35 protein-coding genes and 2 pseudogenes are annotated in these 48,185 nt (G+C 64.9%); 25 read left to right on the top strand and 12 right to left on the bottom strand.

The genetic code is table 11. The features are described from left to right. Positions 1 to 480 precede the first annotated feature (480 nt). Complete coding sequence (locus ACIBJI_RS40755; RefSeq protein ID WP_397088469.1) at positions 481 to 843, top strand: hypothetical protein; 363 nt, start codon at positions 481 to 483, stop codon at positions 841 to 843. A 625-nt stretch (positions 844 to 1,468) separates the two neighbouring features. Further along, complete coding sequence (locus tag ACIBJI_RS40750) at positions 1,469 to 2,737, top strand: family 2 encapsulin nanocompartment cargo protein terpene cyclase (RefSeq protein WP_396956528.1); 1,269 nt, start codon at positions 1,469 to 1,471, stop codon at positions 2,735 to 2,737. A 236-nt stretch (positions 2,738 to 2,973) separates the two neighbouring features. On the opposite strand, the gene ACIBJI_RS40745 is transcribed toward ACIBJI_RS40750, so the two are convergent. Next, on the bottom strand, positions 2,974 to 3,195 hold the full coding sequence (locus ACIBJI_RS40745; protein ID WP_364358688.1) for a hypothetical protein: 222 nt from the start codon (positions 3,193 to 3,195) through the stop codon (positions 2,974 to 2,976). A gap of 1,334 nt (positions 3,196 to 4,529) precedes the next feature. Here ACIBJI_RS40745 and ACIBJI_RS40740 point away from each other — a divergent pair. The 3 genes from ACIBJI_RS40740 to ACIBJI_RS40730 all read left to right on the top strand — a co-directional run bounded on the left by ACIBJI_RS40740 (position 4,530) and on the right by ACIBJI_RS40730 (position 8,889). Beyond that, positions 4,530 to 7,130 carry a hypothetical protein gene (locus tag ACIBJI_RS40740; RefSeq protein WP_397088467.1) on the top strand — a complete coding sequence of 867 codons (2,601 nt, stop codon included), beginning with the start codon at positions 4,530 to 4,532 and terminating at the stop codon, positions 7,128 to 7,130. Between the two features lie 121 nt (positions 7,131 to 7,251). Beyond that, positions 7,252 to 7,992, top strand: coding sequence for a class I SAM-dependent DNA methyltransferase (locus tag ACIBJI_RS40735; protein ID WP_397088465.1), 741 nt, complete (start codon positions 7,252 to 7,254; stop codon positions 7,990 to 7,992). 99 nt (positions 7,993 to 8,091) lie between these two features. Further along, positions 8,092 to 8,889, top strand: a complete 798-nt coding sequence (locus tag ACIBJI_RS40730; RefSeq protein WP_397088463.1) for an SDR family NAD(P)-dependent oxidoreductase — start codon at positions 8,092 to 8,094, stop codon at positions 8,887 to 8,889. Position 8,890: 1 nt separating this feature from the next. Here the strand turns inward: ACIBJI_RS40730 and ACIBJI_RS40725 are convergent, their stop codons facing one another. Together ACIBJI_RS40725 and ACIBJI_RS40720 are read right to left on the bottom strand one after the other, a co-directional pair. Then, a complete protein-coding gene (locus ACIBJI_RS40725) occupies positions 8,891 to 9,145 on the bottom strand; it encodes a hypothetical protein (protein ID WP_397088461.1) in 255 nt (84 codons plus the stop codon). 23 nt (positions 9,146 to 9,168) lie between these two features. Next, complete coding sequence (locus ACIBJI_RS40720) at positions 9,169 to 9,735, bottom strand: TetR/AcrR family transcriptional regulator (protein WP_397088459.1); 567 nt, start codon at positions 9,733 to 9,735, stop codon at positions 9,169 to 9,171. Between the two features lie 71 nt (positions 9,736 to 9,806). Between ACIBJI_RS40720 and ACIBJI_RS40715 the strand changes: the two genes are divergently transcribed. From ACIBJI_RS40715 to ACIBJI_RS40655, 13 genes are all read left to right on the top strand, one after another. Beyond that, the gene (locus ACIBJI_RS40715; RefSeq protein WP_397088457.1) at positions 9,807 to 10,046 is read left to right on the top strand and encodes an NmrA family NAD(P)-binding protein; all 240 of its coding nucleotides are present in this window, start codon (positions 9,807 to 9,809) and stop codon (positions 10,044 to 10,046) included. Positions 10,047 to 10,113: 67 nt separating this feature from the next. Continuing rightward, entirely contained in the window at positions 10,114 to 10,455 is a 342-nt protein-coding gene (locus tag ACIBJI_RS40710) for a winged helix-turn-helix transcriptional regulator (RefSeq protein ID WP_397088455.1), read from the top strand. A 491-nt stretch (positions 10,456 to 10,946) separates the two neighbouring features. Further along, positions 10,947 to 11,132 carry a hypothetical protein gene (locus ACIBJI_RS40705; protein WP_397088453.1) on the top strand — a complete coding sequence of 62 codons (186 nt, stop codon included), beginning with the start codon at positions 10,947 to 10,949 and terminating at the stop codon, positions 11,130 to 11,132. A gap of 1,038 nt (positions 11,133 to 12,170) precedes the next feature. Then, positions 12,171 to 18,752 carry an acyltransferase domain-containing protein gene (locus tag ACIBJI_RS40700; protein ID WP_397088451.1) on the top strand — a complete coding sequence of 2,194 codons (6,582 nt, stop codon included), beginning with the start codon at positions 12,171 to 12,173 and terminating at the stop codon, positions 18,750 to 18,752. After that, positions 18,745 to 24,051: a type I polyketide synthase gene (locus tag ACIBJI_RS40695; protein WP_397088449.1), complete on the top strand. Its 5,307-nt coding sequence runs from the start codon at positions 18,745 to 18,747 to the stop codon at positions 24,049 to 24,051. The genes ACIBJI_RS40700 and ACIBJI_RS40695 overlap by 8 nt, the downstream gene beginning before the upstream one ends. Then, complete coding sequence (locus ACIBJI_RS40690) at positions 24,048 to 27,035, top strand: type I polyketide synthase (protein ID WP_397088447.1); 2,988 nt, start codon at positions 24,048 to 24,050, stop codon at positions 27,033 to 27,035. Before ACIBJI_RS40695 ends, ACIBJI_RS40690 begins: the two co-directional genes overlap by 4 nt. After that, positions 27,035 to 27,697: a glutathione S-transferase family protein gene (locus tag ACIBJI_RS40685; RefSeq protein ID WP_396956525.1), complete on the top strand. Its 663-nt coding sequence runs from the start codon at positions 27,035 to 27,037 to the stop codon at positions 27,695 to 27,697. The genes ACIBJI_RS40690 and ACIBJI_RS40685 overlap by 1 nt, the downstream gene beginning before the upstream one ends. A gap of 26 nt (positions 27,698 to 27,723) precedes the next feature. Then, positions 27,724 to 28,902 (top strand): cytochrome P450, encoded by a 1,179-nt coding sequence (locus tag ACIBJI_RS40680; protein ID WP_397088445.1) that lies wholly within the window; start codon positions 27,724 to 27,726, stop codon positions 28,900 to 28,902. Further along, positions 28,899 to 29,543, top strand: coding sequence for a hypothetical protein (locus tag ACIBJI_RS40675; RefSeq protein WP_364358706.1), 645 nt, complete (start codon positions 28,899 to 28,901; stop codon positions 29,541 to 29,543). Before ACIBJI_RS40680 ends, ACIBJI_RS40675 begins: the two co-directional genes overlap by 4 nt. Before the next feature lie 70 nt (positions 29,544 to 29,613). Then, positions 29,614 to 30,090, top strand: a complete 477-nt coding sequence (locus tag ACIBJI_RS40670) for a substrate-binding domain-containing protein (RefSeq protein WP_397088443.1) — start codon at positions 29,614 to 29,616, stop codon at positions 30,088 to 30,090. 449 nt (positions 30,091 to 30,539) lie between these two features. Further along, a complete protein-coding gene (locus ACIBJI_RS40665) occupies positions 30,540 to 32,801 on the top strand; it encodes a hypothetical protein (RefSeq protein WP_364358712.1) in 2,262 nt (753 codons plus the stop codon). A 29-nt stretch (positions 32,802 to 32,830) separates the two neighbouring features. Next, the gene (locus ACIBJI_RS40660; protein ID WP_364358715.1) at positions 32,831 to 34,369 is read left to right on the top strand and encodes an MFS transporter; all 1,539 of its coding nucleotides are present in this window, start codon (positions 32,831 to 32,833) and stop codon (positions 34,367 to 34,369) included. Positions 34,370 to 34,490: 121 nt separating this feature from the next. Further along, the gene (locus ACIBJI_RS40655) at positions 34,491 to 35,111 is read left to right on the top strand and encodes a hypothetical protein (protein WP_397088441.1); all 621 of its coding nucleotides are present in this window, start codon (positions 34,491 to 34,493) and stop codon (positions 35,109 to 35,111) included. An 885-nt stretch (positions 35,112 to 35,996) separates the two neighbouring features. Here the strand turns inward: ACIBJI_RS40655 and ACIBJI_RS40650 are convergent. After that, positions 35,997 to 36,608, bottom strand: coding sequence for a hypothetical protein (locus tag ACIBJI_RS40650; RefSeq protein WP_397088439.1), 612 nt, complete (start codon positions 36,606 to 36,608; stop codon positions 35,997 to 35,999). A gap of 452 nt (positions 36,609 to 37,060) precedes the next feature. Here ACIBJI_RS40650 and ACIBJI_RS40645 point away from each other — a divergent pair, with 452 nt between their 5' ends. Further along, the gene (locus ACIBJI_RS40645; protein ID WP_397088437.1) at positions 37,061 to 38,020 is read left to right on the top strand and encodes a hypothetical protein; all 960 of its coding nucleotides are present in this window, start codon (positions 37,061 to 37,063) and stop codon (positions 38,018 to 38,020) included. A gap of 457 nt (positions 38,021 to 38,477) precedes the next feature. Here the strand turns inward: ACIBJI_RS40645 and ACIBJI_RS40640 are convergent, their stop codons facing one another. The 3 genes and pseudogenes from ACIBJI_RS40640 to ACIBJI_RS40630 all read right to left on the bottom strand — a co-directional run. Beyond that, positions 38,478 to 38,891, bottom strand: coding sequence for a VOC family protein (locus ACIBJI_RS40640; protein WP_364360029.1), 414 nt, complete (start codon positions 38,889 to 38,891; stop codon positions 38,478 to 38,480). Beyond that, a complete protein-coding gene (locus ACIBJI_RS40635) occupies positions 38,888 to 39,472 on the bottom strand; it encodes a dihydrofolate reductase family protein (protein ID WP_364360026.1) in 585 nt (194 codons plus the stop codon). The genes ACIBJI_RS40640 and ACIBJI_RS40635 overlap by 4 nt, the downstream gene beginning before the upstream one ends. Before the next feature lie 323 nt (positions 39,473 to 39,795). Further along, positions 39,796 to 40,052 (bottom strand): annotated as a pseudogene (locus tag ACIBJI_RS40630) (IS256 family transposase); the annotation flags it as partial. Between the two features lie 57 nt (positions 40,053 to 40,109). Here ACIBJI_RS40630 and ACIBJI_RS40625 point away from each other — a divergent pair. Further along, positions 40,110 to 40,604: an HIT family protein gene (locus ACIBJI_RS40625; protein ID WP_397088434.1), complete on the top strand. Its 495-nt coding sequence runs from the start codon at positions 40,110 to 40,112 to the stop codon at positions 40,602 to 40,604. Between the two features lie 55 nt (positions 40,605 to 40,659). On the opposite strand, the gene ACIBJI_RS40620 is transcribed toward ACIBJI_RS40625, so the two are convergent. The 4 genes from ACIBJI_RS40620 to ACIBJI_RS40605 all read right to left on the bottom strand — a co-directional run bounded on the left by ACIBJI_RS40620 (position 40,660) and on the right by ACIBJI_RS40605 (position 43,767). After that, positions 40,660 to 41,283, bottom strand: coding sequence for an NADPH-dependent F420 reductase (locus ACIBJI_RS40620; RefSeq protein ID WP_397088433.1), 624 nt, complete (start codon positions 41,281 to 41,283; stop codon positions 40,660 to 40,662). A gap of 45 nt (positions 41,284 to 41,328) precedes the next feature. Continuing rightward, entirely contained in the window at positions 41,329 to 42,063 is a 735-nt protein-coding gene (locus ACIBJI_RS40615; protein ID WP_397088431.1) for an SDR family NAD(P)-dependent oxidoreductase, read from the bottom strand. A gap of 108 nt (positions 42,064 to 42,171) precedes the next feature. After that, the gene (locus ACIBJI_RS40610) at positions 42,172 to 43,107 is read right to left on the bottom strand and encodes an SDR family oxidoreductase (protein ID WP_364360017.1); all 936 of its coding nucleotides are present in this window, start codon (positions 43,105 to 43,107) and stop codon (positions 42,172 to 42,174) included. Between the two features lie 36 nt (positions 43,108 to 43,143). Continuing rightward, positions 43,144 to 43,767, bottom strand: a complete 624-nt coding sequence (locus ACIBJI_RS40605) for an NADPH-dependent F420 reductase (protein WP_396956511.1) — start codon at positions 43,765 to 43,767, stop codon at positions 43,144 to 43,146. Positions 43,768 to 43,953: 186 nt separating this feature from the next. Between ACIBJI_RS40605 and ACIBJI_RS40600 the strand changes: the two genes are divergently transcribed. The 3 genes from ACIBJI_RS40600 (at position 43,954) to ACIBJI_RS40590 (ending at position 45,591) form a co-directional block, all read left to right on the top strand. Continuing rightward, complete coding sequence (locus ACIBJI_RS40600; protein ID WP_397088428.1) at positions 43,954 to 44,844, top strand: LysR family transcriptional regulator; 891 nt, start codon at positions 43,954 to 43,956, stop codon at positions 44,842 to 44,844. A gap of 215 nt (positions 44,845 to 45,059) precedes the next feature. Then, a complete protein-coding gene (locus tag ACIBJI_RS40595) occupies positions 45,060 to 45,236 on the top strand; it encodes a hypothetical protein (RefSeq protein WP_397088426.1) in 177 nt (58 codons plus the stop codon). A gap of 1 nt (position 45,237) precedes the next feature. Then, positions 45,238 to 45,591 (top strand): hypothetical protein, encoded by a 354-nt coding sequence (locus tag ACIBJI_RS40590; protein WP_397088424.1) that lies wholly within the window; start codon positions 45,238 to 45,240, stop codon positions 45,589 to 45,591. A 74-nt stretch (positions 45,592 to 45,665) separates the two neighbouring features. On the opposite strand, the gene ACIBJI_RS40585 is transcribed toward ACIBJI_RS40590, so the two are convergent. Next, complete coding sequence (locus ACIBJI_RS40585) at positions 45,666 to 46,028, bottom strand: GFA family protein (RefSeq protein WP_364360002.1); 363 nt, start codon at positions 46,026 to 46,028, stop codon at positions 45,666 to 45,668. A 348-nt stretch (positions 46,029 to 46,376) separates the two neighbouring features. Between ACIBJI_RS40585 and ACIBJI_RS40580 the strand changes: the two genes are divergently transcribed. Both ACIBJI_RS40580 and ACIBJI_RS40575 read left to right on the top strand, forming a co-directional pair. After that, a complete protein-coding gene (locus tag ACIBJI_RS40580) occupies positions 46,377 to 47,663 on the top strand; it encodes an SMI1/KNR4 family protein (RefSeq protein WP_397088422.1) in 1,287 nt (428 codons plus the stop codon). 2 nt (positions 47,664 to 47,665) lie between these two features. Then, positions 47,666 to 47,947, top strand: a pseudogene (locus tag ACIBJI_RS40575) (hypothetical protein); the annotation flags it as partial. Positions 47,948 to 48,185: the final 238 nt, after the last annotated feature.

Below are 48,185 nucleotides of genomic sequence, written 5' to 3'. Positions count from 1 at the left end.
TCGAGCACGAGCCCGAAACTCACACAGCCGAAACCGAATTCGGCCCTCCTATCTGCGAGTTCACTCGCATCGAGCGACATCGTGTCGCAACGGCACTACAGGATGTCCTGACCTGCAGGGCATCTCGGCGCAATCGTGCGGACTCTGTTCTGGTGCCCCAGAAACGACCAATCGCGATTCCGAATATTCCCGCTGCCGCTGCCAAGATCGCTGGCGTCATCGTGCCCCGATGCCCGTATCTCGTACCGGGTGTGAGCCTACCTATCAACAGCCTTGTCGCACACGAGAAATGCGCACCATCCGGCATGAGAGGCCACTCGTCCCAGGTATAGCCAGCGCGCGAGGACGGCGACGTACGAAGCCATTGGTCCGCACGATCAACGGCCAGACCGTCGAAATTCGCGGTCCCATGATCAACGGTGTCTTCAAGATCGGCACCGCGTACATTCCGTGACGTGGCGCGAGAACCGAGGAGAGCCGATGAGTAGTACACCGATTGAGCCGCGGGCCATGACCGAGCTCGAAACCGGAGTCGTCACCAAACTGCTGTCCTCCGGCAAGGCCGGTGCTGGCGACTATCTGGCGCAGATTCCGTTTACACAGGTCAACGCCACCTGGGGTGTCGGTTCGCCCAGCGTCGATGTGGTGGTGCCCTCTGGCGTGGAGACCGCATCCGGTTCGACGGACGGAATCTTCGCCAATGGAGCCGTCACCGACCGCAACGGAGCACCGATCGGCGAGGTCATTTTATGGGTCGAGCACGGCAGGCTCAGTGGAATCGAGTACGCCTGGTACACGGACGTGCGTCCACAGACGCAGCCCGCGCAGATCGAGGTCTTGTAGTCCATAGATGGCGCACCTCGAGGCAGGATTCGCTGACGGAGTGTCGGTGCCCCGTCGTGGGGCCACTACGTTGCCGCTCGTGGGACCACCGACAGCTGGCCGGAAGTGAAACGGGTTATCACATTGCTGAATGGCGGACGCCGCCTCACCAAACGGCCGATAGGCGGCTACTCAACACCGGTGCCAGGGCTGGATCCCGGCCAGGATCTGGTCCAGGTGCCCGGTGGGACGCTCTCGCAGTTCACGTCTGCCCTCCACTCGACGATCCGAACCCGTCCGGCACACCGATCTCACAGCACAGTTCCCGAGATACCAGCTCATTCCATCATTCTCTTGCGCTGTCGAACACCGCTATATGCCAAGTGACGCTTCGCTTCTCGCATTCCGGTCAGTCGTTCAGAGTCACCGTCAGAAGCTCGACCGCACAGTGCTGCAAACTTCATGGGCAGGTCCCGTGAGGGCGGTCGAATGCTCTCACCTCGGCACGAAGGCCCGATGTCGGAGATCAGCGTGTCGAATCGACCGAAATCACGCAATCGCCTGCGGCACTGAGCGAGACGGCCGATAGTCGTTTGAGTGCATCGTGCTGTCTCCATCTATGGACCCCTGCGACGGGAGAAGTGCTGTGACAAGTCTCGACAACGACCAGACCAGCCACCGCGACACGGTTACCGACACCGGCGAACGACTCACGCACCTTCTGGCTGGGCCTCACGGCCTGGGCACCGAACTCGCCGCACGCTTCTCGACGATGACCCGGGCCGAGCCCGAACCAGCGCCACCGCCCGCGCCCGGCGCGATGCCGGCGGCCACACTGCCCAGCACCGGCTTACGGCACCTTCGCGACACTGGAACTCCCCTGGGCGAGAGCGCGTTTCGGATACCGGTCCGGCACGCGACGGCCGAGATCGAGCCCTACCGAGAACTTGCCTGGGGTGACGGTTCCGCGCCGCCACTGTACTGCCCGCCCGCTACCCGGATCGACGACAATCTCGCCGACCGGATCGACGATCGCCTCACCACATGGGCGGAGTCGATCGGGTTCACCGACGACGAGCTCGAGAAGCTGCGCCGGACCGGCTACGGACGGCTGGTCATGCTGACCCACACCGATTCCGACGACCCCGACCGACTGCTGGTCCCCGCCCAGATGAACACCGCTTGGTGGATGGCCGACGACTACTACGCCGACGATTCGGCGCTCGGCGCGGACCCGACCCGGCTGCCGCAACGACTCACCTTGGCGATGGCGGCCTTGGATCCGTTGCCCGACGCGGGCGAGTTCACCACTCCGCTGGAGGAGGTGCTGCGGGAAGACAAGGTGCTGCGTGCTTTCGGTTCCGCGATCGCGAATCTGCGCGCCCACGCCACCCCGGGGCAGGTGCAGCGCGCCTGCTACGCGACGTTCACGATGTTCGTGTCCTGGACCGCCTACGCCGCGTGGCGACACACCGGCGAATCACCTTCCGCGTGGGAATATCTCGCCGCCCGCCAGCACGACACCTTCTACACCTCGATGACCCTGATCGACCCCGTCGCCGGGTACGAGCTGCCCGCGAACCTCTTCTACGACGATCGGGTCCGGCAGGCCGTGTTCCGGGCGGGTACCGCCGCCGTCCTGGTCAACGACCTGTTCTCGATCAAGAAGGATGCCGCCGACGAAGTACCCGTCAGCAATATGGTGCTGCAGATCGCCGCCGATCGTGGGTGCTCGCTGGCCGAAGCGACCGAGGTCACCGTCGACCTGCACAACCGGATGGTGCACCAGTTCGAAGCCGACCATCGCGCCCTGCACGCCATCCCCTCCCCCGAACTCCAGCTGTTCATGCGCGGCGTTCGCGATTGGATGGGCGGCTCGTTCGAATGGCACAACACGAACCCGCGCTACCGCTAGGTCGGTCGTACCCTGGCAGTAGCCTCCTGATACCGCCTGCGCGGCACACATCCCGCCAACCCTCCTTGCAGTCGCCGACCAGACGTCTGCCATGGATACGCATTCCGGCGAAGTCGCCGCGGTCCTTGGCGCCGTTCTTCGCGCGTTCGATGCGGTCGTCGACGTGCTCGGCGAGGTAGGCAGCGGTCGCCGATTCGTGGCGGTGCCAGTGGTTTTCGCGCTGCGGCGGGATCGGGTCATTCGGGGGCTCGGTCCGGGTAGTGGACGCGTCCGCCGTCGATGAGGAGCGACGCGGCGGCGAACTCGCGGTCGTTGCCCTGCAGCAGCGGCAGAACGTCCGCGGCACGGAAGATCGGGGGTTTGAGGTGCGGCCAATTGCGTTGGAACGCTTCGACGACTTCGACAATCGTCTTGCCTTTGCACGCGGGCGGGCTGACCGATTCGTTAGGATCAGGCATTGCGGTCCGCTCTCTCGGTGGCGGCGCGGGCGCGCTCGCTGATCTTGTTGTAACTGGTGGCTGGAACCGTTGCTGCCCTGCGGTAAGAAGGCGGGATGCCCGCCGAAAAACGACAGCTCATCGACGGTATCCGGTCGCGCACCCGCACCGGAACACCGTGGCGAGATGTGCCAGCGCGCCGTAGCGGCGTACCGCGGGCCTCGTGGCACAGCAGTCGGCACCACAGCGCCACGATTTCCGCCAACCTTGTGACACGCCTCGCGGTGCGCATGATGTCGACGGTCTGGCGATACGTCGTGGCGACGGCCGAAGACAGAGTTTCCCTTCAGGCTAGAAAGGTCCAAAAGCCGGAAATAGCTGAATGTTTCGGACCAAGTGGCTGGGATGCCGTCAGTGAGATCCGCAGACCAGTTCGGCGGGCGACGGTGGCGATGACTGCGAAGGCGGCACAAACCAGGTTGCTTACCTCCGAATAATGCTGACCGACGTATCCAACGATCAGCCCGGAACGCGAACCAGCCTCAGGTACTCCGAAGACTCGTTGTTCGACGTCTGCGAAACCGAAAGTCAGAGTGGCGAGCTCAAACGTCTGCGCGTTCTGGATCCATCTGATGGGTGGTCGCACCCGCTGCAGCCTATCGAGTGGGCGCCCCCAAATCCGCTGGAAAAGCCCGCCGCGACCGCGTATTTGGCATCCCCCGCACCGACAACCTCCGCACATCAGCGTCACCCACAACGACTGACCTTCATTGCCGCGGACGGGAACCCGTTCGATGTTCCTCTCACGGTCGCGCCCGCGTCGGCGTCGTGCACCCCGATATCGAATACCACCAGCCCTCGCAGACCGCGGCAATGGCCTGGTTCAGTCCGGGCGGACCCGGTGGTGCCGGTCAGGCCGTGATCGAGGTAGATCCGGTCCTCGCCGACACCGAGCGCACGCAGTCGCTGGCGTTGTGCGATCAGGTCCTGCGTGTCGCCGGTGCGGCAGCGCGCTTAGCCGATGAGAGTGCCGACGTGGACACGGTTCGAACCGTAAACATAGGCGCCGGTCAACGAGAATATTTTCGTACCAGGCATCTGGCAATCGCCTGGCCAGTCGGGCCCTGGTCATGACGTTCCAGGCCCGCCGCGGCCGAGCTCGTTCGGAGGATCCGTTTGGGGTTCCTCATGCGGACGCGAACACGGATGCACTCGCACCACGAGTCCGGGATTCGAGTAGCCGCTTACTCTACTGGCCCCGACGTCGGCCGTGCAGCCTTGTGATAGCCCTCCCGCGCGGGGCTGGCACCGGCTCACTGGACACGAGGTACTACACACCACGAGGTACACACAAAATGACAACTCTCACGTTCGATCGCCCCATCATCACCCCGTCCGGCACACCGCTGGGCGGATCGGTGCACGTCGAAGTCAGCGACAACGGCGACTACTACGTCAAGTTCCACACTCACTCGAGCAGTGTGTTCGGCGACTTCGACTTCAACCTCCGCGCATACCTCACCGCGCCGGGATTCCCGACGATGGCGTTCGTACAGAGCGGACACGTCTCTGGTGTCGACAGCTGGGACCGCGAAGAGCACGGCCACAATCCACTGCTCGCTTTGTACTGGTCTCAGTTGCAGGCGGCCCCCAACTACAGCGTGGCCAAAGACTACAAGTGGGGCGGCGTCGTCGGTACGCTCGCAGACCTGGTCAAGGACGTCTTCGATGTCGCCGCCGGTGTAGCCGGCGCCGCGCTCGGTGTTGTGATCGGGGCGACCAGGGAGGCGATCGACTGGCTCGGCGCGACGCTGGGCCCCGGCGGAACCCTCGGTGTCGTCGGAGGTGTCGTGGTGTTCGCGATTTCGGCGGTCGCAGGCGCCGGGATCGGCGGCGCGCTCATCCTCGGTATCGTCGCGGGCGTTGCCATCGGTGCGGTCACCAACGCGCTCATAAAGTACCGACCGCTGAACGACGCCGAAATCACGTTCGCCCGCCAGGCGTACGGCAACTCGATTCCCTACGACAAGGTGCTGATCACCAACCTCGCTGGCCTCAGCAATCGCGCATTCACCGCACCCGGCGTCGACGGCAAGACCTACTGCAACCTCGGCAGCGCATACGACAACCCGCTCGGACCCGGCGGCAACGCGTACCCGCAGCCGGGCCAGCTACTCATCCACGAACTGGCCCACGCGTGGCAGATCGCACACACCGGGTTCCTGCCTGGACTGATGTGCAGCGGCATGGTCAACCAAGCCCAATACCTGATGGGTGACAGCGTCTACCAGTACGGTTCCGCCGGTCCAGAATGGTCGGCGTTCAACGCAGAGCAGCAGGGCGCCATCGTGGACCAGTGGTTCGGCGGCACCGACCGCAGCTCCCGATACAAGGCGATGGACCAACAGAACCCCTACTACCGCTACATCTGGAACAACGTCCTCGGCCGCGGCCCGACCGATGATGCGCCAGCGAACCTTCGGGCAGCGGCGTCGTCAGGGCTGAGTGTGCTCGCTCCCCGCGGCAACCATCTGGACGTCTTCTGGCCGCGCCGTGACGGCGCGGTCGGATGGCAGTGGTGGGACACCGGACCGCATCAGAGCTGGGCCGACCACGGTGTGGTGAACATCGCCGCGGCCGGCGCCGCAGCGGCAGAGGCGGCCGTTGCGGCGGTTTCTCGCGAGCCGGACCACCTCGACGCCTTCTGGGTCGCCTCCGACGGTGCTGTCATGGGGCAGTGGTCGGCGCCGGGTGCGAGCTGGGGCAGCCACGGGTCGTTCGCGATCACGCCTACCGGCGCGGCTCGTCCCGGGGCGCCGGTGACCGCCGTGGCGCGCACCGCCGACAACCTCGACGTGTTCTGGGTCGCCCCGGACGGTGCCGTATACAGCCAGTGGTGGCACGCATCGCCCGGACACAGCTGGGCCGACCACGGCGCATTCCCGATCGCTACCCCTGGTTCGGCCGAGCCGGGCTCGGCTGTGGCGGTCGTCGCTCGTACACCCGACAACCTGGACGTGTACTGGGTCGGGCCGGACGGGTCGGTCCGCAGCCAGTGGTGGCACGCGGCCCCTGGGCACAACTGGGGCGACCACGGCTCCCTCGCGATCGCACCGGCCGGGTCCGCGCGCGCCGGATCTCCCCTTGCGGTCGTAGCCCGCACACCTGACAACCTCGACGTGTACTGGGTCGGGCCGGACAGGTCGGTCCGCAGCCAGTGGTGGCACGCGGCCCCTGGGCACAACTGGGGCGACCACGGCTCCCTCGCAATCACACCTGCAGGTGCGGTTGCCGAGGGCGGCGGGATCACGGCAACGGCGCGCACACCGATCAACCTCGACGTGTTCTGGGTCGCGCCGGACGGATCCATCGGAACCCAATGGTGGCATGGAGCCGCCGGGCACAGCTGGGCCGACCACAACGCATTCCCGATCGCGCCGCCCGGCTCCGCCGACCCGGCGTCACCGATCACCTCCGTCGGTCGCCTCCCCCACCACCTCGACGTGTTCTGGATCCGCCCCGACGGCGCGATCGCCACACAGTGGTGGGATGCGGCGCCCGACCAAGGCTGGAATCACGAACCGTTCACGATCACGCCCGCCGGCGAGGCGCCCGTGCCCCACGCGCCGCATCTGATCACCACCCTCGAAGCAGTGGGCGTCGACTTCAGCGTGCCGAAAGACGAACTCGCCCAATGGCTCGAGGATCCGGAGTTCACTCCGTACCCGGCGGTGGCCGTGGCACTGCTCACCCGCCTCAACAGCCATCGGCTGCTCAAACCCGTCTACCTCGACGTGATCGTCTTCAACTACGAGCACTCGCCGGGACACCCGTCACCACGCAAAGCCCAAGACGTCAAGAACGCCGTGCTCGAGGCGGCCGTGGTGGAAGGTTTCAACATCCGCTACGACGAGGCAGTCTCCAAGTTCGACGACGTCCTGCTGCCCGCCGTCTGATCGCAGGAACGTCTACTCAGAACGAGATTCCATCGCCCTGCGCGCAGGTGCATCCGCCGCAGACATCTCGCCCCGCGAAATTCGTTGGCACCGTTTCAGTTCGGCGCACTACGGTGCGGCGATGAGCGATGGGGACGGCTTCTTCGGGGAGCGTGTCGCGGCGGAGTACGACGAGTCGGCGGAGGATCGGTTCGAACCGAGTGTGGTTGACGCTGCGGTCGAGGTTCTCGCCGGTCTGGCCGGTGGTGGCCGGGCGCTGGAACTGGGCATCGGGACGGGACGTATCGCACTGCCGCCGGCCGCTCTCGGCGTCTCGGTTCACGGCATCGATCTGTCCCGAGCGATGGTTGCCCGGTTACGGGCCAAACCCGGCGGGGACGCCATCGCCGTGACGATCGGGGACTTCGCGACAACTCGGGTGGACGGCACGTTCTCGGTCGCGTACCTGGTCTTCAACACGATCATGAATCTGACGACGCAGCAGGCGCAGGTCGACTGCTTCCGCAACGTTGCCGCGCATCTCGAGCCAGGAGGGTGTTTCGTCATCGAGGTCATGACCCCCGAGCTGCGAAGGCTCCCGATGGGACAGCATGTCGTGCCGTCCCACGTGAGCTCGACGCGGTGGGCCTTCGACACCTACGATCTCGCAACCCAATCGCTGACCTCGAACTACGTCGAGGTTATCGACGGGCGTGGGGAGCACAGATCCATCCCGTTCCGGTACGTGTGGCCCGCGGAACTCGACCTGATGGCCCAGCTCGCTGGGCTGCGGCTGCGCGAACGATGGGGTGGGTGGGCGCGGGAGCCCTTCACGAGCGAGTGTGGTCAGCACGTCTCGATCTGGGAGAAGCTGGATATCTGACCTCGCATCCGGTGCTGCTCGCACCACGCTTGCGTGGAATTCGAATCAAACCGAGCCGGATCGGTCACCAAGGCCACCGGGGTTGTTAGCGTCGGCCGGGTGGATCTGAACCTGGACGGAAAGCGCGCGATCGTGACCGGCGGCAGCCGAGGCATCGGGCTGGCCATTGCTCGTGGACTCGCGGCCGAAGGCGTGGATGTGGTGATCGCGGCGCGCTCAGCCGAACGACTCGAGGCCGCCGCGCGGACATTGGCCGATGAGACCGGCCGGCGAGTAGTCGCTATACCTACCGATACGGGGGACGACGACCAGGTCCGACAACTCGTCGAGCGCACAGTCGCCGAATTGGGCGGTGTCGACATCCTGGTGAATTCCGCCGCGACGCCGTGGAGCGCCGGGTCCCCCGCCGATCTGACCGCGACGACCGACGATATCGTTCGTCGCGAGATCGAGATCAAGGTGCTCGGTTACCTGCGCACCGCACGTGCGGTTGCGCCGCACTTCGTCGCGCAAGGCTGGGGCCGGATCATCAATATCAGTGGACTCGGTGCGCGACAGGCGAATTCCATCGCCCAGACCATTCGCAACGTCAGCGTATCCGCATTGACCAAGAACTTGGCGGACGAACTCGGCCCGAAGGGTGTCAACGTGACGGTCGTGCACCCCGGCCTGACCAGAACCGAACGCCTCACCGACCGTTTGACTACGCAAGCCGAGGAATCCGGTAGTACGGTCGCCGAACTCGAAGCCGGACTCACGAGAAACTCGGTGCGCCGGGTCATCGACGCTCGAGAGGTCGCCGACGTGGTCACCTTTCTCGCATCACCACGCAGCATCGCCATCACCGGCGACGCTATCGCGGTGGGCGGCGGCGTACCCGGGCCGGTCTATTACTGAGTCACAAAATGGATGTTGTCGTCGAGTACATTCGATTAACCAGCACGATGTCCTCCGGCGGCAGATCCAGAAATGCCCAGGGCGAACCGCACGGCCCAATCGCAGCGAACCATGCGGCAATCCTCGACCACACCCGGGCGAAAGCGCCGCCCGTACCGTTTCGACTCATCTCGATCTCCTTATCGCGCTGTATCGAGTTCATCGAAAGACCGATACCGCCACCAGGATTGGGATCGAACTGATCAGGAATGGGCACTGCGCGGTGGAGCTACTGAACGACTACTGGTCTGGTGCGCCGAAGATTCCAGCGAGCATCAACTCCAACAGGCGATCGGCCTGATTCCGCGTCGCGTGTTCGCGCGACCACGCCGCCGCGTTCGCCATCGCGAAGACATCGGCGCCGGTGACACCGGCGCGCACTCTGCCGGACCGAGTCGCGTCCGCGACCAGTCGCTCGCAGATCTCCGTCATGCGCAGGCACGCGGTATGCAGTTCGGACGCCGCGTCGTCGACTCCATCGGCCACCAGCGTCGCCAAACCCTGGTACGACGCGACATGGTCGACGACCATGTGCACCCACTGCACCAGTGCCGCACCCGGATCCTTCGCTAAGGTATCGGCCGCGTCGAACAGGACCTGATTCCGCGTCGCCAGCACCGCGCTCAGTAACGCTCGGCGATGCGGAAAGTGAGCATACAGTGTCCCGATCGAAACACCGGCGCGCTGCGCGATCCCCTCCAACGAAGCCTCGCTGCCCTGCTCCGCGAAGGCCGATTCGGCTGCCACAACCAGCTTCTCGTAGTTGCGGCGGGCATCGGCCCTGACCTTGCGCTGACGTTCCGGCATGCCACCACCCTTTAAATCGAGGTGCCCTCGAGTTATATTTCGAGGGTGCCTCGAGTTTAGTGTGAGTAGCGATGATCCTGGTGACCGGAGCGACTGGCTCCATCGGTAAGCACCTTGTGCGGGAACTGCGCGAACGCGGTGTGCCGCTCCGCGCGCTGGTTCGGGACGCGGCCAAGGCGGCGCTGGACGCTCCCTGGATTCGCACTGAAGCCGGTCGTCCGAGCCGCCGACAACAGTCGCCGAGACGCACCGAATCCGGTCGCCTGACGGCACGGGTGCGGTCATCTGAGCTGTCCATACGACCATGGTGAGATAGAAGCGATGGGTTAGTAAGATGCCACTTTGAAGTGTGCTACTAACTAATGGTAAGTTAGCAGGATGTCAGGCGACACGCAAACTTTGCTCCGGCGTGATTGTCCCGGCCGCGTCCTGCTCGACCACATCACCGGCAAATGGGGTGTGCTGGTGCTGACTTCGCTGACCATGGGCCCGTTGCGGTTCCACCAATTGCGGGCGCGTATCGACGGCGTCAGCGACAAGATGCTCACCCAGACCCTGCGCACATTCGCGAGCGACGGCCTGGTCGAACGAACCGTCATCCCGACCGCACCCCCCTCGGTGACCTACGAACTGACCGACCTCGGCGCCGAAGCCGCCCGCGAACTCGAACCCTTCCTGCGCTGGGTCCGCACCACCGCCGCAACTACAGCCACAACCTAGGCCCGAACCCGACTCCCGCCGCCACCACCGCAACCATCCACCGAAAGGGTTGCACCCGAGGCGATTTCGGATGACAAACACTGGCAGGGCCCGTTTGTCTGCCTGTTTTCGGCGGCGGCCCGTATCGGCCACTGTCGGACGAGGTTCACGAACAACTGCCGGTCGTCGGCCACAACCTTTTCAGAATTCCTCACCCGCGAGCGGGATCTGTTGCGGCAATGGACACCACAGCACTACCGGTGAGTCCGGGGCGGGCCCGTCGACACGAATCCGATGGCCGCAACGCAGTATCGGCGACCCAGCGAAGCACGGTGATCATTGCCGCCGAGCTTGTTCCGCTGTCGCCGGTCAGAGTTCGGACAGCCGAGCGGAGGCAGTGTGCCGTTCGGAAGTTGCGGCACGGTGTTTCTTGCCTATCGAATATGGTTACGACGTACTCACAGGTTCTGGCTGGGCGTGCCTACGCGTCTGCGAAGTCGGTGTTGGCAGGAATGACAGCCACGGTCGCGGCGGAGTTGATCGATCGGGGCATCGTGCTCAACACCGTCAATCCCGGACCGGTCGACACCGGTTTCCTATCGACCGACACGGCTGACCGCGATCTCACACTGATCGAGGAGGTCCGCTCGGCGTTTCCTCGCGGGCAAGTGGGCCAGCCGGATGATCCGCACGTTTGATCACCTGGTTGGTATCGGACGAAGGCCGTTGGATCGTCGGACAAGTTATCGACTCCGAAGGCGGATTCCGCAGACAACGCTGGTGAGAGCTGACCCGAAACGACTTCGGGCGCAGTGCACTTCGGCCGAACCGGTGGAATACACGATGCAAAAACGACGGATTCATATTCCTCGGCTTCCACATCCAGGCGAAGACGCGAGGCGGCGGCCGTCGTGTCGTGCTCACCATCCCGTCCAAGAACGCGTTGGCGTCGGTGATGCACAAGATCAAGACACTGACGAAGCGGGGCACCACCTCGCTGTCTGATAGGAAGCTCGACCACTCTTGCCATTGTTGGGAACATTTGATGTGAGAATGCTCTATCTGCAAGGGCGCTCAGCGCCATGTGAAGCGATCGTGGGCGCGGGGTGCAGGTCGAAAGGTTCGCCGGCTCGAAGTCGATCCCGGCCAGCACGCACGCCGCCAGCAACCCTATTCATGGCACTGAGATGCTCACCGTTGCAAGGCAATAGCCGCAGCCGATGGCAATCGAGGCTGCGATGGCGGCTTGGTGCACCATTCGATCTGCCAGTGACCAAGCCGTGGTCCACGTGTCTCGAAGTCGCCAGCAAGGGTGTCAGCAGATATCAGATATGTTGCGCCGCAACATATTTCGCATCACCGAGTCGGCCGCGGCGGTAGCGCGGACGCCGGATTCGATCAGTGGTCGAGTAATGGATGCCGTTGCCGAGCCGCAATCGCTCGCATCCACTAGCAGGTCGAGAAGTGTTGCCCCAGAACGCCGATGTTGTCTTCACTGGTTTCTCACTGCCGGAAACCGCGCGGGCAGAGGCAATACGTCACCTGTCACGGCTTCGAGGGTTGTCATATGAATCCGCGCTGAACGTTGCGGACGCTTCGACACCTGGGCGGTCAGGGGGAGCAACCGCAAAGAAGACTGTTCGGTATATACCCACGGTATGATCCGTGCGCGTGCCGACGGCGCAGCACACGGCCACGCAATGATGAGGATTTTGCGTGTTGGAGGTGGGCGGCCTATGCGGTCCCGGTCTATGGAGGACGTGCGGGATTGGCTCATTGCCAGAATGGGCGAGCTGAGCCAGGTGAACCCCGCCGCGATCGACGGACGCGAGCCGTTCACCCGCTACGGGCTCGATTCGCGGACTTTGACCATGCTTGCGGGTGAGCTGAGTGCGGCAACCGGCCAACCGGTGTCGCCGACCCAAATGTGGGCGCATCCAACACCGATTGCATTGGCACGCTGGCTGATCGGGACCAGGTCGGAGCCACTGCAACAGTATGAGGCACCGGGTTCGGAGCCACAGCCGATCGCTATCGTCGGTCTCGCCTGCCGCTTCCCCGGAGCTCCGGACGCGGCGGCGTACTGGCGACTGCTCAGCACCGGTTCGGACGCGCTCACCGAACCTCCGGACGGGCGGTGGGCCGAGGACAGTCCCCCACGCGGCGGGTTCATCGATGGGATAGACAAGTTCGATCCCGAGTTCTTCGGCATCTCTGCGCGCGAGGCTCCACACGTCGATCCGCAGCAAAGGTTGATGCTCGAATTGATGCAGGAAGCCCTTGATGACGCGGGTATTCCGGTAGGCGGTCTCGGCGGCAGCGCGACCGGTGTGTTCGTCGGCGCGATGTGGGGCGAGTACGGGGCGGGAATTCGCGCCGACCCGGATCTGGTCACCGAACACACGTTGGCCGGAGGCGATCCGAGCATCATTCCCGCCCGATTGTCGTACACGCTGGGTGCACGCGGACCGAGCCTGCTGGTGAACACCGCGTGCTCATCGTCACTGGTCGCCGTGCACCTCGCGGCGCAGAGCCTGCGGGCGGGCGAGTGTGACATTGCGCTGGCCGGTGGTGTGAGTCTGATGCTGGCGCAGGATACGGTGCATGCGCTGGCACGGCTCGGGGCGCTGGCACCGGACGGGCGTTCCAAGGCGTTCGATGCGCGCGCCGATGGGTACGGCCGTGGCGAGGGCGCCGGGATGATCGTGCTGAAGCCATTGGACCGGGCGTTGGCCGACGGCAATCCGATTCACGGTGTCATCAAGGGCAGCGCAGTAAATCACGATGGGTTCACCAATGGCCTGACCGCGCCGAGCTTGCTGGCCCAGGAGTCCTTGCTGCGCAGCGCGTATCGGCGAGCGGGCGTTGCGCCGTCCGAGGTCGGGTACGTTGAAGCGCACGGGACGGGAACGGCGCTCGGTGATCCGATCGAGGCGAGCGCGCTGGCCACTGTGCTCGGTGCGGAGCGGGCGCCTGACCGGCTGCTGCCGATCGGGTCGGTCAAGAGCGCGATCGGGCATCTCGAACCGGCGGCCGGGATCGCCGGGCTGATCAAGGTGCTGCTCGCGATGCGGCATCGCACGCTGCCGCCCTCCGGCCAGTTCGCGCAAGCCAGTCCGCACATCCCCTTCGAGGAATGGGGCTTGCGGATACTTTCGCGGTCGGAGAAGTGGCGAGGCGACGCCGGAGGCCGCCTCCTCGCTGGGGTGAGCGCATTCGGGTTCGGCGGGACGAACTGTCACGTGATCCTCGAAAGCGGCGAAAACGCTCCGATCCACCTACTGCCGCTCGCCGCGGACAGCGAGGACGGCCTTCGTGTCGCCGTGCGTGACCTGGCGACCGTTCGGGACCGGGCATCGCTGGCCCGGCTGTGTGCTTCCCCCTCGGCGAAGGCGGAAGGCTCGCACCGGCTCGCGCTGTCGGTGCGCGACCCCGATGATCTCGCGGCTGCCAGCGAGAAGTTCTACAGCGGCTACACCGGAGCCGGAATCAGCACGGGAACAGTCGAAAAAGACCCGCCGAGAATCACATTCCTGTTCGGCGGGCAGGGATCACAGTGGACCGGAATGGGCGCGTGGCTGCTACCTGAGCCCACATTCCGGTCAGCGATCAACCGGTGTGAGACCGCGCTGCGCCGGCACGTCGACTGGTCCCTCACTCAGTTGCTGACCTCGGCCGACCAGAGCTGGATCGAGCGCACTGAGCTCGCCCAACCTGCAATTTTCGCGATGCAGGTCGCGCTGACCGAGCTGTGGCGATCAAAGGGAGTCGAGCCCGATGCCGTCGCCGGGATGAGCATGGGTGAGGTGGCCGCCGCGCACGTCGCCGGTGCGCTCAGCCTCGACGACGCTGTGTTGATCATGTGTCGGCGCGCCACGTTGGCGGGCAACCTCTCCGGTCACGGCGCTATGGCCCTACTAGATCTGTCCGTTGCGGACACGAACGAACTGCTGTCCCGACACACGGGCCGGGTGTGGGTCGCAGGCGAGGCCGGACCGGAATCCACTGTGGTCTCGGGTAACCGAGAGACCATCGAGGCAATGCGGCACGAACTCGCTGGGCGATCGATCGGGTCGGCTCTGATCAGGGTCGACTACGCCTCGCACAGTCCCTATGTGGATCCGATACTGCCCGGTTTGCGCGACGCGCTCGCGAATGTGCGGCCGGGCGAGACCCGAATACCGTTCTATTCCTCGGTCACCGGTGAGCGGATGGAGGGCACGCAGCTGGTCGCCGAGCACTGGGTGCGCACCGAACGCGAGCCGTGGCGATTCCGAAACACGATGGAATGCTTGCTTGCCGACGACAGTCACATCTTCATCGACGTCGACCCACATCCGATTCTCGCCCCGGTGGTCGAGCAGAACGGTGGCCGGGCGCTGCCGACATTGCGACGAGGCGACCGCGACTGCTCGACGCTGATCGATTCGCTCGGTGCGCTCTACGTCCGAGGCGCCGTCCGGCCCTCCGTGCCGGACCACGGCCGGACGGAGTTGCTGGTGCTTTCCGCTCGATCGCGTGAATCCCTGTTCGCATCGGCGAACGACGTGGCGCGCAAGCTCATCAGCGATGATGGAACCGCCCTGGATGACCTGTGTTATACGGCGGCCGCCCGGCGGGACCATCACGAACACCGCCTCGCTGTGACGGGTTCGTCGCCGAATGAGCTGGCCGACTCCTTGCGCGCCACAGTCGGGGGCAGCATGCCGAGCAACACGTGGATGGGCACCGTGGAGCATGGCGAGCGGCGCCGGACGGTGTTCGTGTGCTCCGGTCAGGGTTCGCAATGGATCGGAATGGGCCGAAACCTGTTGACCGAACCGGTCTTCCGCGCCGCCGTCGAGGAATGCGACGAATTGCTACGGCCACTGACCCGTTGGTCGCTGACCGACGAGCTCACCGCATCGCCGGAACACAGCCGCCTGCACCTCACCGCGGTCGCGCAACCCGCGCTGTTCGCAATCCAGGTGGGGGTCATTCGGCTGTGGCAGGCATGGGGACTCGTGCCGGACGCTGTTATCGGCCACAGTGTCGGCGAGGTCACCGCAGCGTATGTGGCCGGGGCACTGTCTCTCGCCGAATCGGTCGAGGTGGTATACCACCGCAGCCGGTCGATGCACGCCGCGGTGGTGCCCGGGGAGGGCGGCATGGCATCGGTCGAACTGCCTGCCGAGCGGTTGCGCGGCATGCTGCGGGAATACCGGGGGGAAGTGGCGATCGCAGCGGTCAACGATCCGTATTCGACGGTCGTCTCGGGCAGTGACTCCGCACTGGCGGACTTGCTCGGACGGCTGCGTCGCGACGGCGTCGCTTTCCGTGAACTCCGGGTCGGTTACGCCTTCCACAGCGCGCAGATGGATCCGGCTGCGGATGACTTGTCCCAGGCACTCGGCACACTTGCGCCCGAGTCGAACCGGTTGCCCGTCTACAGCACAGTTTCCGGGAAGCTCGCTGCCGATCAGCGATTCGACTCGGACTACTGGAGGCGAAACGTCCGGCAAACCGTACGGTTTGCGGATGCGGTGGACGCGGCGATCTCCGACGGGTACCGAGTTTTCCTGGAGGTCGGCCCGCATCCGGTCCTGATGGAAAATATCCAGCGATGTTTTGCCGCCCGCGGCATCGATGGTTACGTCTTCGGTTCATTGCGCAGGGACGAGGACGACCTGTCGTCGCTGCGGCGCGCCGCCGGCGCGCTGTATGCGGCCGGTTGCGCGCCGGACTTCGATCAGCTCCTGGGTACCGGTCGAGTCGTGTCGCTGCCCGCGTATCCGTGGCAGCGAAAGCGGTACTGGCTCGCGGCGGACCGGCGCGCTGTCCTGTCCCGCACTGCCGAAGGTCACCCGCTGCTGGGTCCCGGTCTGGTCTCGGCGGTCGAGCACGGAACCCGGTACTGGCACCGCGCTCTGGACCCGGCACACCTGCCGTATCTGGCCGGCCTCACGGTGGGCGGGAGCGTTGTGCTTTCCGCGGCCACCTTCGCCGAAATGGCGTTGGCTGCGGCCGCGGAGGCCTATGAGACCACGGATATCGCCGTTACTCGGCTGACGTTCGAACGCTTGCTGGAGCTGACCGCCGCGGTGTCGCCCACGACCCAGACGGTGATCAGCACCCGGGACGAACTCTTCCAGATGTTCAGCCGCCGTGGTCCGGACTGGGTGCGGCATGCGCTGGCCACCGTCGGCCCAGACACTGGTACGCCGCACGTGCACGAACAGCCGGCTTCGATCCGGAAGCGCTGCACGACGCGCCGGGACGGCGCCGAGCACTATCGGGCACTGGCCAGGGCGGGACTGGATATCGGCGAGCACCTGCGTGGGGTCTGCGAGTTGTGGTTCGGCCAGGACGAGGTGCTGGCGAGAGTCATCCCGCCGACACCGTCTCGCCGTGCCGATTACCGCGTCCATCCCGCGGTGCTCGATGCTGGTCTGCAGGCGCTGATCGCCCTGTGCAACGGTTCGTCAGGCAGTTATGTGGTGACCGAGATCGGCCGGTTGCGGGTGTATCGGGCGCCGACCGGCCCGGTCTGGGCGCACGCCCGATCGGCCGGTCCGGGTGGTGACCTCTACCTGCTCGACGACGACGGCCGGGTGCTGGTGGAAGTCGAGGGCGTGCGTCTGAGCTCGCTCGCGCCCACCGATCCGGATCCGGCTGCCGATTGCCTCTACACCGTGGAATGGCGCGAAGCCCCGCACCGAGAATCATTGCGAGAGCGGATCGGGCCGTGGATCGTGTTCGCGGGTGAGGACGCCCTCGGCACCGAACTCGCCGACGCGTTACGTGCGCGAAACATTCCCTGCGATCTGAAGACCGACCGGGCACTCAGCTCTGCCACGACCGAGTCGCTGCGCACCGTTCTTCCCGGACAACCACCTGCCGGGGTGGTGCACATCGGCAGTCTCGGCGCCTCCAGCGCGAGTGCGCTGGCCGAGGCTTTGACCGGAATGGGATGGCGGGATCGGCCACGACTGTGGCTGCTGACCCGTGCCGCACAGGCAGTCGGCGCGGATACCACTCCGGTCAGCGTCGACCAAGCGTCCCTGTGGGGACTCGGCAGGGCGATAGGGCTCGACTGTCCGACGCTGTCCGTCACGCGAGTGGACCTCACGGCGCGGCCGACGCCCGATGAAGTGGCCACACTGGCAACAGAATTGCTCAGCGACGACCGGGATACCGATGTGGCCCTGCGTCCCCACGGCCGGTTCGTCGCCAGGCTGGTTCGGGTGCCCGCGGCCGCTGAGCAGGCGGCGCAGTTGCAGTCAGACGGCACATATCTGATTGTCTGCGGGGACACGGCATCAGCCGAGCCGTATGCCCGGTGGATGATCGACTGCGGCGCGCGCAACATCGTGATCTTGGGCCGGGCCGCTGCCATCGTGCCGATCGACGTCCCGGGGGCCCGGGTGCTGACCGTCGACACATACGATACCGGCGATCATGAGATGAGCTCCCTGATCGCCGAGATCGAAACCGCCGCAGGCCCATTGCGCGGGCTGATCCACACGGGGAATGGTGACAGCGCATGGCGGTGGCACCAGCACACACTCGATCGCAGGCTCGATTTCTTTATCCTCTGCTCCTCGGTCGCCGCATTGTTCGGTCGCCCGGGTGACGCACCGGACAGTGCTCGGCTGGATGCCATCGCCCACCACCGCCGTGCCCTGGGCCTGCCCGCACTGAGCTTGCATGTCGCGCGGGCAGACACAGCGGCACAAGGCATCGCCGAAGCGCCCGCGAGGAGTCTCACGCGGGCGTTGGATCGTGGTATCGGCTCGAATCTCGGTCGGCTCGCAGTCATGGATCCGAACCTCCGACACTGGTTCGAGTCGTACCCCGGAGCGGCCGGCGCGCCCTTTTTCGATGCGGTCGAAACCAGGGCCCCCGATAGACCTACCGCATTCGCCGCCAGGCTGGCCGCGGCCAGTGTCTCCGAACGAGGCGCGCTGCTCGAGGAGCACCTGACGCACCAGCTTTCCCTGACGCTGCAACGAGATCCAGTGAACCTGAGCCGGAGGGCGACGTTCCAGGGCATGGGCATGGGGTCGATCATGGCGGTGGAGCTACGCAACCGGCTGGAGTCCACGCTCGGCATCCGGTTGTCGGTCGCGCTGCTGTTCACCTATTCCACCGTGGCCGCGCTCGCGGAGTTCATCGCGGATGAACTTGCGGTGACGCAACCCTCGGCGCGGCAACCGGATTCGGAATCGGAGGACGAGCCATCCCTGATGACGGACCTCGATCTACTCTCGGATGCCGAAGCCGAGGCCATGCTGCTGGACAGTATCCGGCTGGTCGAACAGGAACTGGGCAATGACTGAGCAGGCGTCGGTGAAGCAGGCTCTGACGGCAATCCGAACGCTGCAGGCACGGTTGGACCGCGAACTGCTGGCGAAGACCGAGCCGATCGCCGTCATCGGCATGAGTTGCCGGGTGCCCGGCGGCGGCACCAGCCCGGACGAGTTCTGGCGGCTGATCGACGGTGGCGTCGACGCGATCAGCGACGTGCCCCCGGACCGGTGGGCAGCCGACGACGGCGCCACCGCGAGCCGCTGGGGCGGCTTCCTGTCCGGTGTGGACCGATTCGACCCGGCCTTCTTCGGTATATCGCCTCGTGAAGCCGAGGCGATGGACCCCCAGCAACGCCTGCTGCTGGAAGTGACCTGGGAGGCGTTGGAACAGGCGGGACGGGCCCTGCCGGAGCAGTTGAACGGCTCGCGAACCGGTGTGTTCGCCGGCGTCGTCGTCACCGATTACGACCGGCTCAGCGTCGGCAAGCGCGATATCTACACCGTGACCGGCAACGGGCACTCGTTCCCCGCCGGACGGCTGTCGTATGTGCTCGGGTTGCAGGGGCCGAGCATGGTGGTGGACACGGCGTGTTCGTCGTCGCTGGTCGCGGTGCATCTCGCGGTGCAGAGCCTGCGATCCGGCGAGAGCACGATGGCGCTGGCCGGTGGTGTCAACGTGATGCTGGCCAGAGACATGACCGACATGATGGCCAGCTCTCGCGCACTGTCCGGCGACGGGCGGTGCAAGACCTTCGACGCGTTGGCCGATGGCTACGTCCGCGGTGAGGGATGCGGGATGCTGGTCCTCAAACGTCTGTCCGTCGCGGTGGCAGATGGCGATCCGGTGCTCGCCGTGATCCGTGGGTCCGCGGTGAACTCCGACGGCCGTTCATCCGGGCTGACCGCGCCGAACGTGTCCGCGCAGAAAGCGTTGCTACGTCAGGCATTGCGCAACGCGCGCGCCGACGCGGCGGATATCGGCTATGTCGAAACACACGGCACCGGAACGCCCCTGGGTGATCCGATCGAAGTGGATGCGCTCATCGATGTGATCGGAAAGCCGAGGGAGGACGGCTCACACTGCGTGCTCGGTGCGGTGAAGACCAACATCGGTCATCTCGAGGCGGCTGCCGGGGTGATCGGGTTGATCAAGGCCGTGCTCGCGTTGCGCTGGGAGCGTATTCCGGCGAACCTGCATTTGCACACGCTGAATCCCCGGATCGACCTCGACGGAACCGCTCTGGTGCTGCCGAGAGAACCGGTCCCGTGGCCGAGACGCGACGGTGTGACGCGGATGGCGGGAGTCAGCTCGTTCGGTATCAGCGGGACGAACGCACACGTCATCGTCGCTGATCCGCCGGAGCGAGTCGAACCTCCCGTAGCTGCGCCTACCTCAGGGTCCGCCCTGGTACCGATTTCCGCGCGCGACGCACAGGGGCTGATCGAACTTGTCGCAGCGTTCCGGACGACGCTGGCCGACAGGCAGGCCGAGATCGCCGATATCGCCTACACCGCGGCCGTCCGTAGACACCATCACGAACACCGTGCCGCACTGGTGGTGTCCGCAGACGGACAACCGCAGCTGGTGTCGGGTACCGAACCTGCCCAACGGCACCGGACCGTGTTCGTATTTCCCGGACAGGGCTCGCAGTGGCTCGGTATGGGCCGCGCGCTGTTCGACAGTGAGCCGGTGTTCCGCTCGGCTGTCGAGGCGTGCGACGACGCGATCCGCGACGAAGCGCAATGGTCGGTCATTGCTGAACTGACCGCCGATCCGTCCGAGTCCCGGCTGAACCGGATCGACATCGTCCAGCCTGTGCTGTTCGCGATGGAGGTCGGCTTGGCAGCGTTGTGGCGATCGAAGGGCATCGAGCCCGACGCGGTCATCGGCCACAGCTTGGGCGAGGTGGCCGCCGCGCACGTGGCCGGCGCGCTCTCCCTGACGGACGCGGCGCGAATCATCGTCCGCCGCAGCCGGTTACTGCGCACACTGACCGGACGCGGCGCGATGGCGCAGGTGGAGCTGCCGTTCGAGGAGGCGAACGCGGTGCTTTCGGAGTGGGCGGACCGGGTGTCGATCGCGGCGAGCAACAGTGCGCGTTCGACTGTGCTGTCTGGTGCTCCGGACGCGCTGGACGAGATCGTGGCCCAGCTGACCGATGCCGGGGTGTTCTGCCGCCGAATCAAGGTCGAGGTCGCCGCGCACAGCCCGCAAGTCGACGCAATCACCGATGAGCTCGGCCGTGAACTGGGTGTACTGGAACCGAAGGCCGCCGCGGTGCCGATGTGGTCCACCGTGCTCGGAAGTTTCTGCGGCGGCGCCGAACTGGATGCCGCCTACTGGGTCCGCAATCTACGAGAACCCGTGCTGTTCTCCGAGGCGGTCCGCGAACAGATTGCGGCGGGCCCGACGGTATTCGTCGAGTTGAGTCCGCACCCGATCCTACTGACTTCGATAGAAGAGGACGGCGGTACGGTCGTCGCGTCAGGTCGTCGCGGACACGACGAACGCGAGATATTCCTCGGATCGCTTGCCGCGCTGTATGTCCGGGGCAGCCGGGTCGACTGGCCCGCGCTGCACCCCGGCGGCGGGCGCTGCGTACCGCTACCCGCTTATCCGTGGCGGCGCGAACGTTACTGGGTGGACCGGACTCCGGTCCACCCAGAGCAACGCGGACACCCGTTTCTCGGCGCGCCGGTCAGCCTCGCGACCTCGCCGGGGACTCGGATCTGGGAGCGGGAACTGCATCTGCCCTATCTGGCCGACCACACCGTCGACGGTGCGGTCGTGTTCCCGGCGTCGGGCTATGTGGAGATGGCGCTGTACGCCTCCGGGCGATCATCGGTTCTGAATGATCTCGTATTCGAACGTATGACAATTCTCGGCAGCGACGGCTCCGGCCACTTCCAACTCATCGAGGACGCCGACGGCTTCCAGGTATATGCCCGCGCAGACAATTCCGAGCCGTGGGTGCGCTGTGCACATGGGACGATCGGCCGTGCCGACGACGGACCACCTACGGCCGAGCCGCTGACGTCGGTGCGGGACCGCTGTCGCACCGAGGTCACTGCGGACGAGCACTACGCGCGATATGCCGGGCGAACCATCGACTACGGCCCGGCCTTTCGTGGCGTACAACGAATCTGGACCGGTGCGGGTGAGAGCATCGCGGCGATCGAACTTGCGGAGTCGTCAACGGGGTACGTCTGCCACCCGGCCCTGCTGGACGCCTGCTTCCAAGTCCTCGGCGGTGTACTGCTCGACCGGCTGCCGACCGGAGGAATCGTTCCGGCGCGGATCGAGCGGCTTCGAGTGCACGGGCCGATCGGTCGACGGGTGTGGGTACACGCGCGCGCAAGGTCCACCGAACACTGTGGTGATCTGCTGGTGCTCGACGAGGACGGCACCGTGCTGATCGAGGTCGAGGGGCTCACGGTGGCCGAGCTCGCCGAACCGGATCCGTACCGAGACTGGCTCTACCGGGTGGATTGGGCCGCGGGGGAACGTCTCGTAGCGCCGGATCGGCGCGACGGGGCTGCCGGTACCTGGCTGGTGCTCGCCGATTCCGCCGGTGTCGGCAGCGCCCTGGCCGCACTGCTCGAACAACGCGGCCGAACCTGCGTCCTGGTCGGCAAGGACGACATCGACGTTGCCGACGATGAAGCCTGGAACGCACTGCTGGACAACGTCGCCCAGAGCGAACCGGGCTGTGCCGGTGTGGTGCACCTGTGGAGCCTGAATACCACCGACACCGAATACGTCACCGCCGATACCCTGACCAAGGATCAGCACACCACCGGGCTCAGCACGGTGCGCCTGGTCCGCGCGCTCGCTCGCCTGGGCCTGCGGGACCATCCCCGCTTGTGGCTGGTCACCCGAGGAGCGCAGCAGGTAGGCGGCGAACCGGTTGCGGTGTCCCAAGCTCCGCTGTGGGGACTGGCAAGGACATTGAGCGTCGAGCATCCCGAACTGGAATGCACCCGGGTGGACCTCGACTCGGAGTGGACGCTCACTCGTTGCGCCGCGGAACTCCTTCCCGAACTCGTCGCATCAGATCGCGAAGACGAAATCGCGCTGCGCGAGGAAGGGCGGAAGCTCGCCAGGCTGGTACGGACCCGGTTCGACTACGGGAATGCCGAGCCGGCGCTGACCGGCGGGACATACCTGATCAGCGGTGGGCTCGGCGGGCTCGGTATCGGCCTGGCACGCTGGCTGGCAACCCGCGGGGCGCAGCACCTCGTGCTGGCCGGACGGCACGAACCGGGTCCGGACGCACAGGCGAGGATCGCCGAGCTCAGGCGCGATGGTGTCGAGGTGGTGGTGGCGCGCGCGGACGTCGCCCAGCGCGCGGACGTCGCCAGGGTGCTCGCCGATATCGACGACCGGATGCCACCACTGCGCGGAGTGCTGCACACGGCCATGGTGCTCGACGATCGGACCATTCTGGGACTGGATGCCGAACGATTCGATCGGGTCCTGGCACCCAAGGTCCGCGGCGCGTGGAACCTGCACGAACTGACCGGGGACCGGGAGCTGGACTTCTTCGTCATGTACTCCTCAGCGTCGGCTGTGCTCGGTTCACCGGGACAGGCGAGCTACGCGGCCGCCAACGCATTTCTGGGCGGGCTCGCGCGGCATCGGAAATGCAGTGGCAGAACGGCATTGTGCGTGGACTGGGGTCTGTACTCGCAGGACGGAATCATGGCGAGGCGCGAGTCGGAAGGGCAGCGACTCGCGCACCGGGGGGTCGGCACCATCACCCCTGCGCAAGGTGTGGACATCCTGGGTCGCCTGCTGGGCGGCAGCGCCAGCCAGGTCGTGGCGGCGAATCTCGATCTGCGGCAATGGCTCGCGTTCTACCCGTCTCTGGCCGGTGCGTCGCTGTACGCCGAACTCGACGACGACAACCGCGGGAACACCAGCGGACGGCCGACCGAGTTCGCGGACCGGCTGCGCGTGGCCGCCGCTGCCGAACGCCCGAGTTTGATCGACACCATCGTGACCGGACAACTCAGCCAGGTCCTGCACCTCGACTCAGCTCAAATCGACCGGAAAGCACCGCTGACCACCATGGGCGTCGACTCGCTGATGGCGCTCGAACTACGGAATCGGCTCGAATCCGAACTAGGCGTACGACTGTCGGCGACGCTGCTGTACAGCGCGCCGACAGTGCTCGCGCTGACCGGACAGCTACTCGACGCGCTCGGCATGGCCGAGCCGCAGGCGACCACCGGCCAACTAGATGAACTCGGAGATCTGGACATGGACGATCTGCTGGCGCAGATCGACGATTCGATAAACCGGCTCGAAGAGGGGGAGTTCACGTGAACATCGCCGACGAGCAACGTTATCGCACACAGCTCGTGAAAGCCGCTTCCGCGCTGCGCACGATGGAAGCCGAGGTCGTGCGGCTGCGGCGACAGCACACCGAAGCTATTGCGGTAATCGGCATGGGCTGCCGTTTCCCGGGTGGCGCCGACGACCCCGAAGCATTCTGGACGCTGCTCTCCGACGGTGTCGACACAGTGTCCCAACGACCCGACCGTGCCACCGGTGACGCTGGAGCAACCGGCGCTTTCCTGCCCTCGGTGGACGGATTCGACGGGGCGTTCTTCGGGATCTCCCCACGGGAAGCCGACGCGCTGGATCCACAACATCGGCTGCTGCTCGAGGTCGCCTGGGAGGCGCTGGAAGACGCCGGAGTGGCGACCGAGCGGCTGGCCGGCAGCCGAACCGGCGTCTTCGTAGGGATGAGCAGCAATGACTACCTGCTGCTCAGCGCGCGGTCCGGCGCAATGAGCGGCTATACCGGCACCGGAACGGCCCACAGTTTCGGCGCGGGTCGGTTGTCGTACCTGCTCGGGCTGCGTGGGCCGAGTCTCGCGGTGGACACCGCGTGCTCATCATCGCTGGTCGCGGTACATCTTGCGATCCGGAGCCTGCGGACCGGGGAAAGCTCCCTCGCCCTGGCCGGTGGGGTGAATCTCGTTCTGGACGAAGCGGTGACCGAGATGATCAGCGATCTACAAGCGCTGTCGCCGGATGGCCGGTGCCGTAGCTTCGACGCCCGTGCGAACGGTTTCGTCCGCGGCGAGGGCTGCGGAATCGTTGTGCTGAAGAGGCTCTCCGATGCGCTGGCCGACGGCGATCGAGTACTGGCAGTCTTGCAGGGTTCGGCAATGAACTCCGACGGTCGCTCGGCCGGGCTGACCGCACCCAATCCACTGGCGCAGCGGGACCTACTGCGCCAGGCGTTCGCCGATGCCCAGGTGCGCCCCGTCGATATCGGGTATGTGGAGACCCATGGAACCGGCACCGCACTCGGAGACCCGGTCGAGATCGAGGCACTGGCCGAGGTTTTCGAGGAGGGGGACGCCAACAGTGGCGGTTGCGTACTGGGTGCGGTCAAGACCAACATCGGACATCTCGAGGCCGCCGCGGGCATCGCCGGACTGATCAAGGCGGTACTGGCCTTGCAGTACGCGGCAATCCCCCGCAACCTGCACTTCAGCACGCTCAATCCGAGGATTTCCCTGACCGGAACACCTTTCGTCATCCCGACGAAGACCATCGCGTGGCCGGAGGGCGAGAAGCCGCGGATCGCGGGTGTCAGTTCGTTCGGTATGAGCGGCACCAACGCGCATGTCGTCGTCGCCGAGGCGCCCACGGTCGAGCAGCTGCCGCCGCGGGGCGGACCGGTCCTGCTGCCGCTGTCGGCGCGCAGCCCGACCGCGCTGATCGAGTTGGCTATCGCACACGCGAATGTCCTCGAGCGGGAAGATGATCCGTGCGATATCGCCTATACCGCGGGAGCCCGGCGTGATCATCACGAATGGCGGACCGCCGTAGTTGGTACCTCCGGTGCCGAACTGGCCGAGCACCTACACGCATTCGTGCGCGCCGGTGCCACGCGGGCGCGAGCCACGGCACCCACGATCACCTACGTCTTCTCCGGGCAGGGGGCGCAGTGGATCGGTATGGGTCGCGAGCTGCAGGGCAGTGAACCGATCTTCCGCGCCGCACTCGAAGAATGCGACCGATTGGTCGCGGAGCACACATCGTTATCGTTGCTCGCGGAACTGGCTGCGCCAGAAGGCGAATCGAGGCTACACCGCACGGAGATCGCCCAACCCGCGCTGTTCGCATGCCAGATTGCGCTGTCGGCCCTGCTCGCGTCGTGGGGCATTCGGCCCGACGCAGTCATCGGGCACAGTGTTGGTGAGATCGCCGCCGCGCATGTCGCGGGTGCGTTGAGCCTGGCGGAAGCCATCAGGATCGTGGTATCGAGAGGACGCCTCATGGCGCCGGCCGACGGTTCGGGGGCGATGGTTGCAGTCGCGCTGGGGCCGGATGAGATCGCGAACGTTATTGCCGCATCGAACACTTCGGTCGTGGTGGCAGCGATCAACGACGACCGGTCCGTCGTACTATCCGGCTCGGTGGACGAGTTGCACACCGTGCTCAACCCGCTCCAGCGGCGAGACGTCCACTGCCGCTGGTTGCCGGGCGGCTACGCATTCCACTCACCTTCCATGGCCCCGATGGCCACAAAGCTCGCGAAGGAACTCGCCGCGGTAGAGTGCGGCCCCACAACGTGCCCCATGTACAGCACGGTGGGCGGAGACCGGATCGCCGGAAGCGAATTGACCGGCGACTATTGGGCGAACAACGTCCGGCAGCCGGTCCGATTCGCTGACGCTGTGCACGCCGCAGCCCGCGATAGGCAGCAGATCTTCCTCGAGATAGCGCCGCATTCCGTGCTCTCCGGCCATATCGCGAACTGTCTCGGCACAGCAGCTGCAATCCCGACGTTGCGTAGGGAGCGCCCGGAACAACGCAGCCTGCTCAACTCGATTGCCGAGCTCTACACCGCGGGCTATCCAGTGGACTTCGCCCGCCTGTACCCGGATCGGCGCCGGGTCGCGACGTTGCCGCGCTATCCATGGCAGCGCAAACGTCATTGGCTCGACGCACCGGCACCGCCCAGCGAACAGGTGGCCGTCGTGCCGGCGCACTGGGTCGACGAACTGATCGGGTTGCCGAACGGCGATCGGGAGGCCGCGATCGAGGCAGCAGTACGCCGGGACGCAGCGGCCTTACTCCAGCTACCTTCGCCCTCGGACGTCCCGGTGGACGGCAAGTTCATGGCACTCGGCATGGATTCCCTGATGGCCGTGCAGCTGCGACACGAACTCGCGGCGCGAACCGGACTCGCGCTGCCGTCGACGCTCGCCTTCGATCATCAGACCCCGAGGGCGGTCACCCGGTATCTGTTGAAAGTGCTCACGGAGTACACGAAGGACGAAACATAATGAAGGTGTACGGGGCGGCCACCAGCGCATGCACCCACAAGGTACTGATGGTCCTGGCCGAGAAGAATCAGCACGCCGAGCTGGTCGAGGTGAGTGTTCTCCAAGGGCAGGACAAGTCGCCGGAGCACCGGAAACTCCAGCCGTTCGGTGAGATTCCGGTACTGGAGGACGATGGGTTCCTGCTGTACGAATCGCGGGCTATCATCCGCTATCTGGACCATCGGTTGCCGGGCCCGGCACTGACACCGGACGACCTCAGGCTGCGCGGGCTGATGGAACAGTGGATCAGCATCGAGCAGAGCTACGTCAGCGGACCGGTGTGGGACCTCGTCCGCGCCGGCCCTGTGTACGAGATCATCCGCCGCAGCCCGGGCGCGAAATTCCTTCCGCCACCACCAGATCGGAACGCCATCGCTGCGGCGCGCGGTGAGCTGGCAACCGCGTTCGACGTCGCGGACGCCACGCTGGCCAGGCAGCAATTCCTCGCCGGACCCGAGTTCTCGCTCGCCGAAGTGACCTGGCTGCCCTACTTGCAGTATCTCGTCGCCTCCAACGGTGTAGACCTGATCGACGCGCGACCGAACCTTGCGCGCTGGTGGCGAGAGATCAGTGACAGGCCCACCTGGCGCCGGGTCGGACAAGTGCTGGAGCGGCCCGAGTGAACCGGTTCGACCTGTGGGGTGAACAGATGCGTGTCGATCCCCTGCCGACACTGGCGCGGATGCGGTCCGAGGCGCCGATCATCCGCCTGTTCAACCCGCACCAGCAAGCACCCGAGTGGCGTGTGACCCGCTACGCCGACGTCGTCGAACTGCTCCGCGACAATCGTTTCAGCAAGGACAAGCGGAAGCTGTCCGACGCGGCGCGATCCAGGTACTTCCGGGTGACCGAATTCGACCAGCTGGACAAGCACATGCTCTACGCCGATCCCCCGGAGCACACAAGATTGCGTGCCCTGGTCGCCAAGGCGTTCACTCCGCACCGGATCATCGAGCTCCGTCCATACGTCGCCGCAGCCACCGACAGGCTGCTCGACCAGGCCGAGCAGCAGGACTCGGTGGACCTGCTCGATGCACTGGCCTTCCGGCTGCCGATCACCGTCCTAGCCGAGCTGATCGGGATACCGATCGAAGACCAGGAGCGGTTCCGGGAGTGGACCAGGATCCTGATCGCTCCGCCGTCGGAGGGAGATTTCGACGCGCTGCGCACCATGGCGATCGAGTTCCAGCAGTATCTCGAGGAATTCCTCGAGATACGCCGCCGACAGCGCCGCGACGACCTCACCAGTGCGTTGATCGAGGCGCAGACTCATCGTGACCGGCTGTCGCCGGTGGAACTGATGAGCATGATCTTCTTGCTCATCGCCGCGGGTTTCGAAACGACGGGAAACCTCATCGGCAACGCGGCGTGGGCGCTGCTACGGAATCCCGCGGAACTGATGCGGCTGCGTGCCACACCAGCACTCATCGAACCGGCGATCGAGGAGGTGGTGCGATACTGCCCTCCGGTGAAGAACAGCACCGGTGCCTTTTCGCTGACCGATGTCGAATTCCGGGGCATGGTCATTCCAGCCGAGGAAATGGTCGTCGCGTCGCTGCTGTCGGCACATCATGATGACGCGCAGTTTCCCGAACCCGAACGGTTCGACATCACCCGAACACCGAACCGGCACTTGGGGTTCGGCCTCGGACCGCACTTCTGCCTCGGGGCCGCACTGGCAAGACTGGAGGCGACGGTCGCGATCAGCGCCGTGGTGCGGCGCTTCCCCCGACTGGAGTTCGCGGTCGATCCCGATACATTGCGATGGAAGGATGGCGTATTCGTGCACGGCCTGGAGCAACTTCCCGTGACCTGGGGGATACGATGACGATCCTGGTGCGGCAGGCGACGTTGGACGACCTGGACGAGATCATGGCTGTCGAGCAAGACTGGGAGGAATCTCAGCGAGCGAGCCGTGACCAGATGACAGCTCGCCTTCGTGCGTATCCCGAGGGGTTCTGGATCTTCGAACAGCACGGCGAGGTCGTCGGCACCTTGATGGGCTTCCCCATGCGGTATGAGGCGGACCGCATTTCCGAACTCAGCGATTGGGACACGGTGACCGGTCACGGTTACTATCCGGTCATCGATCTGGACACCGCGAACGCCATCTACCTGGCTTCCGGCTCACTGAAGCGCACCGCACGCGGCGGCACAGCATACGCGGTGATGATGGAAACCCCAGTCGAGCTGGCCGAGCGCTACGGACTGGATTATGTCCTCACCGGAGCAAAGATCCCCGGCTACGACGCATACTGCCGCCGTTTCGGCGAGATAGACGCCCCCGACTACGTGTTACGCACACTCGGCGGCTGCCTGGTCGATCCCTTCTTGGAGATGTACCGAGGGCACAACTATCTGGTGCCCGACCGAAGCCACATCGTCCCCAACTACTATCCGGACCCGCCAAGCCGCGATTACGGCGCGATCGTGGTGCGGAGCGTGCGGCACGCCCCCGCTCGAGGCTGAACCGCGTCCCCATCAGCCCGGCAGGCAGCTGCAGCAAGCTGATGGTTCTGCAGCACGGCAGCCATGCGCGGTGCGTGAGGCTCGCTGCCGTCGGAGCCTCCGCATCCCTGTACACGGTCTCAGAACGTCGCGCCGTTTCCATGCGGCGCTCGAGGACTATCGATTTCGTGCCGATACAGACCGCATTCGCCTCCGCGTAGAGAAAACTGTCGAAGCACAAGCAGTCGTCGATGAGTTGCTCGAACTGGCAGACCCGCCGACCGTCTTCTTCGCACTCAACAATCGGTGCACTATCGGAACCATCCGGTCTCTGCACGTGCGTCAACTCAGCAACGAGCGAGCGGTGATCGGATTCGACGACTTCGAACTCGCCGACATGCTGCTCCCAGCGGTCACTGTCGTGGGCCCCAACGTCACGGCCATGGGCAGAATCGCAACCGAGCGTCTCCTCGCACGTATCAACGGAGACGACTCCGCGCCCCAGACCAGCACCTTGCCCGTGCATCTCATCGCCCGAGGGTCGGGAGAGATCCTTCCCGATCGATAGTTTGTTCGCCTCCTGGCCGGTTTCATGCGCCGGGCAAGCTCCGCGGGGGCCGCACCGGCGCCGGATCTGGTGAAGTGGCAGTTCGGTGCTGCAGCAATCGCCCGGCGTGCCGGTTGCAGCGGCACCCACCACGGCCGTGGCGCCCGCACAAGCCAATTCGTTCAGCCACCTTCCGCGCGGCAGCCCGGGCGAACACGAGCATCCAAATCGACTGGTGTGCCGTGGCTCAGGTGGGCTCTCACGACCCCCTTATCCACTGCTCAAAAGTACCCGTTACGCCGCGATACATTGAGCCAACAAGTAACGGCACGTTTAATGGTGCGTCAACGATGACGTAACCAATATGCAACCTGGCACCCCAGACTCGCGCGAGGTGAAGCCACATGCGACAGCACTTGCCGAGACTTGATTCGGACTCCCTTCGTCACCTGTCCAAGGGATGGGATCCGATGAGCTGGTCGCCACGGGCCGTACTTCGACGATGTCGGGTCTGGGCCGCCGCCACCCGCCCCCGGCGCATCACCGTCCGTCTCCTCATCAGCTTGCTGATTCTGCTGGCGATCTGGCCCCTCTCGGGCGGCGCTGCCGTCGGGCGCGCGGACACGATTACCGGCGGCAGGAGCACATCCGCGATCGATGGGCTGGCCTGGACGGATATCCGCGACTCGTCCGGAATTCCGTTGTCGGACTACCTGTTCGCCACCGACGGGGGCAGCATTTTCCACCCGCGGGACGCGGTGCTTGCGACCATACTGGGCCTGCTTTTCACGGTATTCATGGTCATCGTGATCAGTGCGATCTGGCTGACCGGCTTCGTGGTGAGCTTTCGCTGGCTCGATTGGCTCAGCACGCCGTTGAACGCACTCGCCGACGGCCTACGGGATCAGATCGCGACCCCGATCGTGCTGGCCGCGGCGGCATCGATCGGCGCATTCTTCGTGGCTTGGTTCGTCGTCCGCGGATACCACGCCAAGGCTGTACTACAGGTGGTGGTCATGCTGGTGGTCGCAGTGGCCGGCGTCGGCTTTCTCGCGCATCCGCTGGCCGCTGTGCTGTCGCCGAACGGCCTGCTGGCCCAGGGGCGCGACGTCGGGATCTCGGTCGCGGCGGGGCTCAACGGCGACTCCAACCCGGACTCCAGATCCATTGTCGCCGACCTGAACAGCACCTTGGCCGACAATTTCGCTCGACATCCGCTGCAGTTATGGAATTTCGGTCATGTCATTGACGATTCGCCGAGATGTCGCACGGCCTGGTCGTCCGGAATCCTGGCGGGCAGTGAATCGCAGGTCGCACACGGGATGCGCGACTGCGGCGACGCCTATGCCCACGCCAAGATCATGAATCCGAGCCCAGGGCAGGTCGGCACCGGGCTGACACTTCTTATTTTCGGCACCATTCTCCTGCTGTTCATGTCCTACCTTTCGATCAAAATCTTGCTCGCCGCACTGTCGTCGGTCTTCCACGCGATCCTCACCGTTTTCGGTTTCGCCGCAGGCGGGTTCATATACGGCCCCACTCAGGCATTTCTGGTGCGCAATCTGGCCGGCATGGTCGGCGATGCCGGAGCGCTGGTGGTCTACACCACATACCTCGGTTGCTACACCCTTGTGCTGGACCATGTCTTCAGATCGGCACCCGACAGCGGTATGGCCGCGATCTTCGTCGGTGGGGTCGTGCTGATCGCAGGCTTCGTACTGCTGCGACGTCTCGATCTCAGCCTGCTCGGTGGCCAGAGCCGGACCGCCGAGAAGATTCGTGCGGCGCTCGAGGGCAGGCCGGCCCCGGCTGGCGGCCCATCCACCGGGATCGGCGAGTCGAGCCTGCGCTACTCGCTGTCACCGGGCCACGCCATGGGAACGGCACTGCGTGGTATCGCCGAATTCAACGCGAACCCCGTAGCGTCCTTTATGTTCGGTCGGTCATCGCCTTTGACGTACTACTCGAAGCACATGCAAGAAATGAATTATCTGAATTACGAATTGCTTCGGGGAAACGTACCGCAGCGGGCCGCTGGAAGCTGGATGGCCCGACTCACCTTGGGAAAGAATGCGCACGATGCGGCCGCCAGGGCTGCCGTGGACGACTTCGACGGCACCAACGCGCGAGCCGCTGCGGCAGCGATGACGACCATCCTCAGTCTCGGTGCCGACCGCGCCGACGCCATGGGTGCCCTCGCTGTCGCCCGCTTTCCCAGGGAAAGTCGAAGATGGGCGGCCGAGGCTCATGCCCGTACCATGCAGTCCGCCGAGGATAACCCGATGGAATACGGTCCACTGAAACGAGTTGCCGCCGCCTTGGACCTGGCCGAAAACTCCCGGCAATACGGCGTCGCCGAGCGAAACGCCCACAATGCCCAATTTGCAGAATCCGCGGCACTGTTCTACCGCCTCAGCCCCCGGCCCATGCGCAATCGCAGTGATGCGGATTGGGAAACCAATCCATTGGTCTGGGATACGGTGCGGCGAAACTACGCGACATACGACGAATTTCAGAATGTCGTAACACCAAATAGGTTTGCGCAAGCCGATGAGGACACCCGCAGATACATTGCGTACCGGCTTTCCAGGGATCTATCTGCAACGGGAGAACAATACTACCGAACCCCGGACGATCAAAATATTCGCGAGCAAGCGATACAGCGGAAGAATAGGGCCGCATATGTCGATCTGCGGCTAGCAGGTTCCAATATAGGTCCGTGGACAAATTAATTTCATTCGACAAGTTGGGTGATCGCCAAATGACAACATCGCAAAAAGAAGTAATCCGGAGCCTCGTGCCCGCCCGGATGGACCGGCTACCGTGGACGAAGTTCCACTGGCTCATTGTCGTCGGTCTCGGTGTGTCCTGGATTCTGGACGGTATCGAGATCCAGATCGTCAGCAGTATGGGCGGGCCCCTGCAGCATGACGGCACCCTTCACCTGACGAGTGGGCAGGTCGGCGCGATGGCGTCGTGGTATCTGGCGGGACAGGTCGTCGGCGCGCTCGTCTTCGGCCGGCTCACCGACCGGCTAGGCCGCAAGCGACTGTTCATCCTAACCCTGGCGATCTACCTGATCGGCAGTGGTCTCGCCGGGTTCGCCTGGAGTTCCTGGTCGCTGTATCTGTTCCGCTTCATCGCAGGCACCGGAATCGGCGGCGAATACACCGCGATCAACTCGGCCATCGACGAAATCATGCCGTCCAGGTATCGGGGCCGCGTGGACATCGCGATCAACGGAACCTATTGGGGCGGCGCGGCAATGGGCGCGGCGGCCAGCCTGATCCTGTTCAACGAGCGATTCGTGCCAACCGAATGGGGATGGCGGCTCGGCTTCTTCATCGGACCCGCCCTCGGACTCATCATCATCTTCGTGCGCCGCCACATTCCCGAAAGCCCGCGCTGGCTGCTCACCCACGGCCGGGCCGCCGAAGCCGAACGCACCGTCGATGAGATCGAAGCGCAAGTCCGCGGGCAGGGCATCGAACTGCCTCCGGTCGACGACAGCAAAGCTCTCGACATCGTCGATACCGACCGGCTCTCCTATATCCAGATGGCTCGGATCTTCTTCGGCCGCTACCCATCGCGTTCCTTCCTCGGCTTCACGATGATGGCCACGCAGGCATTTCTGTACAACGCGATCTTCTTCACCGTTGGTTTGGTGCTGATCAATTTCTACGATGTCCCAGCCGATCACACGGGATACTATTTCTTCCCGTTCGCGATCGGTAACTTGATCGGCCCATTGATACTTGGCCCGCTCTTCGACAGTATCGGTCGCCGGAAGATGATCTGCGCGACCTATCTGGGCTCCGGTTTCCTGCTTTTCGTTTCCGCGTGGGCATTCAATGCGGGCATTCTCGACGCCACCACCCAGACTCTCTTCTGGTGTGTCATCTTCTTCTTCGCCTCGGCGGGTGCGTCCTCTGCTTATCTCACAGTCAGCGAGATCTTCCCGCTGGAATTGCGCGGTCAAGCCATCTCGTTCTTCTTCGCCATTGCGCAGGGCGCTGGCGGGGTCGTAGCGCCGTTCCTCTTCGGACATCTGGTAGGTGGCGCCGACAACCCGAGTCCCGACCGGTTCCCGCTCACAGTGGGGTACCTCATCGGCGCCGGGTTCATGATCTTCGGTGGTCTGGTCGCCTGGTTCTTCGGCGTGAACGCCGAAGGTCGGTCCCTGGAGGACATCGCGGATCCGCTGTCCGTGGCGAAACCATCGGAACAATCTGCGCCTACCAACAGCGAGCCGATATCTGACGGCACGTCATATACCGCTCCAATGAACAGGGATCAGTGAGATGATGCAGCCAACTCCTTGGCGAGCGAGTCGAGACCGGCAGCAACACGCAGGGTCGACGCCAAGCTCCGCGGGCGGTACTCGGAGACGCCGGGTCGGCTTCGCCAAACTCCGCGCGAGGGTGCAACCACTGGCGACCCTGCTCCGTGACAACTGGGGTTACCTGTGCGCCGCAGTCGGAAGCAGCATCACATTCACCCTGCTGTTCAAGCCGTGGCTCGCCACGGGCGGCCCCGACGGCACGATCTGGAGCAATGCCTTCGGCCAAACCCACATCACCACCACGCTCGTGGGTCTCTGGTCGAAGAATCCACCGGCCCACTCCAACCTCAGCGGCAAGTGGGCCATCCTCGCCACCATCGCGATCTTCCTGACCATCTTCGCCGCGTTGATCAATATCCGGGCGCGCACCAATGCCCTTGCCGGTTTGACGACCGCTTCCGCAGTAGCTGTGGCGCTGTTCATCGCGTTCACGTTGGTCTATCTCAACGGGAGGGGACCAGAGCTGCGCTCCATGATCGGCTCCGGTCCGCCCACCGACCCGGGGACCCAAGTCGGCTACGTGATCCGATGGGCCTCGGGCAACGGACAATATCCAGTGCCAGGGCTACGGAAGGTCGAGTTCTCGACCGCGAAACTCACCGATACCGCGCTGCTGGCCGGTGCGACGGCGATGTTCTCGGCCATCGCGGCGACCGCGCAATGGGTTCGGAGAACGAAGTCACGCCACAGCACTGGCTGAGCCAAGGGCCCCTGCTTCTGCTCGATCACGCTAGGTGGTTGGTATTTTTCGTGCGGTGAGTTCCCGGCCTCGAGCAGAATGTTGGGGTGAGTTCGGCGGGTGTACCGAGTCAAGATGAATTGCTGCGGTCGACGGCCGAGCTCTGGTGATCTGCCTGCTGCTCGGTGTTCCCTACTCCGATCACCAGTTCTTCCAGCGCGACACCTTGATCATGCTCAGCCTTACCGCGTCGGTGCAGGAACGGGGGGCAGCGTCCGCGGCCCTATTCAGCTACCTGAGCGAGCTTGCGGCATGCAAGGAGGGCGATCGAGAAGATGACCTGATCAGGAGAGATTGATCACCGAGCGTGTCGCCACCGCCGAACTCGTGTCTGCGCCTCTCCGACGTCACCGATGACTGCGCGGAACCCGCCTCGCAGGTCACGGACCGCCCCCTCGTTTTCCTCGGAAAGGTTGTCCGGCAATGGCTGGATACGGATCGATGTCCCGGCACATGGCGGGCCCACCACTGAGCCGAAGCCGAAACGCAATACGCCAGCGCGATCTTCGCCACCACGATCGGCAACAAGCGGATACCTCACCAGCGAGCAACCGTTGACCGACAACGCCGAGCACCGCCGCAAATGGACCGCCGAAGAACTGGCCCCTCACCGAACGGCAACTCGCCATACTGCGCCACTGGTGGCACGGCGGCTACGCGTCAGACCAATGAGCGCCCTGTGCCGACCGTGCCCGCTCCGCCACAACGATGATCCTCCGTGCCCCTCCGGACCATCACCTCGACACCATTGTCCACCGCAGCTCACCCAACGAGCCCCCCGCTAACCCGCGGCAGCATGATACTGCTCGCGATGCTCGATCCAAGGCCGTTGGCGCTCTTCCTCACTCATCGCCAACAACTCACCCACTTCCCCCACGCCACCTCATCGACCGGGGTATAGATCTGCATCCACGCATGCGGAAGCGAGGGCAGAGACATGCTCGTCAAGAACATCTCCAACTCCCCCACCGCCAAATTACGAATCTGCTTCGTCCGACTCGCCGGAACCGCAACATCATTACGAGCCCACAACGACGCGAAAGCCTCACTCTCAGCACACAACTCAGAGATGAAATCTTCCCACCCGGGATCACCGAGGTTCTTCGCATAGGAGCCACGCAGGTAACCGACCATGCGCCGCAAGTCATCCCAATTGTGGTGATAGGTGTTGCAGCACTCCGGAGTCAGAAACACCCGACGAGCCACATTACGCTCGCCCTTGACGAAACCCGGGCACAGCGCCTCATACGACTTATTGTGCGCCAACACGTCATAACGCGGGCTGAGCACCACACCCGGCAACGGCGCCAAATGATCCAAAATCACCTGAAGCTCCTCCGGCAGAGCCGTTCCCGCATGCGCAGACGGCACCGTCGGCACATCCGCCAACCGATACAAATGCGCCTTCTCCGCCGCATCCAACGACAACGTCCGCGCAACCGCATCCAAAACCTGCACACTGACATTGATCTGGCGACCTTGCTCTAGCCAGGTGTACCACGGAAAGAGAGATCGATGGACAACTCGCTGCAGGAGCGTAGAGACGCAGCTCAGACCCCAGTTTCCACGGCATAACCCTTCCAAGTCCGATGTATAGATCACTTGACCGACACGAGCCTGGCAGAACACGAGTCCTCTGCCGACAGCACCGACAGCGACCGCTGCGGCAGACCACGTCAACATCTGGGTGGCACAAACGCGATCGAGGCCCCCGATGGGTCCTACTTGGGCGGCGACCAGTCCACCTCTGTGCTGGCATGGCTCCCGGGATCGGACGTTAGCCGCCTACCTTACGGAAGGCTGCCTCCCATCACCCATGGCGGCAGTATCACCGCGCCCATTCGTCGCGGTTTATCGCCATCATGGAAGCGATAGCTGCGAACTGAGCGCAGCCGGTCGAGAATACAACGATGACGTCAGGGCCATCCAAGTCGTTTCCGCCGGGCGAAGATGCACTGAAGATTCTGCTCGGCTGGTACGCCTCGGAGCGTTCGGACGGTGCCTCGCTGATGAGCGCCGGCTTCACGCAAGTCACAGGGATGCTCGCCTACGTCGGGGTCGTCACCACGCTCATCGGAAAGTCACCAGTACCAACGCCATTGGTGATAGTCGCCGCACCCTTGCCCGCGCTACTCCTCCTAGTCTTCTATACGGTCCACAGCTTCAATCAGGGGCTGCGTGCCACTTCTGTCCGCACCCTGGAGCAGCTGATCTATCCCGGCTTGGACGACTACGTGTCCAGTCAGCCGCTCCCGGCTTCGCATAAGGCTCTGCAGGCCAGCAAGTTTCATCGAAATATGGACGTCGATCTTCGCAAAGTGGCAATCGGACTCCACGCAACGGAGCTTTTCTACAACGCTGGGCATGCGAATCGCTGGCACGCCTCTTTACTCAATCTCTACTACGCTCTTGCCGCTCTACTGGTCTTGGGATTCACTGGAATTGTCGATGCAGTAGGTATCTATGCCGCCTTCGGACAATCAGTCGCCCACGATTGGAGATACATCCAGTGGGCACTCCTTTGGACGGAATTCGGTCTAGGAATCGCAATGTTCGTGTTCTTCTTGTGTTTCTGTGCTTCGGGTATGCGGCATCGCAACCGCGCCGAGGACGCGGCCAGAGAGGTCATCGCGAAGGCAGGAAAGACTCCACCCAAACAGGACCCGGCTACGCCGGCCTCAGAGCCGGTACTGCCGCCCGCAATACAGCAAATCCCCGAAACCAGTCCGGTGCGACGGTCGAATCGACGAGCACGATGGAGAATTCTCACCTTGCGACTTCGAAACCTCTTGTCATCGATGAATAGTTTGCAAACAAAAGGGTTAACCGAGGTGGCAAGATCGACGTATAGCCCGGATCACCCGAAATAATGTAGTCCCACCGGGCTATCAGGCAGCAGTACATCAGAAAGCTCCCGATCCCGCCAGCTGTGGCCCCTGTTGGGATGACATGCATTGTGGCAGTGAATAACTCAGACACATCGATGTCCACGACACGGGTGTCGCCGCGTATCCGTTCGCACCATTTGCCTTGACGACCTGATACATGGCCTCGATCGCGTCGTGACACCCCGAACCCGACCGAAACCCGTTACGCCGGGGTTCGAAATAGCCTCCTACTCGGGCTCGAGCGCATGACGCACTCAGCCTGCCGAGCGCGATCGGCAATCACGGGGATGCAAGTGGCCGGTACTTCCCGTTCACTTCCGGGATGAACGCCCGTCTCGCCGGCTGCGCTGGAGTAATTGTCAAAATCTGTGGATGGGGATGGCGCCTTGCCGCGCGCCCGCCCGAAAGCGGAGCTTCTTCACTCCGCTCACCGGACTGCTCAGGAGAAGTCCGCGGCGGTGATGCCGTCGGGGTGTCGAGGCGGCCACTGCACCAACTCGATCCGGTAGCCATCCGGGTCGGTGAGCCACGACGTCTTCGGGCCGTGAGGCCCGCCTGGGTACTGAACAGGTCCGGGCTCGAGGCCGGCGTCGGTCAGCCGCTGCAGGGTGGCGGCAAGAGCGTCCACCTGGATCGCGAGGTGGTCGAAACCGCTACCCACGTCGACGCGTCCGCCGGCGGGGCGGTGGACCAGTTCCAGTGAGGCCGCCGGTTCGCCGGGGAACGCGAGGATCACGAGGTGACTGCCATCGCCGGGGTCGACCCGGCCCAGCTCGGCGTAGCCCAGGGCGGTGTAGAAATCGAGTGAGCGGTCCAGGTCGGTGACGCGGTAGGAGACGAACAGCGTCTTCACGCGGGCTCCCCGGTCCGGCGCACCTGGTAGCGCAGGTGGGTGACGTCTCGATCCTCGAGCCGTCGGACGAGTTCGAGTTCGATGTGATCGCCACCGAGGTGGTCGAACAGTCGTCGGCCCTGCCCGAGGAGGACCGGAACCAGGTGGATCTCCATCTCGTCGATCTGCCCGGCCCGCAGGAGCGCTTGGGCCGCGCCTGCCCCGTGGACCATGACCGGTCGGTCCCCGGCGGCCGTGCGAGCCTGACGGGCGCAGTCCTCGACGTCGGTGACGAATCGCGCGTGGCCGAGTGGCACGTCCCCGTCATCCAGATGGTGGGTGAGGACGAAAATCGGCACACCGTCGTGATGGTCGCCGTGCCAACGCTTGGCGAGTTCGAAGGTCCGACGGCCGGCGATCAGCGCGCCGGTCGCCAGCGCCTCGCGATAGACCTGTCCGCTGGGACCGTCGGATTCCCGGTCGTCGAGCCAGTTGAAAAGGCGTCCACCGGCACGTCCGAGTTCCTGGCCCGGTCGATCGTCCGGGCCGGCGATGTAGCCGTCGAGCGACATCGACATGTACAGCCGAATCGGATTGCTCATTCTGTCCTCCATAATGTGGCGTCGATGAGGAAGACTCCCGACAGCAGGCAAACTCATCGGCTTGGCGAGGGGTAAATTCAGAGCAGTCGATCAGTGGCGGTGATTCGGGCTGCGTGAGCCTCGGGCGTTCGGCGAGCCGACCGCGTTCGAAGCAAGCGCCGGCCCGCAGGAGGGCAACCAGGCGGGGCCGCGTGCACGGCCTGCCAGCAGGTATGGGCGGGCTCGACCAGCCTGAACACATAGCCAAGGCTGCCGCGCGGGAGCCAGCGCCCTTGGTGACCTTGGTTCACAGCCGGACGGTGACGAAGGTCGGAGGAATTATCTCAGGCGACCTCTGTTGCGGTGTCGGCCGGGCCGATCGATGTCGGGGTGATGTCACGGGGGCGTTCGAGCAGTTTGCCCTTGTGGAACAGCGCCCCGTTGCGGACGAGCGCGACGAGTTCGCGGGCGTTGACCTTGCGCCAGCGGGGCCTGTGCGGACTCGATCAGCTTTGTAGGCCATGGCGATTCCCGCCGCGCGGGAGCCCGGCCCCTTGGTGACCTTGGTCGGCAACCGTACCGACGCGAAGGTCGATGCGACCTGATCGCCGACGACGAAGCCAAGCACGACCCCGCGTTCTTCGACAAGCTGCTGCGGTTGGAGAACGCTGTGGCCGACCGCCGCCCGTACCTGGAGGGCGCCCGGTTCTTCCATCTGATCGCCACCAAACCCCAGGCGCCAACCGCCACCGCAGCCGAGATGCGGCGGCGACGCGTCCCGATGGACATCGCCGGCTACGAGACACGGGTGCGCACCGAAGGGTGTTTCATCTGCGAGTTCCTCGCCGGGACACCTGGTTTCGAGCATGAGACCGTCTATGACGACGGCGAACACATGGGTTTCCTGAACACATATCCGACGCTGCCCGGATATGTGTTGGTGGTGCCGCGCCGACACGTCGAAGATGTCGTGCGCGACCTGACGCCACAGAAATATCTGCGACTGCAATCAGCTGTCCACACAGTGGCCAGAGGTGTCGCCGAAGCGATGAATCCTGAACGCCTGTACCTGTTCTCGATGGGGTCCAACGTCGATGAGGGCGAGTGTCACGGCGATCTGTTCAGCGCCTTTTCACCCTCGCTGCCATGCTGACTGCTACAAGAAACTCTCCGGACGAGGCAGGCCGCGTGCCGGATGTGGCGGCGGCTCAGCCGAGGTTGTTGATGCCGAGGGAGAAGTCGAAGTTCCCGACGCCGTTGCGGGCCAAGCCCATCGTCAACACGCCCGCTCCCTCTACCCAGTGGGCCATGCTCAGGTCGCCGGTGTCCCGTGGGCGCAGTCCGAGGCTCTCGACGAACGCTGACACGCTCGCCTTGGCTTGCGCATCGTCGCCGGCCATGAACACGTCCGCCGGGTCGCCTTTGGCCAGGACGTGGAGGAAAAGGGTGTTGAACGCCTTCACGACATGTGCGCTCGTGGGCGCGGCCTCGGCCACCCTTTGCGCGATGGAGGTGTCGTGCGGGACGGCCAGCCCGGTGCCGGTGGCGTTGAAGGGGTTGGTGATGTCGACGATGATCTTCCCGGCCAGCGCGTCCCCGAACTCGTGGACGGCCTGCACGGCGCTGTCGAACAGCACCGCGAGGATGACGATGTCGCCGGCCGGGGCGGCACCGAATGTTCCGGCTGTGGCGCCGCCGCCGAGTGATTTGGCCAGGGCCGCGGATTTGGCCGCGTCGCGGCCGATCACCTCGACGGTGTTGCCGCCCTTGATTGCCAGGGTGCCGATGGCGCCGGCCATGTTCCCCGAGCCGATGATGCTGATGCTGCTCATGATGTGTCCTTTCTCAGGCCCAGTGCGTCGGCCGTTGTCTCGCGGTCAGATCGCCGTGGTGCCGCCGTCGGCAACCAGCTCCAGCCCATTCACATAGCTCGAGTCGTCCGAGGCGAGGAACAGCGCGATCGCCGCGATCTCTTCGGGGCGGCCCATCTTTCGCCGCGGGATCAGCGACTCGAACGCCGCCTTGGTCTCCTCGTCGAACAGTTCCTCCTGCTTCGCAGTGGCGACCTGGCCGGGGGTCAGTACGTTCACCCGGATCCGCCTGTCCTTCAACTCGTTTAGCCACACGCGGGCCCAGGCCTGCTGCACCGCCTTGCTCCCCGCGTACAGGCTCCACCCGGGGAAGGCCCCGAGCGAAGCGTTCGACCCGGTCATGAAGATCGAGCCCTCGTCGTTGATCAGCGGCAGCGCCTTCTGCACCGTGAACAGCGTCCCGCGCGCGTTCAGCCAGAAGGCGGCATGGAACTGCTCCTCGGTGATCTCGCCGAGCTTGCCCGGCTCGCCCATTCCGGCGCTTGCCCACAGGACGTCGATGGAGCCCTTTTCCTTCTTGACCGTGTCGTACAAACGGTCGAGGTCGTTCAGGTCGGCCACATCGCCCTGCACGGCGGTCACGTTCCGGCCGATCTGCTCGACGGCGTCGTCCAGCGCGTCCTGCCGCCGGCCCATGATGAAGACATGAGCTCCTTCGTCTACGAACAACTCGGCGCCGGCCAGCGCCATGCCGGTTGATCCGCCGGTGATCACCGCTACCTTGCCATCGAGCTTTCCCACGATCACTCCCTTGAATTTATGAATACCCGGAACAGCCGGATGTTGAGGACGCTCAGAAGAGCGAAGCCTTGTCGTTTGCCGGACCCGCCGCGATCGGGGTCCGTGCCGTCAGTTGGCGGAGAAGTAGTGGCCGTTGTCCAGATCGGCGAGCAGGCTGGGCTGCACGGGTTCCCAGCCGAGGGTTCGGCGAGTGACGAGGTTGGAGGCCGGGTAGCTCTGTGTGACGATGTTCGCGAGGAACCCGAAGTACCCCGGCACCATCAGCTCGTCCATGGGAACGCTCACGACGGGCAGGCCCAGACGGCTGCCAATGGCCTCGGCGATCTCGCGGAGCGGGATGGCCCCGTCCCCGACCGCGTGCCAGTACCTGCCGGCCGGACCCTTCTCCAGCGCCAGCCGGAACACGGTGGCGCCGTCGCGGACGTGCACGGCGTTCCACAGGTTCGCGCCGTCTCCGGGGTAGCCGGCGAAGCCCTTCTCCTTCGCGAGCGCGATCAGCTGCGCGAGGAAGCCGGAATGATCGGTGGTGCTGTGTGCGATGTTGGCAAGCCGCACGATCGATGCCCGCACTCCCCGCTCGGCGAGGCCGACCACGGCGGTCTCCACGACGTTACGGGCCCGCAGGGTGCCCCTGTGCTCGTCGCCGACGGGAAGGGCCGGGTCGTCCTCGGTGGCCGGCCGGCCCAAGTTCCCCGGCGAGCCGATGCTCCCCGCTGCGACCAGCGGCTTCCCGGTGCCCGCCAATGCCTCGCCGTACGCGAGCATGATCGGGAGCTCCGCGGCGGCCACGGCGTCGATCCCGCCGGAGGGAAGCAGGTCCTGCCTGTGCGCGACGTGGATGACGCCGTCGGAGTCCGCGGCCGCCTCCTTCAGCCCGTCGAGGTCCTGAAGGTCGCCGAGATGTACCTTCGCGCCGAGCGTGGACACTGCCGCCGCGGCGGTGTCCGACCGAGCCAGGGCAGTGACCTCGTGCCCGGCGGCGACGAGCTCGGGAATGATGTACGAACCGGAATGGCCGGTCCCGCCAGCGACGAAAACGCGCACGCTGTGTCCTTGTGTGGGTAGGTGATGTGGGTGAGCTCAATCGAGAACGTCGACGCCGAGGGCGATGTCGAAGGTCCCCGCGCCGTGGCGGGCCAGGCCCATCAGCAGCGGCCCGACACCTTCCAGCCAGCGGGCCATCTCCAGGCCGCCGACGTCGAGCGGACGCAGCCCGAGGCTCTCGATGAACGTCGCCACGCCGACCTTGGCCCGCGCGTCGTCTCCGGCGAAGAGCACGTCCAGCCGACGGTCCTGGGCCAGGACGTGGCCGAAGACGGTGTTGAACGCCTTCACGACGTGTGCGCTCGCCGGGGCGGCCTTGGCGATCTCCTGCGCTCCGGACGTGCCGTCAGGCGTGACGAGCCCGGTGGCGTCGGCGTCGAAGGTGTTGGAGATGTCGATGATGACCTTGCCGGCCAGCGCATCCCCGTACTTTGTGACGACCGCGACGGCGCTGGTGTATGGCACGGCGAGGACGACGATGTCGCCGGCAGGGACGGTGCCGAACGTCCCTACCGTGGCTCCGCCGCCGAGCTCGGCAGCCAGACCCTTGGCCTTGCCCGTGTCGCGGCCGACGAGCTCGACGGAGTTGCCGCCCGCGACCGCGCGAGCCGCTATGGCGTCGGCCATTCCGCCCAGGCCGATGAAACTGACGCTGCTCATGATGTGCCTGCTTTCTGAAAGCTGGACAGGACGGCGTTCTCGCCTCGTCCTTGTAGAAATCCGATCCGGAATTCTTCGACCGAATTCGCTTGCGCCCCTTTGACGATGTCACCGGTCAGAGTGCGTGTCCAAGACCTCTTTCAGCCGTGGTGATACCTTGGGGGCATTGCCGGACCGGGAGGTTCCATGGATCTGGACCTGCGCAAGCTGCGCTACTTCGTCGCTGTCGCCGACCGGCTGCATTTCGGCCGCGCCGCCGAGGAGCTGCACATCGCGCAACCGGTACTCAGTCGCCAAATCCGCGCTCTGGAAAAGGATCTCGGTGCCGCGCTGTTCACCAGGGACACTCATGGCGTGGAGCTGACCGACGCGGGCCGACAGCTGCTGGACGACGCCGGCCCGCTGCTCGCCTCAGTGCGCGCGGTCCGGCGCCGGGTGTCCGTGGCCGGCCGCGGGAGCCAGCGGTTGGTCGTCGGCTTCCGGACCGGCATCCCGGTCATCCCGGCGGCGCGGGCGTTCGAGGCCCGGAACCCGGACGTGGTCGTGGACGTGCAGCGGATGGAATGGGACGACCAGGCTCTGATGCTGCTGGATGGCCGTGTCGACGTCGGCTACGTGCGGCTGCCGGTCGACGAGACCGGGCTACACCTGACCCCGCTCTACACCGAGCCACTCATGGTGGCGCTGCCCGCCGACCACCGGTTGGCCGGCAAGGAGGAACTCGCCGAGGCCGACCTGGACGGTGAGCCGGTGATCTGGCATGCCGACCCGAGTACGCGGCCCACCAGGCGCCCGCACCCCGACTCCGGACTCAGGGCGCGCGGGGTGGAGGAGAAGCTCGAGCACGTCGCGGCAGGCCGGGGCATCTCGTTCGTCGGGCGGTCGGAGACCGTGTTCTACTCACGTCCCGACATCAGCTATGTGCCGATCCCGGAACTGGCGCCTGAACAGGTGTGCCTCGCGGTGGCGGAATCGCGCACCTCGCGACTGGTCGACGACTTCTTCGCCGCGGCGCAGGAAACGGCCGAGATCACCGCGGAATGTGGAAACTACACAATGTGGCAGACCGCGAATTAGGCGACGGGGAGGTCTCGGCTTCGGAGGAATTCGTCGAGCAGTGCGGGCAGCCCGGAGAGGTCGTCGCCGACCCCGGGCGGCGCGCCAAGTGGCGCTCACCGTCTCGTCCTGAGCCGCGGCGGAGTTCTGAGATGGCTCATCAACACATACACTGAGCTCTCGTCGGTCCACCCGGCATTCAAGAACCTCCCCTACGGCCACATGACTACCGAAGATTGTTCGCGACCGAACTCGCTAACAGCGGGCTCCCGATCTATATCGGCGCGGCGCTACTTGGTCATTTGGAGTTGGAGACCTTCCGCGGCTACGTCGCAGTATTCGACGAAGACGTTATTCAGCACTATCGGGCACACCAAGCGGCGTCAGATGCGCCCATCCGACGAATACCGTGATGTGACAACCGAAGAGTGGGCAGAATTCGAGGAGCACTTCGATAAGCGCAAGGTCGAACTCGGCGGCTGCGCCCGACCATATGGCACTGGCTGCCAGCATGAGCACGCGTGCATCCGGTGCCCGATGCTCAACATCAACCCGAAGATGCTTTCGCGACTGGCCGAGATCGAAGACGACCTGCTCGGCCGCCGAGAGCGAGCCGAGCGAGAGGCTTGGCTCAGTGAGATCGACGGCATCGATCTCACATTGTCCTTCCTCCGGCAAAAGCGTTCGGAGACAGAACGATTAGCGCGCCTGCCCCCCGCCGGACCCACGATGATCACCTTGGAACCACCACCGCCCCGCGCAAGCTGAACGACGATGCCTGCATGGGACAAGTCAGAGAATGACCTGTCCCATGCAGGGTGTCGATGCGCAGATTTCGCGGTTCAGCCCAGCGGGACCAGCCACGGAACCGCATTGTCCTTGAAGCTTTGCCGCTCAGGAATGAGGCCGCTGTGATCGTCGAGGCTGACCAGCGTGACCCCGACCAAGCCGGCCTCATCACCTTTGGATGCCACGCTTGATCCGCAGACTGGGCAGAACCCGCGGCATATCTGCGGGAACGTCTCGAACCAGGTCGGTTCCCCGCCCGGGCCGGTCCACTCGAATCCTTCCTCGGGAAAAGATACCCATGACATGACCGGGGCACCCGAAAGCCGCTGGCAGTGCTCACACGAGCACAGGTGCGGGAAATCGGGGTCTCCGGCCGCAGAGAACCGGATATTGCCACAGAGACAGCCGCCGTTCACTTGACTCCTCGTCGTTACGCACAAGGCGTGAATGAGTAGGGGTGCTCATGCTCGTATGCGCGAACGACGACGCTGCCCTCAACCTCGAACAGCCTCCGCGCGGAGCAGGCACCAACCACTCTGCCACGCTGCCGTTCGCCGCCGTGGAAGACCGCGAGGTCGCCAGTCGTGGAATCTCCGATGGCCGGACAGGAGTGGACGCCCTTCTGATTGGCGGATACCGCGTTCCGGAACGCCCGCCCTGCGGCATGTGCGGACATGTCGAAGCAGGACCAGTAGCTCCTCTCACCACGATCTCGGCCCGCACGCATGCCGAACTTGTCGGAGGCTATTCGTAGCGTTCATGGAATGAACTGGAGACCGTGGCTGGAGCTGTGGAGCGAGGAACGGATCACCGCCAGTGATCCCGGTGACCTGGAGCCCGAGGTGGTGCAGCAGCGCTGGCTCGGCTACGCCCCAGCCGCCGAGGCCGACGTCGCAGCGGCCGAGGAGCGCCTCGGCCTGAGATTGCCGCCCTCGTATCGCAGCTTCCTGCTAACCACCGATGGATGGCGCCATGCCGGGGAATTCGTGCGGAAGATGCGTGACACCACCAATCTGGGATGGCTGCGTGACCTCGAACCGGCCTGGGAGTCGTGGGCCGACCTGGTCACCGAGGCTCCGGTCGACGCGCCGGGTAACCCGTTCAGTCGCGGGCTACTGATCTCGCTTCACGCCGACGCCGGGGTCCTGTTCCTCGACCCGGCCGACCGTGACGAGAACGGCGAGTGGGCCGCCTACAGCGTGTTTTCCTGGGCTGAATTTCCGCGGCGATATCCGTCGTTCACTGCCCTCATGGAATCGCTATACCTAGGCTTTCATCAAATACGTCAGCCGGCGGGCAAGACTCGAGACAGCTGGGATCTGGCGGTGGAACAGGCTCGGAGCGAGGCACTTTCCGGAGACATCGACACAGCCATGGTGGCCCTGGAAAAAGCCCAACATTTCGGCCGGCCACGCGCCACAGTCTTACGAGTCCAGCTCCAGATGTCCCTCGCCAACTCCTCCCCGTACGAGGCCTCCCGGCTTCTTTCACATCTGCTACCTCCGGCGCCCGTCCCGGACGGATTCTTCACCGGTTCACTGTTCACCGAAGAGTTCCTGCCGTGCATGTTCCTGCAACACGCACATAAAGAACCCTGGTATGGCTCCGCGCTCGAAAATGCCCAGTACCTGGCAGACCGCGCACGTACCGGGCACCGCGTAGCACTCGAACGCGCCCAGCAACACGCCGACAATGAGCACTCGCAGTACTCCGCACTCGAAGTTGCCCAGATCCTCGAAATCACACAAAACGACCCCGGACTCGAGATCGGACGTGCCATCGACGAGCACCGAGCGCGGATACAGCAGCCCGGCTACCGGCTCACCTACGGAAACCAGGCATTCGACACCGCGGTGCGAAACGCGCTCGCGCAACACCACTCCGCCCCAACGGCACTGTGGCATGCGCTCGAGACCGCGATGACGCAATGGCAGCCCCGCACTCCAGATCACATCGCCCCGATCGCGCTGCTCGCCGACCCTGTTGTGGCGTGCAGCCTCACCCCAGAACGCGGCCGCGCGTTGTTGAGTAAACCGCGGAATGGCCGCTGACCCCGCGAGCAAACCGCCCCCGACATCGCGCAGCATCGGAAACGGTAGCCGGTAGTGTCGGCATCCCGAGCAGACCGAATCGGTTCTGTCACTGGTTCGACGATTTCGCCATCCGCCGGGGACGAATCTACGGCACGATCACTGTCGATACATCCAGAGGTCCGGGTCGTCTGCCGGACCGCGGCGGTCCCTACGCCGACGGCGCCAGCCGCGGTGCCCCCGCCGCGATCCAGGTCGCGGACCGTTGGCATCTGCTTCACAACCTCACTACAGCGGTTGACCGCGTCGTCCGTGCACATCGTAAATGCCTTGTCCAGCAAGAGGATACATCGGTTCGTAGCCAAGAGCCGAAGACTATGGTGCTGTCCGTAACGGCCTCACGCTGGAATGGAGTAGCGGTGCTGTCGAAGGCAACGTGAACCGCGCAATTCTGTGGAATCTGAAAAGTCAAGCCGGTGACCGTTGTCCGTGGCGGACGCCAACGATCGGCAGCTGGATGCCGATCGCGGTGCCGGCCCGGGG

Origin of the sequence: Nocardia sp. NPDC050408 (genome assembly GCF_044458905.1) — a bacterium.
Classification (GTDB): Bacteria; Actinomycetota; Actinomycetes; order Mycobacteriales; family Mycobacteriaceae; genus Nocardia.
This window is presented reverse-complemented; position numbering and strand designations above follow the sequence as displayed.

Coding starts and splice junctions, on each gene's coding strand:
- ACIBJI_RS40755 (WP_397088469.1), top strand. CDS start 481: ATGAGTAGTACACCGATTGAGCCGCGGGCCATGACCGAGCTCGAAACC.
- ACIBJI_RS40745 (WP_364358688.1), bottom strand. CDS start 3,195: ATGCCTGATCCTAACGAATCGGTCAGCCCGCCCGCGTGCAAAGGCAAG.
- ACIBJI_RS40740 (WP_397088467.1), top strand. CDS start 4,530: ATGACAACTCTCACGTTCGATCGCCCCATCATCACCCCGTCCGGCACA.
- ACIBJI_RS40735 (WP_397088465.1), top strand. CDS start 7,252: ATGAGCGATGGGGACGGCTTCTTCGGGGAGCGTGTCGCGGCGGAGTAC.
- ACIBJI_RS40720 (WP_397088459.1), bottom strand. CDS start 9,735: ATGCCGGAACGTCAGCGCAAGGTCAGGGCCGATGCCCGCCGCAACTAC.
- ACIBJI_RS40715 (WP_397088457.1), top strand. CDS start 9,807: ATGATCCTGGTGACCGGAGCGACTGGCTCCATCGGTAAGCACCTTGTG.
- ACIBJI_RS40710 (WP_397088455.1), top strand. CDS start 10,114: ATGTCAGGCGACACGCAAACTTTGCTCCGGCGTGATTGTCCCGGCCGC.
- ACIBJI_RS40705 (WP_397088453.1), top strand. CDS start 10,947: ATGACAGCCACGGTCGCGGCGGAGTTGATCGATCGGGGCATCGTGCTC.
- ACIBJI_RS40700 (WP_397088451.1), top strand. CDS start 12,171: ATGCGGTCCCGGTCTATGGAGGACGTGCGGGATTGGCTCATTGCCAGA.
- ACIBJI_RS40695 (WP_397088449.1), top strand. CDS start 18,745: ATGACTGAGCAGGCGTCGGTGAAGCAGGCTCTGACGGCAATCCGAACG.
- ACIBJI_RS40685 (WP_396956525.1), top strand. CDS start 27,035: ATGAAGGTGTACGGGGCGGCCACCAGCGCATGCACCCACAAGGTACTG.
- ACIBJI_RS40680 (WP_397088445.1), top strand. CDS start 27,724: ATGCGTGTCGATCCCCTGCCGACACTGGCGCGGATGCGGTCCGAGGCG.
- ACIBJI_RS40675 (WP_364358706.1), top strand. CDS start 28,899: ATGACGATCCTGGTGCGGCAGGCGACGTTGGACGACCTGGACGAGATC.
- ACIBJI_RS40665 (WP_364358712.1), top strand. CDS start 30,540: ATGAGCTGGTCGCCACGGGCCGTACTTCGACGATGTCGGGTCTGGGCC.
- ACIBJI_RS40660 (WP_364358715.1), top strand. CDS start 32,831: ATGACAACATCGCAAAAAGAAGTAATCCGGAGCCTCGTGCCCGCCCGG.
- ACIBJI_RS40645 (WP_397088437.1), top strand. CDS start 37,061: ATGACGTCAGGGCCATCCAAGTCGTTTCCGCCGGGCGAAGATGCACTG.
- ACIBJI_RS40635 (WP_364360026.1), bottom strand. CDS start 39,472: ATGAGCAATCCGATTCGGCTGTACATGTCGATGTCGCTCGACGGCTAC.
- ACIBJI_RS40620 (WP_397088433.1), bottom strand. CDS start 41,283: ATGAGCAGCATCAGCATCATCGGCTCGGGGAACATGGCCGGCGCCATC.
- ACIBJI_RS40605 (WP_396956511.1), bottom strand. CDS start 43,767: ATGAGCAGCGTCAGTTTCATCGGCCTGGGCGGAATGGCCGACGCCATA.
- ACIBJI_RS40600 (WP_397088428.1), top strand. CDS start 43,954: ATGGATCTGGACCTGCGCAAGCTGCGCTACTTCGTCGCTGTCGCCGAC.
- ACIBJI_RS40580 (WP_397088422.1), top strand. CDS start 46,377: ATGAACTGGAGACCGTGGCTGGAGCTGTGGAGCGAGGAACGGATCACC.